Genomic DNA, 56,389 nt, shown 5'->3' on the forward strand with positions numbered 1-56,389 from the left:
AGGTAGGCGGTGGGAATGCCGGCGGCGCCGATGATGCCGGCCAGACGCCAGTTCACGCCGGTGCGCAGCCGCGGAAGCACGGCGACCGCCGACGCCGCTCCCACGACGATCAGCGAGGTTGGTATCGCCTCCTCGAGGGGTAACCCGACACCGTAGACCAAGGCCGGAACGGCCAGGATTGACCCGCCCCCGCCGACCAGGCCGAGCAGCGCACCCACGATCACTCCCAGAAGCAGCGCGGCCAGGATCATGCGTGCGGCGCCAGCTGAGCGAGGACGTCACTCTTCGTGGGTTCGGAAACCGGGCGGTTCCAGGGCATCCAGGACAGGATTCGCCCCAGCGTGCAACTGTTGGTGGCGGCCGATACCGTGAGGCCGGCACCGATGACGCCGGCGAGAAGACGGAACTGCGGATGGATGAACCTTCCCGCCAGCACGCTCGCCAACACCAGGGATCCGGCCGTCATACGTACCTGTCGATCCATGGCCCACGTGGAGCGACCGCTGGTGATATCGCCGCCGGCGGCGGCATAGCCCGCCACACCACCGGTTAATACACGAGCACCGCTCAGGCCACCTGCGTCAAGATTCTTTCGCGCTTCTTCCGCGCGTCGACCCGACTGGCAGACCAGCACAACCCGGGGGGCCAGCTGCGCCGCAATCTCTTCAGTGTGTTCTTTGAGCAGGTGGAGCGGCACGTGATACGAACCCCGGATATGCCGGGTTTCAAACTCCGAGCCGTCCCTCACATCGATGATCATCAGGTCGCCATGATGGAGAACCCACTGATGGAATTCGTCTGCCCCAATTGGTGACGGGGAGGGGTTGACGGTGTGCGTGGTGTGAGAGATAGTAAATCCGTTTCAGTTTGGTGCGGGAGCGGAACAATGCCGGCAGCCCTGAGGCCTGCCGCTGAGGCAGGCCGCTGGCGATCGTGTCTGCCGTGAAGCCAACGTTGGTTAGGTGTTCAGCCGTGGGTCATCGCCATCAGGCTTTCACTGAATATTGGGCAGCCCATGCGGTATAGCCGCCGATGAGGTCGGTGACGTCCGAATGGCCAAGGCCCCGCAGCGCACTCGCGGCGACGCTCGAACGCCAGCCGCTGGCACAGTGGATGATTACGGGTCCGGCGTGCACTTCGGCGTGGCGCTGGCTCAGCTCGGCCAGGGGAATGCGCAGGGAGCCCGGGATCGCGCCCTGCTCGACCTCGCCGGGATTGCGTACGTCGAGGATCGTTGCGGCGGTGTCCCGGCGAAGAGCCTCGAAGTCGTCAAGCTCGACCCGCGCACCGACCTGCACCAGCGGGCCGAGGTCGGTGAACGCCTGCGCCGGGTTTGTCAGATATCCGGCGACCCGGTCGAAGCCGATGCGGGCCAGCCGCATTCCGGCCTCGGCTTCGCGGCCGGAGTCGGCGATGATCACGATGCTGTCGTCGTGCGCGATGACCATTCCGGCCGTCTCGGAGAAGCGTCCGTCCAGTCCCACGTTAATGGACCCGGCCAAGTGCCCGAGGGCGAAGTCTTCGGGGCTGCGGGTGTCAAGAACACGGGCCCCGCGCTCAACGGATGCGCGAACATCCGTCAGATTCAGCGGTGCCAGTTCGCGGGTGGAACCTATGACTTCGTGCGCGCTACGGTTGATCATCGCGTCGACGGCGAAATAGCCGGGGATTGCGGGCTGACCGCTGCGGATCATCGTCACGAAGTCGTCTTCACTCATCGGCTGCACAGACGCGTTCGTCAGGCGCTGGTTGCCGATGGTGGATTCAAGCTCGTCGGAGAGGTTCTTGCCACAGGCGGAACCAGCGCCGTGGGCGGGGAGAACACGCACCGCATCGGGCAAGGCGAGAAGCGTCGTGTGGATCGACGCGTATAGGGCGCGGGCCAGTTGGTCGGGATCTGCGCCGACGGATGCGGCCAGGTCGGGACGGCCCACGTCACCGATGAAGAGGGTATCGCCGGTGAGGACGGCATGGGCCACGGCATCGCTGGCGTGTTCACGAACGACGATGCTGATGGACTCCCAAGTGTGCCCGGGGGTGTCGAGAATTTCTAGTTCCACCTCTCCGAGCGAGATCTTCTCGCCATTGGCGAGGTGACGGATCTCATACTCGGTCTCGGCGCGGGCACCGTAGCCGATCCAGGCGCCAGTGGCTGCGGCCAGCTCGAGGTGACCGGCGACGAAGTCAGCGTGGAAATGCGTGTTGATCACGCCGATAATGGTCAGGTTGTTCGCCTGCGCGTCGGCGAGGTATTCGTCGATGTCGCGGCGGGGGTCCACGACGACGGCTTGACCGCTCGTCGGATCACCGACGAGGTACGAGCCATGGGACAGGCAGTTGAGGTAGTACTGGGTCAAAATCATCGTGGCCTCCAAAGGTCGGGGCCCACCACGCCGACACGAATTGGGGCGTGTAGTGGGTATGCGCCCCAGTCTCACACATACCCCGCACGGTATGCAAGATACCCCTAAGGGTATAGTCTGCGTGTATGGCTATTACCGATCTCACCGAGACCACCTTTGACGCGACCATTGCCCAGAGTCCCATCGTGTTGGTTGATTTCTGGGCCGCATGGTGCGGCCCTTGTCGCAGTTTCGCCCCGACATTCCGCGCGGCGTCTGAAAAACACCCCGCAATCACCTTTGGAAAAGTCGACACCGAAGCCGAACAGGGACTGGCCGCAGCCGCGGGCATCCGCTCCATCCCCACGCTGATGGCATTTCGGGACTCCGTACTCGTCTTTTCCCAGCCAGGCGCCCTCAACGCAGCCAGCCTGGAAGAGCTCATTGCCGGCGTCGAGAACCTCAATATGGACGACGTGCGCGCCAGCATCGCCGCCCGCTAAACCTCGCGCCCTGTGAGAAACCGCATGACCGCTTCACGGCAGGGTCACATGAGCACGTCCCTGCCCCCCAGTAAATAAAATACTCCCAGGGGTATAATTCTTTTCGCAGCTCACCTTATTGAATGGAGATCTATTATGTGTCGTTCCGTCACCTGCAAAGTGTGTCAAAAAACAACGTGGGCGGGCTGTGGTCAGCACGTTGATCAGGTAATGCGCGGCGTGCCTCGCAATCAGCAATGCGCCGGGCACGTGAAAGAAAAATCGACCGGATCATTCTGGTCCCGGCTGCTCGGACGCTAACGGCGGTACCCACTCCTGCTCTCGACGCTCGACAGCGCTGGCCAGACCGCCAACCGGACCACCGGCGCGGCTCCGGCTGACGCGGCCGGGGGCGAGGACGTCCTCGTTCCGCGGTCGGGTATGTGCGCAGCCCTCATGTCAGAAAGAGCGCCGCCGCGCGCTGCTTTACACAGCATCAGCGACACCGCCCCCGCAGGGGCGCGCCTCATCTTTTTCGCTGGCGCCTGCCCGTTAGACCTCGACGGCAGCACCGTTGGCGTCGGAGACTATGCAGCCCAGGCCGGCAAGGCGATGGAGAACCTCGCGTTAGCTCTGAAGGCGGCGGGAGTCCAACTCGAGAACGTATTGAGCACACGGGTTCTCGTCGCGTCTTCCACTCAGAGTGACCTGGTCGAGGCGTGGACGGTCATTCGTGAGGCTTTCGGGGAGCATGACGTGCCGAGCACACTCCTTGGCGTCACCGTTCTGGGCTACACGGATCAACTGGTCGAGATCGAAGCTGTCGCGGCGGTAATCGACTGACAGAACCAGCGCGGACAGCGTCCGGGGTCTGATCCTTGCCTCAGATCGTCCGCTCCCACACCGTTGTCTCCGTGGGGCCTCCTTGATGATTCGCTGTCGCCCGTCGCTGAAAGGAGTACCCGGTGCGCAAAGCGACCGCCTCACTCGCGGTATTCCCTTCAAAGATCACCAAGGTCACCACTCGGCTCCCGTTGTCGAGCAGCCAGTCGGTGAGGGCCCGGGTTGCGAGTGAGGCTGCACCGCGACCGCGACCGCGACCTGTTCGGAGGAGCGCATAGTAGATCTCCGGAACCTCGCCGGGATCCGCGAACACACCGGCGACACCCAAGTTGGTCTGGCCGTCTGTAATCAAGTAACGATAGGTGTCAGCGGAGGCGCACTCCGAATGGGTCGGGCGCAATCGCGCTCTCGCTGTCTCCTCGGTCATTTGAGGGCGATAGTGAGTCCACCGGAGCACGTCAGGATCCATTGAGAGGGCCACTTCGAGGGCCCAGTCCGCTTCCACCATCACTCGCAAATCGAACGGGCCGGCCGCTAAGCGATCCGGTGGAGCAACTGGCAACGGCATGCGCCCTATTCTGGCCTGCTTCTGCAGAAATACCCGAGCGGGCTCGGTTCCACTTGTGGGCACAGGCTGCGTTGGGAGTCGCCGCACGGTGTCGTTCCGCGCCGGTCACCTCGGTTGACATCTTCCGGCCACAGGTTCGGCGACTCCACGACGCCATCCAGGGACATGAACAAGCCGGCGGTCAGTTTTCGTATGCGAATCGCTCCAGGGGTCGGTGAGCGAAAATGCTACCTCAGTCGGTCGAGATAGCGCAGGATGACACCCTCGCGCAGCGCCCACGGTGACACTTCAAGTTCCGCCGCCCCGAACGCGGCCATTGCCGCACCGAGCACGATGCCGCCGGCCACGATCTGAAAGGTGCGGTCGGCGGTGATACCGGGCAGCGCCGGGCGGGCTTCGGCAGGAATACGCGCGAGACGCGGCACCCAGTCATCGAGCTCCGCGCGACCCAACCGCAAGCGATCGGCGGCGCCGACGCCGTCCGAGGTGGTTCCGGCCAGTCGGGCCAGTGATCGAATCGCCTTCGACGACCCGACGATGTGGTGCGGTGCCGGCAGCTGCGCAAAGGCACCAACCGCATCGCGCAAAACGGATGCCGCATGCCTGCGCAGCGCAGACACCTCCTCCGGCAGGGGAGGATCGTGGTGCAGAAAACCGATCGTGCTGCGCCCGGCGCCGAGCGGCAGCGACAGCGCTACCTCGGGAAACTCAGCCCCGCCGGCCGCGATCTCGAGCGATCCACCGCCAATGTCGAACAGCAGAATGTTGCCGGCCGACCAGCCATACCAGCGCCGCACGGCAAGGAAGGTCAGCCGGGCTTCGTCCTCGCCCGACAGCACCTGCAGGGCGACACCGGTTTCCCGTTCGACCCGGTCGAGCAGTTCCGGACCGTTGGTCGCGTCGCGCAGGGCCGAGGTGGCGAACGGCAACAACTCGTCGATATTGTGCTGCTGGGCAACATCCGCTGCATGCTGCACCGCAGAGAGCACCGCCGCGACACCCTCGTCGTTGATGGCACCCTCTGGCGTGATGTACCGCATGAGGCGCAGAACGCTCTTGTCGGAGGCCATCGGCACCGGCGGGGCGCCTTCGTGCGCGTCGACAACTAACAGGTGGACGGTATTCGAACCGACATCGAGGACTCCAAGGCGCACATTTGTACGATACTGCCTCCGCCGGGTCAACGTTGCGCGGGAGCGACGAAGCGCTGCCAGACCCAGCCGCTCGCGCACAGGGCCGCGAAGCTCGCGGCGACGATCCACAACACCGTGCCAGAGCCGCTGCTCTGCAGCTGATCGATCGCCGGGGCCAGCGCGGCGAACAAAATTCCATAGGCGACCACGGTCAGGCCGGTCCAGATCGGCGGTGACCAGGCGAGAATGCTGCGCCCACTGGTGTGACCGATCGGCACCAGGATGAGCACGGCCGAGCCGACTGAAGCGAGCACGATCGTGTTGACCGTCTCCGCCACGAGCGAGGTCGTGAAATCACTGGCGGCGGGCAGAAGTGCTCCGAGTGACCAGGCGAGCACGGCAAACAGGGAGAGGGCGCCGACCCGCACTGCCGCAAGCTGGCCGCGCTGCGCCGGCGTCGGCTGCGCGCTGCCAGCATCCGGTTTGGCTAACAGGCTCACGCTGCCGAGCAGGCCGAACAGCAGGGCCGGGTGCACGTCGAAGACGCGCGAGGCGGTCGCCGCGGCCGCGACCAGCAACAGGTAGCGCGGCAGAAATCTGACCGCCCCGCGCAGCTCCAGCACGCGGGAACTCCACCACAGCGGCACCAGAATGGCGACCCCGTTGACCAAGACCAGCCCGATAGTCACCGCGACCAGCAGACGCAGGTAGGCCGGCTGATCCACCACCGGTCCGGACAGCATGACGAAGGTTGCGGCGGCGACGAGCGCGGCGCCACCGCGCAGCCACCGATTGAGTCGCACGGTCGGTGCCACCTCGTACTCTTCGCGCACCCGATTGCGACCCGCCAGGGTGGGCCGTGACCAGAGCGGACGGCCGCCGCGCGTACGCGAGATGGTGCCCGCGAGCATCCGCAGCGGCAGAGCGATCAGCACCAGGGCGCCCAGGGCGAGCAGCCCGGCCTGCAACCAGGGGAATGGCGAACTGGTGCCGCTTGGCCCGATCGGCAGTGCGAAGCGGGTCGGGTCATCCCACCGGCCGGTGAAAGTGGATGCCCCCGCCGAGTCGTCCGCCGACTCCTCCTCAGCGGCTTCCGGCGCTGGTTCCTGCGTTTGGGGCGCCGCGGAAGGCGTCGGCTCCGCTGTGTCACCCGGTATGCCAACCGCACCGTCAGGCGACGGCGAAGCCGATGCGCTCGGAGCCGGCGTGACCGCTGGCGTCTCCGAGGCGGACTGGGTCGGTGTGGCGGTGTTCGGGGCGGCATAGCGGACCGTCACGGGGGTGCTGCCCGGTCCGACATTGCCGGCGGAATCCTGCTGCACGGCGATGACGGAGTACGAACCCGCAGCCACGCCCCCGGCGAAGCAGGTCCAGGCCCCGTCGGTCACCTCGGCGGTGCAGACCGAGTAGGCGCCGGCGAACACGGTGACCGTTGCGCCGGTCTCGCCGGTGCCGGTGTATTCCGTTCCCGCGACGGGCACCTGGGCGCCCTCGCGAGGAGTCGTCACGACCGGAGCCGCTGGGCCCTGAAGGTCAAAGACAATCGTGACCGGCTCGCTCGAATTCGACGACGACGGGCTGCTGAAGGTCGAACGCTGGCTCGCTGTCACCTCCCGGCTTCCGCTCTTGAGCGTGCCCTCGAACAGGCACGCCCAAGCACCCGAGTTGTCGACGTCACTTGAGCAGGAGTCTTCGGTCCCCAGGGACGCCGTCACAGTGGCCTGGGGATGCCCGGTTCCGCGAACCCAGCCGTCGGACTCGGAGCCGCTGCGGCCGCCCTGCACGGTCGGTGCACCCAGAACGGCAACCGTGATCTCGTCGCTCAGGGTGGAATCGCCGGTTACAACGACGCGCAGTTTGATCGTCGGACCGTTCTGCAGGTAGAGGTTGCTGCAGCTCCAGGAGGTTGATTTGTCATCGACGATGCACAGCGGGTCCCCGCCGCGCGGCGACAACAACTGAATCTCCTGATCGAGCGCTTTCGACCCAGACACAGTTGTACGGTTACTGCCGATGAACTGCCCGTTGCCGGGACTCTCGATCAGCGGCCTCGTCGTAGCTGGATCGGTCGTGGTGTTTGGGATGGGTTCTTCGGTGGCCGGAGCGGTCGATTCCGGTGTCGATTCCGGCGTCGCCTGCGCCGTCGCCAGCACGGGCCCGGCGAGGACGATCGCACACCCGAGTAGAAGGGCGGCGACGGCCGCTAAACTGCGGGAGCGTCGCGGACGCGCCGTTGCGCCCGATGCTTCGACCCGAGTCGATTCGGACATGACTCACCCCCTGCCCCAATTTGAGGGGCAGAGGGCGGTAAAGTCAACCTCCCGCGCCCGCAGAATGTAACAAACCGAGGGAATTCTTCGCGCTGCCGCCGCCCGCCGGTAAACATGACACCCTTTATACGAAGCGGATGCCCAGCATGAGACCGCCGAAGAGAGCCGCACCCTGATGAATCCCACGCCCCGCACCCCCGCCTCCACACGCGCCGTCGCCGCCCGGGACTGGGAACACCGCGCCGGCGAGCTCGGCGATGGCCTGCCGACCGGGTTCGAGGTGGCCGTCGCCACGTCCGCCTTTCAGATCGAGGGAGCCGCTCGCGACGGCGGCCGTGGCGACAGCGTCTGGGATTCCTTCAGTCAAAGATCCGGACGCATCCGCGATGGCTCGAACGCCTCCGTTTCGGCTGACCACATCAAGAATTACGAAGCGGATGCCGCCATTCTGCGCGACCTCGGCGTCGACGCCTACCGCTTCTCGCTGGGCTGGACCAGATTGCAGCCCGAGGGCCGCGGCCCCCTCAACCGCAACGGACTCGCGTTCTACGATCGGTTGCTGGACGCGTTGCTGGCCGACGGCATCCGTTCTACCGCCACTCTCTCGCACTGGGATCTGCCGGCTGCCCTGCGGGGCGGCTGGCTGAACCGCGACACCGCCGGCCGTTTCGCCGACTACGCCCATGCTGTGGGGGAGGCGTTCGGCGACCGCGTCGACGCCTGGGTCACCCTCAATGAGCCAGCCACGGTCACCACCAGGGGCTACGCGCTCGGCACCCACGCACCCGGTCGCACCCTGCTGTTCGACGCGCTTCCCAGTGCGCACCATCAGCTGCTCGCGCACGGTCTTGCCGTGCAGGGCCTGCGCGCCGCCGACGTGCGCGGACGCATCGGTCTGGTCAACTCCCACACCCCGGTGCAATCAGCGACCGACCGCGACCAGGACCGCTCCTATGCGGCCCTCTACGACCTGCTGCAGAACCGCTTGTTCGCCGACCCGGTGCTGCTTGGCCACTATCCAGACCCGCTCGAACCGTTCGCGGTCGAACTACGCACCCTGCTCGAAGCCGACCCCGCAGACCTGCGCACGATCCAGCAGCCGCTCGACTTCTACGGGCTGAGCTACACGGGGCCGGCCCGAATCGCCGCCGGTGCGACGGTGCTGAAGGCCCCCGATGGCCAGCCGATCCCCGTCACCTCATGGCCGTTCCACCTCGAGCCGTTCCGCGAACACCCCACGACCTCCACCGGCAACGTCAACGCTCCCGAGTACGTCGCGGTGGCGCTCGCCGAACTGGCCGAACGCTACCCCGACCTGCCGCCCGTCTACCTCTCACTGACCGGCGGCGCCTTCTGGGACCAGGCGGATGCCCGCCACCAGGTGCACGATCCCGCCCGCATCGACTACCTGGCCGAACACCTCGTGGCCGCCCTCGACGCCACCGCGGTCGGAGCCCCGGCCGCTGCCGTCGACCTCGCCGGTGTGGCGTTCTGGTCGCTGCTCGACGGGTTCGAGTGGGATGACGGCTACACCCAGCCGACCGGTCTGGTACACGTCGACTTCGCCGACGACCGCCGCACGCGCACGCCCAAGTCGAGCTACCGCTGGCTGCAACACGCGCTGACCAATCGCTGAGGCGGCCAACTACGGCGTGCGCCGCCGCAGCGTCACCGACCCGAGCACGACGGCGCCCACAACCCACGCTCCGATGATGAGCAGTTCCCCGCCGACATAGGCGGCGTCCTGCGAATCGGCCGCGACCGCCTGCAGCGCATCGATCGCGTGCGACAGCGGCAACCAATCGCTGATCATTCGCAGCACATCGGGCAGCTGCTCGCGCGGCAGAAAAATGCCGCCGAGCAGAATCTGCGGAAACACCAGCGCCGGCATGAACTGCACGACCTGAAACTCCGTTCGGGCGAACGCGCTCGCCAGCAGGCCGAGCGACGTGCCGAGCACCGCATCGGCCACCGCGACGGCGAGCAGCAGCCAGATCGATCCGCTGATCTCGAGCCCGCACACCCAGACCGCGAATCCGACCGCGACGGCCGATTGGGCCACGGCGAGCAGGCCGAACGCGAGCGTGTAGCCGAGAATCAGGTCGCCCTTCCCGAGCGGCATCGACAGCAGGCGCTCGAGCGTGCCGGTGCGGCGTTCGCGCAGGGTTGTGATGCTGGTCACGAGAAACATCACGATGAACGGAAACAGGGCGATCATGCCCGGTCCGATCGTGGCGAACACGGGAGTGTCCGAGAAGATCCAGGCCAGCAGCCCGATCAGCAGGCTCGGCACCACGAGTAGCAGCACGATCGTGCGCGGGTCATGTCGCACCTGGCTGAGCACGCGGCCGGCCGTCGCGAGGGTGCGTTGCGGCGTCATGAGACGCTCCCAGTGGCTTCGCCGAGCGGATGCTGCGCGATCAGCGCCAGAAACGCCCCCTCGGTATCGCTGGTTCCGGTCGCGGCGAGCAGCCCCGCCGGGGTGTCATCGGCCAGAATCTCGCCGTCTCGCATGAGCAGCAGCCGGTCGCACCGGCTGGCCTCGTCCATCACGTGGCTGGAGACCAGCAGACTCGTTCCGACGGCGGCGAGTTGATGGAACAGGGTCCACAGCTCGACCCGCAGCACGGGGTCGAGTCCGACGGTCGGTTCGTCGAGCACGAGCAGATCGGGGGAGCCGAGCAGCGCTCCGGCCAGCGAGACCCGGCTGCGCTGTCCGCCGGAGAGCGATCCGACGAGCTGGCCGGCCTGTGCCGTGAGATCGGTCAGGGCCAACACTCGGTCGACGTCCCGGCGCGGGGCACCGAGCACGGCGCGAAAATAGTGCAGATTCTGCCGCACGGTGAGGTCGTCGTAGACGCTCGCATCCTGTGTCACATAGCCCACGCGGTGCCGAAGCTGGGCGGCGCCAGCTGGCAGGCCGAGCACCGTGACTGTGCCGGACTGCACCACCTGCACGCCGACGATCGCTCTCAGGAGCGTGGTTTTGCCGCATCCGCTCGGGCCGAGCAGCCCCACCACGACTCCGCGGGGAACAGTGACGGTAAGCCCACGCAGCACCGGATGCTTTCCCCGTCGCACGTGTAAATCGGTCACGTCGACCGCGGGGGCGGATGTGTTCACCATGTCCGAACTCTCCGCCGCTGCACACTCCCTGTCAAGCCCACAATGGGCGATTCCGCGGTGCTTCACGTTGAAAGCGGGTACCCAGCTACCTGCAGTAATTTCGGGGCGTGAGCAAGCAGCAGCCCTACCGCGTCCTGCACTCCTACGACGATTTCGAACTTCGCCGATACCCAGCACATCTCTTGGCCGAAGTCACCACGGATGGCCCTTTCGAAGACGCCGGCAACCGTGCTTTCCGATACCTGTTTGCCTACATCAGCGGGGCAAACCAGTCCCGCCGGAAGGTGGCCATGACCGCGCCAGTGGTGCAGACCGGTGCGGCAGAAAAGATCGCGATGACCGCGCCCGTGCTGCAACAGCCTGTGACGCACCCGTCAAATCGAGTGGGCAGTGCGCAGTTCCAGGTTGCCTTCGTGCTGCCCGAGGAGCTGACGGCGCAAACGGCGCCGCAACCCACCGACCCCAACGTGCAACTGAGAACGGTACCGTCCGCACTGGTCGCTGCACTGCGGTTCGGTGGACGCTGGCGTGAGACTCGTTACGAACAGCATGTCGAGGAGTTGCGCGCGGCGCTTGCCGCCGCCGGGCTCACCGCCCTGGGGTCACCGAGATTCGCCCGATTCGACCCGCCGTTCAAACCGTGGTTTCTGCGTCGCAACGAGGTGTTGGTCGACGTCGAAGAGCCCGGCTGACCGCGCTCTCCCTGCCGCCTTGGGAAATCCCCGCACGCCTTGAGGTTGCTTGGAGTGTGATGGGAAGCGGGTGGGAGCCTCCGGGGTCGCGGTTAGTATTGGCAGGTACGCACGGGGGTCGTTGTCGCTAGTTCATGTCTCCGTGCCACCCTAGAAAGCCAATTTGCAAGGAGACGCTGCCATGGAATGGCTCATCCCGGTTCTGATCGTTGTCGCACTCGTCGCCATCGCTGGTATCTACCTGTGGTCGACGTACAACTCGCTCGTGACGCTCAATGTGCGCGTCGACGAAGCGTGGAGCGACATCACGGTGATGCTCAAGCGTCGTGCTGACCTGCTGCCCAACCTGATCGAAACGGTCAAGGGCTACGCAGCACACGAGAAGAGCGTGTTTGAAAACGTGACCAAGGCTCGGGCCGAGACGCTGTCTGCCCAAGGCCCGGCCGACGCATCCGCTGCTGAGAATCACATGCAGACCGCGCTGAAGAGCATCTTCGCCGTCGCCGAGGCGTACCCGCAGCTGCAGGCCAGCCAGAACTACCTGCAGTTGCAGGGCGAACTCGTCGACACCGAAGACAAGATCCAGGCCGCGCGTCGTTTCTACAACGGTGGCGTGCGTGAAATGAACACCAAGATCAAGGTGTTCCCGAACCACTTGTTCGCCGTTAACCTCGGATTCACCGAGCGCGAGTTCTTTGAGGTGGCCGATTCCGCAGCGATTGCGGAGCCGCCCCGCGTGCAGTTCTAACGGGACTTAGCCGATGTACAGCGCGATAGCTAAGAACAAACGCAACACCGTTTTCATTATGATCCTGTTTTTCGTGATCATTGCGGGGCTCGGCTGGCTGGCCAACGCCGTCTATGGTGCCGGCGGCTACGGCATCCTCATCGCCACCGTCGTCATCACGGCGCTCTACGTGATCATTCAGTACTACGCCGCCGGTCGCCAGGCCATCTCGATGAGCGGCGGCATCAGGGTCAACAGCAAGGCCGACCACCCGCGCCTCTGGCGCATCGTGGAGAACCTGTCGATTACGACCGGCACACCGATGCCCGAGGTCTACATCATCAATGATCCGGCGCCGAACGCTTTCGCCACCGGTCGCGACCCCCAGCACGCGATCGTCGCCGCCACCACCGGCCTGCTCGACATCATGGACGACTCCGAACTTGAAGGCGTCATGGCCCACGAGATCGGCCACGTGCGCAATTACGACATTCGCGTGTCGATGGTCGTGTTCGGCCTCGTTGTCGCGATCGGCTTCATTTCGGACATGTTCCTGCGCATGGCGTTCTTCGGCCGCAGCAACAACAGCAACGGCAACCCCGTCGTCATGGTCTTCGGGCTCGTGGCCATGATCGTGGCCCCGCTCATCGCGACCGTCGTGCAGCTCGCCATCTCTCGCCAGCGCGAATATTTAGCGGATGCCACCAGCGCGTTGACGACGCGCCACCCGGATGCGCTCGCCTCTGCCCTGGCCAAACTGGGCGAATACGGTCGCCCCATGCAGAAGCAGAACAGCTCGATGGCTCACCTCTGGATCTCGGACCCGCTGAAGAAGGGCGCCATGGGCAAGCTGTTCGCGACGCACCCGCCGATCGCCGACCGCATAGAGCGCCTGACCGCCATGGGCCGTAAGTTCTAAATTAGTTTTCCCGCACATCGGCGGCGTAACCCGGCGGCGAGATCTACCGCAGTTCGGTGGCCAGACCCCCAGCCAGGTTTCCCCGCGGCGCGACGACGATCTCCTCAAGTCCCTGCCAGAGTGCGGCTTCCCGCAGCACCTGCGCGAGCCGACCCGCGGCATCCGTCGGCGCCGCCGGCTCAGCCCAGGCCGACTGCACCCGGAGCACGCCGGCCTGCCGGTCGTTCTTCAGATCGACCCGGCCGACGATCATGTCGCCCAGCAGAATCGGCAGTGAGTAGTAGCCGAACACGCGCTTTGGTTGCGGCGTGTAGATCTCGATGCGGTAATGAAAATTGAACAGCCGCAGGGCGCGGGCACGCTCCCAGACCACCGGGTCGAACGGCGACAAGACCGCCTGCGCGTCCATGGCCCGCGGCAGCCGGGCGTCGCGGTGCAGCCACGCGCGCGCGCCCCAGCCCGCAAGCTCCACCGGGAGCAACTCGCCGGCCTCCTCCAACTCAAGGATGGCTGAGAGTGCCGGCGCCGACTTCAGCCGAAAGTAGTCGGCGAAGTCCTTGACGGTGCCGATCCCGTGTGCGCGCGCCGAGCGGCGCACCAACTCGCGGTGGGCATCCGCTTCAGAAATTTCGGTGCCGAGCAGCTCGGGGGAGAAGACCTGCTCTGGCAGGGCATAGACCCGCTCAAAACGGATGCGCCCGGCACTGACCACATCACCCCAGCGGAACAGAATTTCCAGTCCGGTCTTCACCTCGGACCAGCCCCACCAGGGCCCGCTGCGCTTGTTGGCGTCGTGTTCGATTGCGCTGGCCCGCATCGGGCCGTTGGCGGCGAGCTCGGCCAGGAGCCAATCGAGCATCGGCCGGTTGGCGTTCGACCAATCGTCGGGCGTGCGCGCTGAACGGTCGCGATAGTTCTGCATGCGCCAGTGGAATAGCGGCCAGACCTCGACCGGTAGAAAGGAGGCCTCGTGTGCCCAATACTCGGTGAAGCGGGCCTCGCGACCCGTGGTCAACCGATCAAGCTGGGCCTTGTCATAGGCGCCGAGTCGGCTGAAGGCCGGCAGGTAGTGGCTGCGCTCGAACACGTTGACCGAGTCGATCTGCAGCAGCTCGAGTCGATTCACTAGGGCCGTGAGCTGACGGATGCCGACGGCCGCTCCAGGTCGCGCGCCGAAGCCCTGCGCGGCGAGCGCAATCCGCCGCGCCAGTGCGGGGGAAACTGTCGTGACCATTCGTCTCACTCTAGCTGCACCCCCGTTCACCTGGTGTTTACCCGGAAAACATGTGGCAGCCATGTAGCCTTCGTATTGTCGGGCGACCGGCACACCCTGCCCCATATCCTGTTCACCCGTAGCGTTTGCACAGTAATCCAACGCTCCGGACCCGGTCACAATGGAGGAAAATTGTCACTCAAACGCACTCTGATGGTGTCCCTGGCCGCCGCAGCGGCCCTCACCCTCACGCTCAGCGGCTGTTCACCGGCCGCCGAGGCTCCGGCCTCGGGCGTCGACGCAGCGACCGCCACCAGCTTGAGCGCCTTCGGCGACCTGGCCGGCCTCGAAGAAGCCGCCATCGCGGAAGGTCAGCTGAACGTCATCGCGCTGCCGCGTGACTGGGCGAACTACGGCGCCGTTCTCGACCTGTTCGCCGAGAAATACCCGGACATCACGATCAACGAAGCGTCCCCAGACGGGTCCAGCGCCGAGGAGATCCAGGCCGCCGACAACCTCAAGGGCCAGGACACGGCACCGGATGTCTTCGACCTCGGCCTGGCAGTCGCCCTGTCCAGTACCGACCGCTTTGCGCCGTACCAGGTTGCCAACTGGGCCGACATTCCCGACGCGCTCAAGGAAGCCTCCGGCCTCTACGTCGGCGACTACGGCGGATACCTGTCGGTGGGCTACGACCCCGACGCTGTTCCGGAGCCCAAGGAGTTGACCGACCTGCTCGGCGCCGACTACAAGGGAAAGGTGGCCATCAATGGTGACCCGACCCAGGCCGGTGCAGCGTTTGCCGCTGTCGGCCTCGCCACCGTGCAGAGCGGCGGAACGGTCGCTGACTTTCAGCCCGGCATTGACTTTTTCTCCGATCTCAATGCGGCCGGTAACTTTCTGAAGGTCAACCCGACGACGGCGACCGTCGCCTCCGGTGAGACCCCGGTGGTCTTCGACTGGGACTACCTCAACGTTGGCTACGGCGCCCAGCTGGAGGGCCAGCGCAACTGGAAGGTCGTCGTCTTCGACGGCACCGGTTACGCCGGCTACTACAACCAGGCGATCAACAAGGATGCTCCCAACCCCGCCGCAGCGCGGCTCTGGCAGGAATTCCTGTACAGCGATGAAGCACAGAACCTGTGGCTTGCGGGCGGCGCCCGCCCGGCGCGCGCCGAGGCCATGGCCGAGGCCGGCACCATCGACAGCGAGCTGTTCGATGCGCTGCCGAAGGCGCCGAGCGACACCGTCGTTCCGACCGAAGACCAGAGCACCGCAGCGGCAACGCTGCTCGGCGAGAAGTGGGCTGCCGCTGTCCAGTAACATCCGTGGTCGGGCAGCAGCCTTCGGGCTGCTGCCCTTCGCGGTGTATGTGTTGTTGTTCCTGGCTGTGCCGACCCTGATTGCCATCGGCACGGGCTTTTTCGACAATACCGGCGCCTTCACCCTGGCCACGGTCGCGGCCCTCGGCGACCCCGTCGTGCTCACCACCTTCTTCAACTCCTTCTGGCTGTCGGCGCTGACCGCCGTTGTCGGTGCCGTTGTCGGTGCTGTGGTCTGCTACGCCCTGCTCGGCGCGCGCCCCGACGGCCCGCTGCGCACCACCATCGACTCGCTCAGCGGTGTGCTGGCCCAGTTCGGTGGCGTCATGCTCGCCTTCGCCTTCGTCGCGACCATTGGCATTCAGGGCATGGTCACCCTGTATCTGCGCGACACCTTCGGCCTGGATATTTTTGAGAACGGCGTCTGGCTGTATTCGACGACCGGCCTTATCCTGCCCTACATCTACTTTCAGGTTCCGCTTATGATCATCACCTTTATGCCCGCCCTGCAAGCCTTGAAACCGCAGTGGGCCGAGGCGAACGCCACTCTCGGCGGAAGCACAGCCAGCTACTGGTTCCGTATCGCCTTTCCGGTGCTCGCGCCGTCCTTCATCGGCAGCCTGCTGCTGCTGTTCGCCAACGCGTTCTCCTCTTACGCCACCGCGGCGGCGCTGGTGAGTCAGGGCTCGCAGATTGTGCCCCTGCAAATTCGCGCCGCACTCACCAGCGAGACGCTGCTCGGTCGGGAAAACCTGGCCGGCGCGCTGGCCCTCGGCATGATCGTGGTGATGGCCGTCGTCATGGTCGGCTATTCAGCGCTGCAGTCACGGGCCGCGCGGTGGCAGCAATGACCGGACTGACCACCAACGGTGTGGCTCACGCGCCCTCCCGCACGGTTCGCACCATCATTCTCGGCGTGGTCGGGGTCATCTTCGCCGTGCCGATCGTGGCCATGATCGAATTCACCCTGCGTGCCGGGCTGGTCGGCGGCTACAACGTCGACCGCTGGGTCGCCCTGTTTCAGAGCGGATTCACCGGGGTGTACCGACCGGTGCTGGTAGCGCTCGGCAACTCGGTGGCTTTGGCCATTGGCACCGTCCTGATCGTGCTGCTGCTGCTCGTACCCACCATGCTGCTCGTGCACATCCGTTTTCCCCGGCTGCGCCGAGTATTGGAATTCATCTGTATTCTGCCCATCACCATTCCGGCCATTGTGCTTGTGGTCGGGCTCGCGCCGGTCTACGCCATTGTGGCTCGAATGCTGGGCAGCGGCGTGTGGACCCTGGCCTTCGCCTACGGCATTACGGTGTTGCCCTTCGCCTATCGGGCCATTCAATCCAACCTCGACGGCGTCGACGTGAAAACGCTCACCGAAGCTGCGCGCACTCTCGGGGCCGGCTGGGGCAGTGTGCTCCTGCGGGTGCTCGTACCCAACCTGCGCCGGGGCATCCTGGCCGGTGCCTTCATCGCCGTGGCCGTCGTGCTCGGCGAATTCACCATCGCGTCCTTGCTGAACCGGGTCAACCTGCAAACCGCTCTCGTCGTCGTGAGCAAGGTCGACCCGTACACGGCCGTGATCCTCTCGCTGCTGGCCCTCGCCTTCGCTTTCCTGCTGCTCCTCGTTATCGGACGACTCGGTGCCCCGCGCACCCGAACATCGCGCCGCCGTACCACCGTGAAAGGTCCAGCATGAATTCACAGCAGCTGACAGCCCAGCAGCCAACCGCACCGACCCGACCGGGAACCGTCGTCGAATTCACCGGCGTCGTCAAAGAATTCTCCGGAATGCGCGCCCTGGACGGCTTCAACCTCACCCTGCACGCGGGCGAATGTGTCGCGTTGCTCGGCCCGAGTGGCAGCGGCAAGACCACGGCGTTGCGCGTGCTGGCAGGGCTGGAATCCACCGATGCCGGCAGTATCACCATTGACGGCATCGACGTATCAGCACTCTCCACCAGCAAACGCGACATGGGTATGGTGTTTCAGTCGTACTCGCTGTTTCCGCACCTCAGTGCCGGCGAAAACGTCGAATTCGGGCTGCGGATGCGAAAGATCAAGCCGGCCGAGCGGCGCCGCAGGGCGGCAGCGTCCCTGGCCATGGTCGGCCTCGACGACCACTTCGATCGCTTTGCACACCAGCTCTCCGGCGGCCAGCAGCAGCGGGTCGCACTCGCGCGCGCACTCGTGACCGAACCGCGTGTGCTGCTGCTCGACGAACCGCTCTCGGCGCTCGACGCCAAGGTGCGCGTGCAGCTGCGCGACGAGATTCGACGCATTCAAACCGAACTCGGCATCACGACCCTGTTCGTCACCCACGATCAGGACGAGGCCCTCGCGGTCGCCGACCGCGTCGCCGTGATGCGCGCCGGCAATATCGAGCAGGTCGGCACGCCCGAAGAACTCTATTCCCGTCCGGCCACCCCGTTCATCGCCGACTTCGTCGGACTCAGCAACCGCATCGACGGTCTCGTACGCTCGGCTCGAGCCGAGGTCTATGGAACGAGCCTGCCCCTGATCGACCCGGCGACGCCCGACGGACCCGTGACGGTCTCGATCCGCCCGGAAGACATCGAGTTCGCAGCCGAGGGCCTCGCGGCGACCGTGGTCACCTCCAGCTTTCTTGGGTCGCTCCGCCGCACGACCCTGCGCCTGGCCGACGGCACCATTCTGTTTCTTCAGCACGGCGTGCGCGTGCACCCGAAAGCGGGCGAGAACGTGTTTGTCAACTTCACCGGGGCACCGGTCTCGACCGAGCGGGTGGAGACCGCCAGTGTGGCGCAGCAACAGCCCTGACGGCAGTCCTAGACTGTTTGAGTGAGCGAATCCACGGGCAATCCAGGTGCACGCGCGCTGCTACGGCTGCGTCGCAGGCGTTCGGCCGAGCGCGCGCGGGAGCGCGTGCGGGAGAGCGCTGATCTCGCCGGATCCGAGCTCGTTGTCACGCCGATCGAGGTTGTGACCGGGGCCCCCGCCGCCAACGGCGTCGACGAGAACCTGCCGGCCGGCATCCGTTTGGCTGGGGCCTGGTCCTGGCGTCTGATTGTGATCGCCGCCGCTATCGCCATTCTGGTCTTCCTGGTTATTCAGTTGCGGTTGATTGTCATTCCGCTGCTCGTGGCCGTGCTGGTTTCCGCGCTCCTGGTTCCGTTTGTGGCATTCCTGGTGCGGCATCACTGGCCTAAGGGCGTCGCTGTGGCGCTGGCGATGGTGGGCACGCTGGTGCTCGTTGCCGGTCTGGTCACCCTCGCCTCGACGCAGATCGCCGAGGGCACCGTTGGGCTGAGCGAACGGCTCACCCGATCACTCGACTCGTTCAAGGCGTTCCTGGCCGGCTCACCGCTGCAGGTTTCCGAGACTGATATCAACACGTACGTGCAGCAGGCCTGGGAAGCGATCCAGAATGATAGTGCCGTCTTCATCAGCGGCGCCCTGTCGGTGGGAACCACGCTCGGTCACTTGTTGACCGGGCTTCTGCTGGCACTGTTCAGCCTGCTCTTTATCCTCATCGACGGTAAAGCCATCTGGAGCTGGATCGTACGGTTCTTCCCGCTGCGGGCCCAGGCCGCTGTGGACGGTGCGGGAATCGCAGGCTGGACCACCCTGGGCAACTTCGCCAAGGTGCAAATTCTGGTCGCTTCGATCGACGCGGTCGGCATTGGAGTGGGCGCGGCCCTGCTCGGGGTGCCGATGGCCATCCCGATTGGAATTCTGGTCTTTCTCGGCTCATTCATCCCCATCGTCGGCGCGGTCGCGACCGGATCGGTGGCGATTGTGATCGCGCTCATCTTCAACAACTGGGCCATCGCCCTGGCCATGCTCGGCGTCGTCCTGCTCGTGCAGCAGGTCGAAGGCCACGTACTGCAGCCGCTCATTATGGGAACCGCGGTGAAGGTGCATCCGCTTGCCGTGGTGCTCGTGGTGGCAGCCGGCGCCTTACTCGCCGGAATTCCGGGGGCACTGTTCGCCGTTCCGGTGGCCGCGGTTTTGAACGCGATGATCAGTTACATTGCCGGGGGCACGTGGCGGTCGAGCCCGCCGACGGTGCCGACGACCGGATCGGTGCTCTGGCAGACCGTGCCGCAAAGCCGACCGGGATATCGCACGTCCGGCGCACCGGCGCGCACAGCACGGCTGCGCCCGCGGACTCTCCTCACGTCGCGTGGGGCATCCGCGCGCGTCACCCCTACAGATTCGAGCGCACCCGGCGCCCCGCACGATAGTTCGGAGAACTAGAACATGCCAGAGACCACCCTCGTCGGACCGACCCTCGCCGAATTCGAGGCCGCTCGCGCGGTCGTCGCCCGGGTTGCGGATGTGACCCCGATGGAGAGCTCGCGCTACCTTGCCGATGTGTTGGGCGCGCCGGTCTACCTCAAGTGTGAAAATCTGCAGCGCACCGGCTCCTACAAGATTCGCGGTGCCTACAACCGACTGTCGAAACTGACCGAGGCGGAGAAAGCCCGTGGCGTCGTGGCGGCCTCGGCCGGAAACCACGCCCAGGGCGTGGCCTTCGCCGCGCGCGAGCTCGGCATCAAAGCGACCATCTTCATGCCCGTCGGAGTCGCGCTGCCGAAGCTGTCAGCGACGCGGGACTACGGAGCAGAGGTCATTCTGCGCGGAACGACCGTGAGCGAACCGCTGCTCGCCGCAGCCGAATACGCCCGGGAGACCGGCGCGATCCTGATCCCGCCGTTCGACCATGCCGATGTGGTCACCGGGCAGGGCACGCTCGGACTCGAAATTCTCGATCAGGTTCCCGACCTGGAGACAGTCATTGTTCCCATCGGCGGTGGTGGACTCATCTCCGGAGTTGCCAGCGCGCTCAAGCAGCGTTCCGCCCGGGAGGGGCGACACATCCGGGTGATTGGGGTGCAGGCCGAGAACGCGGCCGCTTATCCGCCCTCACTCGCCGCCGGCGAAGCAGTGACGATCAACATGCTCCCAACCATCGCCGATGGCATCGCGGTGGCCAGGCCCGGGTTGCTTAATCTCGAGATCGTTCGGGACGCCGTCGACGAGATCGTCACCGTCACCGAAGACGACACCGCCCGCGCGCTCCTGGTGCTGCTGGAACGCGCCAAGCTCGTGGTTGAACCGGCCGGGGCAGTGGCGGTCGCCGCCATCCTGGCCGGCAAGATCACCCCTACCGGGCCGACCGTCGCCATCCTCTCGGGCGGAAACATCGACCCGCTGCTGATGCAACGCGTGATCAGCCACGGCCTCGCCGCGTCGGGACGGTACCTGACGCTGCGCATCATGCTGCCGGACCGTCCGGGTCAGCTGGCTCGAATCTCCGAGCTGCTCGCGGAGGCGACGGCCAACGTGATCGAGGTGCTGCACACCCGGCACGGCGTCGGCCTGCGGATCAGCGAAGTCGAACTCGACGTCAGCGTTGAAACTCGCGGGCCAGAGCACCGCCAGCACGTCGTGGACACGTTGCGCGCCGCCGGCTACGACCCCCAGATCGACTAGCCCGGTCGACTAGGCAGACAGGCCGCGCGCCAGCTGCCGCCGGCGCTGTCGGCCGTTGGCTGCTAGTTGATTGCTGCTGGCTGTGCAGCATTGTAAGCGGGGCAGCCTCATCCGTTGTGCATTGCGCGCGAGGTGCCACTTCTGGCCCCTTGGCGAGCTCTCAAGGGACTAAAGATGGCACCTCGCGTGCAGTGGAAGGCCACGAGCAGCGAGTGGACAACCTGAGCCCCAATATCGGCGCGAATCGGCAGCCGAGCCTCGGCGGGGGGAGTCAGGCGCCGGTGAACGTCTCCACGTTCGAGATCTGCACGGTGATCTCCTTGCCGGTGGGCGTGGTGTAGCTGGTCTTGGCGCCGACCTTGAGGCCGATGATCGCCGCGCCGAGCGGACTCTGCTCGCTGTACACGTCCAGGTCGCTGTTGGCGGCGATCTCGCGGCTGCCGATCAGAAAGCGGCTCTCGTCGCCGGCGATGGTGGCGGTGATGACGGTGCCCGGCATGACGGTGCCGTTGCTCTCTGGGGCGTGGCCGACCTCGGCGGTGCGCAGCAACAGGGTGAGCGTGCGAATGCGCGCCTCCATCTTGCCCTGCTCTTCTTTCGCCGCGTGGTAGCCCGAGTTCTCCTTGAGGTCACCCTCTTCTCGCGCGGACTCGATCTTCTTCGCGATGTCGCCCCGGCCAAAGTTGCTCAGTGTCGCCAGTTCCGCGGCGAGGCGGTCGTGGGCCTCCTGAGTTAGCCAGGTGACCGTTGTGTCGGTAATCACGAGTGATCTCCTTCAATACGCTCAAGCGCAGAAAGGCCGGTTGAGGGCCGCGCAGATATAGTCGTCGCCCGGGCGATTGCCGAGGCGAATACGTCAGTTTAGGTCAGCCAGCACTGGTAAATCAAACCCGTGTTGCTCAGATCGGTGGTGCGCAGAACCTCGGTGAACGACCGGTTGTACAGGCTGGAGGGCGGTAGATCGATGATCTTCCAGCCGACGACCGAATAGCTCTCGTTGAGAGCCTGAACCGCGCAACTCGCCGTTCGGTTCACCGGCAGCGCTACCTCGAAGGTGACGCTCACGCTGTGCTCATCGATGATGGTGTGCCCGATATCGCGCGCTTCTATCTGAGTGGATGCCCCGTCCAGGCCGGTCCACAGAACCCACGCTCCCAGCACCAACACGAAAACGCCACCGAGCCCCCACAGGATGCGGCGGTCGCGAACCCGGCGGGCCGGGGTGCGCCCGTAGCGCGATTGGATCGCGGCGCTCTCGGGTGCCGGTGCCGCGGCGACGTCAGATTCGTCGAGGCGCTCGGGCTGGCGGCTCGACTGAACTCCGCTGGGCGTGCTGTTGAGGGGCACTGGCGATTTCACACTTCCGATGGAGCGATTAGGCTGGTATCTAGGTTATCTGGCCTAAGGTTATCTGGCATTCCTGAGGAGTATGGTGACGCTGCGATTGATGGCTGTGCACGCCCATCCCGACGACGAATCGAGCAAGGGCGCGGCAACGTATGCCTACTACCGCAGCCTCGGCGTTGAGGTGATGATCGTGAGCTGCACCGGCGGCGAACGCGGCAGCATCCTGAACCCGTCCCTGACCGGCCATGCCATGGCCGAGCGTGACCTGCCCGGGCTGCGCCGCCTGGAGATGCAGGGTGCCCAGGAGGCGCTGAACGTGCAGCATCGCTGGCTCGGCTACGAGGATTCCGGGATGGACGAGGGCCAGGAGGCGCCACCGAACAGCTTCGCGGCCATTCCGCTCGACTACTCGGCTGAGCCGCTGGTAAATTTGATTCGGGAGTTCCGTCCGCAGGTGCTGATCACCTACGACGAAAACGGCGGCTACCCGCACCCGGATCATATCCGCTGCCACGAGGTCTCGATGGAGGCCTATCGTGCCGCCGCCGACCCGAGTCGCTACCCGCACACCGGGCAGCCGTGGCAGATCGACAAGGTGTACTACGACCGCATCTTCAACCTTGAACGTATCGATGCCATGTACCTCGCGCTGAGCGTGACTGAGCCGGACTCTCCGCTGCTGGAGCCGCTCGGCGCGGCCCGCGAGCGCATGGAGAATTACCCCAAGCTGGCCACCACGCACGTTCCTGCCGGTGATTTTCTTGAAGCTCGAGATGCCGCCCTGCGCTCGCACGCGAGCCAGGTCACACCCGACAGCAGCTTCTTCTTCTGGCCCAACGATCTTGTCCGCGAGGCCTGGCCCTACGAAGACTTCCAACTCGTCGAATCGAAAGTAGACACCGCAATGCCCGAATCCGATCTGTTCGCCGGAATCCAGGACGCCGCATGACCTCGCTGCTGACCGTCGTGCTCGCCGCAACTCCCGACCCCGACTTCGACCCCAACACCGTCACCCCGGGCGTTGTCGGTTTTCTGGTCTTCTTCTTGATCGCGTCGGCAACCCTGCTGCTCTGCCTGGATGTGGTGCGTCGCATCCGTCGTACGACCTATCGCGCCGAGATCAAGGCACGCCTCGATGCCGAGGTCGCCGCCCGCGATGCCGACCCAAGCGCACCGCCGACGCCGAGCGACAAGCCCGAATAAGCCGTTACGGGTAGAGCGGATGCGTGGCGATCAGCAATATCGCCGCGAAATGACATAGAAACGCCACGACCGTCAAGGTGTGGAAGATCTCGTGAAAGCCGAACACACCGGGAACCGGGTTGGGCTTCTTCAGCCCGTAGACGACCGCGCCGACCGTGTAGCAGAGCCCACCGACGAGGATGAGCGTCATCATGGCCGCGTTGGCCTGGAAGAAATCCACGATGAACAGCAGCGCGCCATAGCCGAGCACCAGGTAGAGCGGCACGTACAGCCAGCGCGGGGCGTGAATCCAAAACACTCGAAAGAGGATGCCCAGCCCGGCTCCGCCCCAAACCAGCCAGAGCAGCAGAGTCGCTTTTTCCGGCGGCAGCGCGAGCACCGTGATGGGCGTGTACGACCCGGCGATGAGCAGAAAAATATTCGCGTGGTCGATGCGCTTGAGAATGATGCGGGTGCGCGGCTGCCAGTTGAAGCGGTGGTACAGCGCTGAATTGCCAAACAGCAGCATCGAACTGAGCACGAACACGGCCGAGCTGATCTTCGCCGCCGCGCCCTCAGCGAGCACGAGCAGCACGATGCCGGCAGCGATCGTCACCGGAAATGTGCCAGCGTGAATCCAGCCGCGCCAGGTCGGTTTGACGTCTTCAGGGTGGGCGTCAGCCGCCTCGATCAGTGGCAGATTAGGGATATCGTGCTCGGTGGCCATGCTGCAAGGATACGACAGCGCCTGGCCGGGTGCCGCGAACGCCAGGGGAGTGGACTAGCGTAACTGTGTGCAGAAACCCCAGGTACCCTCGCCGCGTGGCATCCTCTATGGGCTGTATCAGCGCCGGCTGAGGCGTGGGCTCACTCCGGCACATATGCCTCACCACGTTGCCATGATCATCGACGGCAACCGGCGTTGGGCCCGGCAATTGGGGTTTCAAACCGCCGCGCACGGTCATCGAGCTGGCGCCGCCAAAATGCGCGAGTTTCTGGAATGGTGCGACGACCTCGGCATTTCGGTCGTTACCCTGTACCTGCTCTCCTCCGACAACCTCACCCAGCGCCCGAGCGATGAACTCGCCGATCTGATCGAAATCATCGCCGATCTCGCTGAGGAGCTCTCGCACTACCGCAACTGGCGGGTGCAGCAGGTGGGGTCCAAGGCCGGCCTGCCCGAGCCGTTGGTCGCGGCTCTCGATGCAGCGGATGCCCGCACCAGCGGCCATAAGGGACTGCACGTCAACCTCGCGGTCGGCTACGGCGGCCGCACCGAGATCACCGACGCCATGCGGAGCATCGTCGCCACCCACCACGCGCACGGCGGCACCCTGGAAGACCTCGTAGAGACCCTCACGCCCGAACTCATCGGTCAGCACCTGTACACCGGCGGTCAGCCCGACCCCGACCTCGTCATCCGTACCTCGGGCGAGCAGCGGCTGAGCGACTTCATGCTCTGGCAGAGCGCGCACAGCGAGTTCTACTTCGTTGAAGCGCTGGGGCCGGACCTGCGGCAGATCGACTTTCTGCGGGCTCTGCGCGACTTTTCCCGCCGGCAGCGGCGCTTCGGGGGGTAGCCACCCTGTGTTTGACAACCGATTGGAATTGCGCGCATGAATTCACTGCTCAGCTTCACCGACGGTTTTCGTGAGGAACCCGGCTACCTCGACTTCGGTCGGGTCGGCCCGCTCTCCGAGGCCGTGGTGGCTGAGACCCTCGGCCAGACCGAGGTATTGTCCCGCGCCCGCCACGGCAGCCTCGACCATCTGGTCGACCAGGATCTGCGTGCTCGCACCGCCGTGTCAGAGCTCACCGGCTTTGCCGCCGATCAGATCGTGCTGCAGCCCAACACGAGCTCCGGACTCATGCAGGCCATGTTTGGTCTCACCGGATCCGTGCTGCTCTCGGCCGGTGACTTTCCGAGCGTTCCGTTCGCCGCAGTGCGCGCCGCCGAAGCCCTGCACGTGGTGACTCCGCTCTGGTTGGAGACGGATCACGGCCGCGTCACCCCCGGACAGATTCGCGACCAGCTGACCCCGGCCGTCGCTGCCGTCGCCGTCTGCCTGGTCGATTCGCGCACCGGGTATCGCACCGACCTCGAGGGCATCCGCCAGGTCATCGGCGATCGCCTGCTCATCGTCGACGCGATTCAGGGCTTCGGCGTCGTCGATGCCGCCTATGAGGCAGCGGATGTCGTCGCTTCCGGTGGTCAGAAATGGACGCGGGCCGGCTGGGGCACCGGGTTTCTCGCCCTCAGCGAACGGGCACTCGAGCGCCTGGTGCCCGTGATTTCCGGTTACGTCGGTACCGACACGGACGATCCCTGGGACGAGGTCACCCCGCCCAGTCACGCTGCCCGAGCCTTTCGGGTGACCAACGGGGACGCCATCGCGCAGGCGCGGTTCGCTGCTGCGCTCGAGCAGAGTTTCGACGTCGGTGTCGACGTGATCCAGAAGGCTATGAACGAGAATGTGTCGGAGATCATCGAGCTGGTCGATGAGTTCGTCGTCGATATCGTGTCGCCGCGGGATGTCGTCTCACGGGCCGGCATCGTGGTCCTGGAGCCGCCAGCCGAACTCCTGACCACCCTGGTAGCCAACCTGCACAACCACGGAATCACCGCAACCACCCGCGGCCGGACCGTGCGACTGTGTGTGCACGCGGCCCTCGACCCCGACACGGTAACCATGCTGAGGGGTGCGCTCACGGCGTACGCACTCTCAGCAACCTACTAGGAGTCGGCGCCGGCGTACCCGTCGTCTGCCTCAACGTCAGGTGAACGACAAATTTCGGTGGGCGTGTCGGGTTTCTTTTTTCTCCCGTAGGTCGTAGCGTCGCTTTCATCAGGTACGGCACCTGATCGAGACGGCCATATAAGTACGGCTCGAGAATTGCTTGATGGCCAGCTCGCCAAAGTGATCCGCGTCCTCGTGACGCAGGGTGGGAGTGGCCATGACCGCTAATCGAACCGATCGCAAGGCGACTGACCGGGTGGAGACATCCGCTTCGCAAACCGAGCGCACCTACGTGCTGGACACCTCGGTGCTTCTGTCCGATCCGAAGGCGATTTTCCGGTTTGCCGAGCACGCCGTGGTGTTGCCCGTGGTGGTGATCAGCGAACTGGAGTCCAAGCGAAACGACCCGGAGATCGGCTATTTCGCCCGGCAGGCGCTGCGCAACCTTGACGAGTTGCGGCTCAAGCATGAGCGCCTGGACTTTCCAATTCCGGTCGGCGAGGGCGGCAGCCTGCGGGTGGAGTTGAACCATTCCAACATGTCGGTGCTGCCGTCTGGCCTGCAGCTGGGTGACAACGACTCGCGCATTCTGGCTGTGGCGCTCAACCTCGCCAATGAAGGAATGGCCGTGACGGTCGTCTCCAAAGACCTGCCGCTGCGCGTGAAGGCCGCGTCGCTCGGCCTCGCCGCTGACGAGTACCGGCACGAACTCGCCGTTGATTCCGGATGGACCGGCATGGACGAGATCACCCTCAGCGCCGAGCAGATGAGCGTGCTCTACGACAAGGAAACGCTCGATTCGCGCACGGTGCAGGACATGCCGATCAACACCGGGCTGGTCATACACTCCGATCGGGGCTCTGCTCTCGGCCGGGTGACCAGCCGAGGCACGCTCAAGCTGGTGCGCGGCGACCGGGACGTCTTTGGGCTGCACGGACGGTCGGCGGAGCAGCGACTCGCCATTGACCTGCTGCTCGACCCGGAGATCGGCATTCTGTCGCTGGGAGGTCGAGCCGGAACGGGGAAGTCGGCGCTCGCCCTGTGCGCCGGTCTGGAAGCGGTACTGGAGCGTCAGCAGTACCGCAAGATCATGGTCTTCCGGCCGTTGTATGCGGTCGGCGGCCAGGACCTCGGCTTTCTGCCGGGGGACCAGGGCGAGAAAATGGGGCCCTGGGCGCAAGCGGTATTCGACACCCTCGGCGCGATCGTGTCGGAGAACGTGGTCGAGGAGGTGATCGAGCGCGGCATCCTCGAGGTACTCCCGCTCACTCACATTCGCGGCCGGTCCCTGCACGACGCCTTCGTGATCGTCGACGAAGCGCAGTCCCTCGAACGCAACGTGCTGCTGACCGTGCTGAGCCGCATCGGTCAGAACTCGCGCGTTGTACTCACCCACGACGTCGCCCAGCGCGACAATTTGCGGGTCGGCCGCTTCGACGGCGTGGCCAGCGTGATTGAAACGCTGAAGGGGCATCCGCTGTTCGCGCACATGACCCTGACCCGGTCGGAGCGCAGCGCGATCGCGGCGCTCGTGACCGAGATGCTGGAGGGCAACGAGGTCATGTAGTTTCGGCGGGGGAGTGGATGTCTGTGGTCGCTGGTCGCCGTTGGCGGCAGCCCACGCGGCAGGTCGTTTGATTTGCGGCTCATGTGGGAGCATTCTGTGATGCCTGCTACTACTCGACTCATTTCCGCCGATGATGCGGAGCGCCTTGCCGTCCTCCAGCGAACTGGTCGGATCTTCTTCGCTCCGTGGGAACCAGTGCGCCAGGATCCCTACTTCACGGTCGCAGGTCAGCAGGCAGAGGTCGAAAATGTTCTCGCTCGGCACAGCCGAGGCGAGGCTCTGCCACACGTGATTCTCGACGAGGACGCCCAGGTCGTGGGTCGGATCACGTTCAGCGGGATCACCTATGGGGCATTTCAGGCGTGCAACATGGGTTACTGGGTCGCTGAAGAGAACAACGGACGCGGCTACGCCACTGACGCAGTTCGAGCAATGACCACGCGGGCATTCGAAGAGTTGGGGCTGCACAGGGTGCAAGCCGAGACGCTGATTCCGAACGTGCGCTCCCAACGGGTGCTTCAACGTGTGGGCTTCGTGCGTTATGGATTGGCGCCCGCATACCTCAAAATAGCGGGCCGGTGGCAAGACCATCTCATGTATCAGCTGTTGGCCGATCCCCGCTGAACGTGAACTCCGCCCTGATCCCGATGCGTCCCGCAGGGGATTCCCGTATCGGGACGACAGCGACGATCGTTCTATTGGTGGCGGTGAAGAAAGTGAGTCGCGATGCCCGCGGCGTGAGCGGTTAAGGACAGCGAGTGTTGCCGATAACGCCTGAGGCGCATCGGCAACACTCGCTGTCGGTCGTGCGGTTACTTCTTTTGCGGGGGGCGCGTCATGCTCAGCACGTCGAGCGCGGTGTCGAGCTCGGCGAGCGTGAGGTCGCCGCGTTCGACGTGGCCGAGCGCGATGACAGACTCACGCACGGTGAGGCCCTCGGCGACAGCCTTCTTGGCCACCTTGGCTGCGGCTTCGTAGCCGATGACGCGGTTGAGCGGCGTTACGATCGACGGCGACTTCTCGGCCAGGGCGCGGGCGTGCTCAAGGTTGGCTTCGAGGCCGTCGACGGTCTTGTCGGCGAGTACCCGGGTGGCGTTGGTGAGCAGGCGGATCGACTCCAGCAGGGCGGTTCCCATCACCGGGATTCCGACGTTGAGCTCGAACGAGCCCGACGCACCGGACCAGGCGATCGTGGCATCGTTGCCGATGACGCGTGAGCAGACCATGAGCACGGCCTCGGGGATAACCGGGTTGACCTTGCCGGGCATGATCGACGAGCCGGGCTGCAGATCGGGGATATTGATCTCGCCGAAACCCGTGTTTGGGCCGGAGCCCATCCAGCGCAGGTCGTTGCAGATCTTGGTAAGCGAAACGGCGATGGTGCGCAATGCCCCGGATGCGTCGACGAGGCCGTCGCGGTTGGCCTGGGCTTCGAAGTGGTCGCGTGCCTCGGTGATCGGCAGTTCGGTTTCCTGCACCAGCAACTCGATGACCAGCTGCGGAAAGCCATAGGGCGTGTTGATGCCGGTGCCGACCGCGGTGCCGCCGAGCGGAACCTCGGCGATGCGGGGCAGGGCGGTGCGGATGCGCTCGATGCCGAGGCGCATCTGGCGGGCGTAGCCGCCGAATTCCTGGCCGAGGGTGACCGGCGTGGCATCCATCAGGTGGGTGCGGCCGGCCTTGACGGCCTCTTTCCACAGTTCGGCCTTGGCCTCGAAGGAGACGGCGAGGTGGTCGAGCGAGGGGATGAGCTCGTCGATCAGGGCGCTCGTGACGGCGATGTGCACCGAGGTCGGAAACACGTCGTTGGAGGACTGGCTCGCGTTGACGTGGTCATTCGGGTGCACCGAACGGCCGAGCGCGCGGGTCGCCAAGGTCGCGATGACCTCGTTCATGTTCATATTCGAGGAGGTGCCGCTGCCGGTCTGATATACATCGATCGGAAACTCGGAGTCGAACTGCCCGGTGATGACCTCGTCAGCGGCCGAGGCGATCGCGTCGGCGATGTCCGCATCGAGCACGCCGAGCTGAGCGTTGGCGAGAGCCGCCGACTTCTTAATGCGGGCGAGAGCCGCGATCTGCGCGGACTCAAGTGTGGAGCCGGAGATCGGAAAATTCTCGACCGCGCGCTGGGTTTGGGCACCGTAGAGAGCGTCCGTCGGAACGCGGACCTCACCCATCGTGTCGTGTTCGATCCGGTAGCCGGTTTGTGCGGAGGTGTCCACCACTGTGTGCGTTCCCTTTCGGTGCTGTATGAGAGTCGTGCTGTGCGCAACGGGTGCGCCGGTGAGCTAAATATCGCCCACCACGATGTTGGGGTCGGCGTGCCCTTCGAAAAGAACGTAGTTCGCACCGACGATAGCCAATGTACCGGCTGCGATGGCCGCGCTGATCACCTCGGACTGTTCGAGCAGTTCGGTGACCGTGTCCTTGAGGTGTTCCCGGCCGACCTGGCCGGCGTCGACCCGGGCCGGGTCCAGCTGAGTGGATGCCGCCTGCCCGCTGACCCGACGCACGGCCGGCACGATCTTCTCGATAATGCTCGCGATATGCACGGGCAAAGCCGGGGCATCCGCTGTCTGAGAATCGATCGCAGCACGTACCGCTCCGCACTCGTCGTGGCCGAGCACGAGAATGAGCGGAACGCGCAGCACGGCGACCGCGTATTCCAGCGAACCGAGCACGGACGACGAGATGACCTGGCCGGCGTTGCGCACGACGAAGAGGTCGCCGAGCCCCTGGTCGAAGATGATCTCGGCGGCGAGCCGGGAGTCGCTGCAGCCAAACAGTGCAGCGTGCGGTGTCTGCGCTCCGACGAGTTCGGCCCGCCGGTCAACGTCCTCGCGGTGCCGGGGGGTGCCGGCGACAAAGCGCGCATTGCCCTCGCATAGTTCGTTCCAGGCCTGCGCCGGAGAAGGGACGGCCGTCGATGACCGGTTCATTCTGCTCCATTTTGTGCGATGTTGGCGACCAGCGCGGTGGCGAGGGTCTCGAAGTCGTCGGTGGGCGCCGTTCCGATCAGCAGATAGGTGCTCGGGCCGGCTGTTGTCACGAGCGCGTAGTCGAAATTTCCCCGGTCAGCGGCCGGCGCGCTGTTGCGATAGACGTCCCAGGTGACGCCAGAGATACTGACCGTGTCGACGACGGGGGAGCCGGGCAGCTTTTGGGCCAGCCAGGTGGGGTTGGCGTCGAAGGCCTGGTTGAAGCCGATGAACTGGTTTTCGGGCGTGATCAGGCCGATGTACCAGGACGGAACCTGGTCGTTCGCTCCGGCCCGCCACTCGGCGTCGTTGGCGCTCCAGCCGTCTGGCAGCTCCGGGCTGGCCAGGGTGTGGTCGACGACCGGAGCCAGCTGGGCGGCGATGCTGGGATAGTCGGCGTCGCGGGTGATCGGATTATCGTTGCGCGGCACCAGCAACACGAGCACGAGCACGGCTCCCACCGTCACCAGCAGCGACAGCACGAGGTTGTTCACGGTCTTGTGCGACCGGTACTTGCGCGAATTCTCGGCGAGGCGATCGGCGGTCTCCTGCGGAGTCTCCGGTCGGCCGAGTTCGGCGACGACGCGCGGCGGCTTGGGGGCGCGGCTCATCTGGTGGGTGTGGCGTCTTCGGAAGGTGTGGTGGCGGCCAGGCGGGCCGCGTCGAGGCGGGCCGCGTCGAGGCGGGCCTTGGCACCGATCAGCCATTCCTCGCAGCGACGGGCCAGAGCTTCGCCGCGTTCCCACAGCGCGAGCGACTGCTCCAGGGTGCTCGACCCCTGTTCGAGTTCGTTGACGACGCGAATGAGCTCGTCGCGGGCCTGTTCGTAGCTGAGTTCACTGATGGTGGGGGCAGGCGAGGTCATGGCATCCATTCTAATTATTTCGGCGCGGCGGCGTTTGTGGTGACGGGCACGGTGCCATTAGCCAGGGTGAGCAGCAGCTCGGTGCCCTCGGGGGCATCCTCGGCTCGGCGCAGCACGTGGCCGCCCGGCAGCTGGGCGATCGCATAGCCGCGATCCAGGGTGCCCTGCGGCGAGAGCGCGCGCAGCCGTGAGCGCAGGTCGACGACGACGCTGCCGGCGCGCTCCAGAACGCGCCCCGTCAACTCAGCGCCGCGGGCGACGTAGCGGGTGAGGTCTTCGCTGCGGGAATCGATGATCCAGCGCGGGTCGACGAGCGCCGGGCGGCTGCGCAGCTGAGAGATTCGGTCGATCTCCGACGAGAGGATGCCGGTGAGCCGGCTGCTGAGGCGTGCCCGGGCCTGCTGCACCCGGTTCAGTTCGTCGCTGACGTCGGGAACGACGCGCTTGGCGGCATCCGTTGGTGTGGACGCTCGCAGGTCGGCCACCTCGTCGAGCAGCGGCCGGTCGGCCTCATGCCCGATCGCGCTGACCAGCGGCGTCACGCAGGCTGCCGCGGCGCGCACGAGACTCTCGTCGCTGAAGGTGAGCAGGTTTTGAAAGTCACCGCCGCCGCGGGCGACGATGATGACATCGACCTCCGGGTCGGCGTCGAGGCGTTGGATGGCGCTCGTGACCTCGCCGACGGCACGGTCTCCCTGCACGGCGGCGTGCGCAACCCGAAAGTTCACGGCCGGCCAGCGCAATTGCGCGTTGCGAATGACGTCCTTCTCGGCGTCGGAGTCCTTGCCGGTCACGAGGCCGATGCAGTGCGGCAGAAACGGCAGACGCTTCTTGTGGGAGGCATCGAACAGCCCCTCGCTCGCGAGCTGCTTGCGCAGCCGTTCGAGCCGTTCCAGCAGGTCGCCGAGCCCGACGTGACGCATTTCAAAGGCCTGCATGGTGAGCGTGCCGCCCTTGACCCAGAAGTTGGGTTTGACCAGTGCGACGACGCGGTCGCCGGCCTTGAAATCAGCGGTCAGTTTGGCCCGCACCGAGGACCAGATTGTGAAACTCACGGTGGCGTCTTCGGTGAGGTCTTTGAGCTTGCCGTAGACGTTGCCGCCGCTGGCACCCCACTGGGTGATTTCCCCCTCGACCCAGACCATGCCGAGGCGCTCGATGTAGCCGCGAATCTTGCCCGAGAGCAGGGCGACCGGCCACGGCGTTTCGACTGTGGCGGGGGCATCCGTCATGCGGCTGTCCTTGGCGTTGCGCTGGCGTGGGGCACAGGCTGGTCCTCCCAGAGTTCTTCGGTCGTGCGTGCGTAGACTGAGGCGGTGAATACAGCGCAAACGAAGAGCACTCCGCCCGTTATCGGCTTGGGCATGCCACGCATTCCAAGCGCCCGCAACAGGCTCAAGGATACCCCGGTGGTCGGACACAAGCGGGTGCTGCTCGCCGCCCCCCGCGGCTACTGCGCCGGAGTCGACCGTGCGGTCATCGCCGTCGAGAAGGCGCTTACGCACTACGGCGCGCCGGTGTACGTGCGCAAGCAGATCGTGCACAACATTCACGTGGTCTCCGAACTCGAAAATCTCGGTGCCATCTTTGTGGACGAGGTCGACGAGGTTCCACGCGGCGCGCACATCGTGTTCAGCGCGCACGGCGTCTCTCCGGCCGTCGTCAACGCCGCCGCCGAGCGCGGCCTGCAGGCCATCGACGCCACCTGCCCGCTCGTGACCAAGGTGCACCGCGAAGCTGTGCGCTTCGCCCGTGACGACTTTCAGATTCTGCTGATCGGCCACGAAGGCCATGAAGAGGTCGAGGGCACCGCCGGTGAGGCGCCGGAGCACACAACGCTCGTCGGCAGCCCGGATGCCGCCGACACGGTCGTCGTGCGCGATCCCGACAAGGTGGTCTGGCTGTCGCAGACCACGCTGAGCGTCGACGAGACCATGGAAACTGTGCGCCGGCTGCGGGCACGGTTTCCGAACCTGCAGGATCCGCCGAGCGACGACATTTGCTACGCCACTCAGAACCGTCAGGTCGCCATTAAGAAGGTCGCCCGCGACTCCGACCTGGTGATTGTGGTCGGCTCAGCCAATTCGTCCAACTCCGTGCGCCTCGTCGAGGTGGCGCTGGAATACGGCGCGAAGGCCGCCTACCGCGTGGACTTCGCGAGCGAGGTCAAACAGGAGTGGCTCGACAACGCGACGACCGTGGGGGTGACGAGCGGGGCATCCGTTCCCGAAGAACTGGTCGAAGAGCTGCTCGAGGCCCTCGCTGATGCCGGCTATGCCGACGTTCAGCAGGTCAAGACCGCCGAAGAAGACCTGGTCTTCTCGCTTCCCAAGGAGCTGCGCACCAACGTCTCCGGCGAAACGGATGCCCGTGCCTTCGGCGGTCGCTCCGCCCCCGCCGAGTAGACGGCCGGGGCGGTTCAGCCGCTGAAAGCTACTGGCGGCTGAGGAACTCGATCAGGGTCGGGTCATTCAGCATGGCGGCGAGCATGAAGGCGAACATCGTCACGGTCGACACTGCGCCGGCGATCAGCGACACGTAGAACGCACGGCGGCGCCGCAGCAGCAGACGCACCGACACCGCGGCAGCGGCGAGCCAGATAAACACCACCGCAATGGCTCCGACCGAGGTCAACGGGCCAATGCTGGCACCCGAAGTGTAGGTGCCCAGGCCCTGCTGCGTGTAGATGAGCTGCATGGCATCGGGGAGTGCGCCGAGCGAAAACGCGCCATACAGGGTGGCCAAAAGACCGACGGTCAGTAGCCCGATAGTCAGCGGCCGGTCCCAGCGGGGTACGGTGCGCGAGGAGGGCTGGTGCGGCTGCCCCGTCGGGAACGGCTGACCCGTCTGCAACGGGGGTGCCGGCACGGCGGGCGGCTGCGCGGTCGGGTGCACGGCTGCTCCCGCCCCAACGGTGGGGGCGGGAGCGTCAACCCGGTCCTGGTCCTGCGGAGGTTGCCAGGTCCAGCCCTCAGGGGCGAGTTCGCCGAACTGGGGGCGGGGACGAGGGTCCTTCGCGGGGGGAATGGAGTCCGGATTCTCTGTCATGGTTTAACCGCTGTCATGGTCTAACTGCTGTCAGTGCTCTAACTGTTTGAGTGCCCGGCGGAGCCGAGCTGGCGGGTGGCATCGACGACGCGAGCGGCCATGGCCGACTCGGCCACCTTGCCCCACGCGCGCGGGTCGTAAACCTTCTTGTTGCCGACCTCGCCGTCGACCTTGATCACGCTGTCGTAGTTCTTGAGCATGTAGTCGGCGATCGAGCGGGTGAAGGCGTACTGCGTGTCGGTGTCGATGTTCATCTTCACGACGCCGTTGGCGACGGCTTCGGCGATTTCGGCATCCGTTGAGCCCGAGCCGCCGTGAAAGACGAGGTCCAGCGGAAGGGCAGCGAGGCCGAACTTGGCCGAGAGGCCGGACTGGATCTCCTGGAGCAGTTCCGGACGCAGCTTGACGTTGCCGGGCTTGTAGACGCCGTGCACGTTGCCGAAGGTCAGCGCGGCCATATAGCGGCCCTGCTCGCCCAGGCCGAGAGCCTCGACCATTTTGATCGCGTCGTCGAGCGTCGTGTACAGGTTCTCGTTGACGTCGGCCTGAACGCCGTCTTCTTCGCCGCCGACGGCGCCGATCTCAACCTCGAGAATGGCGTTGATGGCGCGGGTGCGCTTGAGAATGTCGGTGGCGATCTCAAGGTTCGCGTCGAGGGCAATGGCCGAACCATCCCACATGTGCGACTGGAAGATGGGGTGGCCACCGTCGGCCACCGCCGACTCCGAGGCTTGGATCAGCGGAATGACGAAGTCGTCGAGTGCACCCTTGGGGCAATGGTCAGTGTGCAGCGCCACCGTGATGGGGTAGTTGTCGGCGACCGCGTGCGCGAAACGTGCGAAGGCGAGAGCGCCGGAGGCCCGGTTCTTCACGGTGTGGCCGGCAAAGTAGTCGGCGCCTCCCGTGGTGACCTGGATGATGCCGTCAGATCCGGCCTCGGTGAGGCCCTGAAGTACGGCGTTGATGCTCTGCGACGAAGACACGTTGAATGCCGGGTAAGCGAACCCGCCCGTCTTCGCTTTGTCGAGCATTTCGGCGTACTGGTCCGGGGTTGCGATGGGCATTGCGTCTCCTCGAAAGTGTGCGGGGGTGTGAACCGAGTCTAGCCACGCCCGACCCCGGTGTTCGGTCGCGATAAGGTGACTCGGGCGGACACTCCGCGCGACCCGCCGCGCATCCGTCGTAATCGAAGTCGAACTTACGTCCGGGAGGACCTTTTGAACAGCACTGAGACCGCCACCCTGTTTCAACACCCCGACCGTAACCTCGCCATGGAGCTCGTGCGCGCCACCGAGGCCGCCGCCATCCGCGCCGTGCCGTTCATCGGCCGCGGCGACAAGAACGCCGCCGACAAGGCCGCCGTCGACGCCATGCGCGCCTTCCTTGGCACCGTCAATTTCGATGGCCTCATTGTCATCGGCGAGGGCGAAAAAGACGAAGCCCCCATGCTCTTCAACGGTGAGCACGTCGGCAACGGCCGTGGCCCCGCCTGCGACATCGCCGTGGACCCGATCGACGGAACCAGCCTCACCGCCGCCGGCCGTCAGAACGCCGTCTCCGTCATCGCCGTGTCTGACCGCGGCACCATGCTCGACGCCTCGTCGATTTTCTACATGGACAAAATCGTTACCGGTGGCGCCGGACGTGGCGTAGTCAGCCTCGACCAGTCCATCGGCGACAACCTTCGCGACCTTGCCCAAGCACTGAAGAAGCCGGTCGGTGAACTGACGGTGGCCGTGCTCGACCGTCCGCGCCATGCTGGCCTGATCGACGCCATCCGCACTGCCGGTGCCGGCACGCGCCTCATGCTCGACGGCGATGTGGCCGGCGGCATCAATGCTGCTCGCTACGAGACTCGCATCGATATGTGCGTCGGCATCGGCGGTAGCCCGGAGGGCATCACGACGGCGTGCGCGCTCAAGGCCCTCGACGGCTACATGCAGGGGCGCCTCGCCCCGAAGGACGACGCCGAACGTGCCCGTGGCGTCGCGGCCGGGCTCGACATCGACAAGCTGCTTGAGATCGACGACATGGTCAGCGGCGACAACACGTTCTTCGTGGCGACCGGCGTCACCGATGGCGGACTCGTCGACGGCGTGCGTCGCAAGGGCCCGATGATCCGCACCGAGAGCATCGTGCTGCGCTCCCGTTCGGGCACGGCCCGTCGCGTCATCGCGGAGCACCTCGCGGCGAAATGGCTGTAGTCGCCTCGCACTAGGTCTTCACACAATTGCACGTCTCGGGTCTGTCCATTCAGGCTCGGGGCGTGCTTCTTGTTGTGCCGCCTGCGGTTATTTACCCGCGCAGGTCGGATTCGCGAAGCGTCTCATGCTGGATCGTCTAATCCGTACAGGCGAACTTTGATGGCGCTGTGCTGAGCCTCGTTCAATTCGGCACCGTCCAGGTCAACGGGAAGATCCAGCGTGTCGAGTTCTTCGGCCGGCGTCTCCAACTCGGGCGCGGTTAGTTTGCGCGGTGAATCATGAATGATGGCTGGTTCGGTGAGCAGCCCGATCTTGGTCTGGTCGATTCCCGGAAACTGCCGCGCGGTCACGAGCACGCGGGATTCGAGCGAGTTGGCGAACTTGTTGTAGCTGTCCACCGTGCGTTCGAGCGCCTTGCGCAGTGACTCCGCGTGGCCGGACAGCGCACCGAGCCGCTGATAGAGGGCGTTGCCGAGGTCGAACAGTTTCTGGGCCTCGTCGGTGACCGCTTGCTGCTGCCAGGTGAACGCCACGGTCTTGAGCACGGCCCACAGGTTCACCGGTGACGCCAGGGCGACTCGTTTACTGAACGAGTAGTCGAGGATCGACGGATCGGCTTCGAGTGCTGCCGACAGCAGGGATTCGCTCGGGATGAAGGCAATCACGAACTCCGGACTGGCATCGAAACCTTCCCAGTAGGTCTTCTTGGCCAGAGCGTCGATGTGGGCCCGTACGGCCTTTACGTGCTTGTCGATCAGCAGCTTACGGCGGGCGCCCTCCTCACCGGTGGCCGTGAACGGAATGGTGCTCGCCTCGATGTAGTGCTCAAGCGGAACCTTGGCATCGATGGCGATCGACTTGTTCCCGGGCAGGCGAACGACCATGTCCGGTCGGCCGAGCCCGGCATCCGTCGTGATATTGGTCTGCGTGTTGAAATCGACATACTGGGCTAGTCCGGCCGCTTCGACCACGCGTCGCAGCTGCGTCTCGCCCCAGACACCGCGGGTGCTGTTGGAGCGCAGGGCACTCGCGAGCGATTCGGTGGTCACCCGCAGCTGCTGGTCGGAGATCTGCGCCTGCTTGAGCTGCTCCGACAGCGATCCATATTGTTCGCTGCGTTGCGTTTCGAGCTCGGTGACCTTCTCCTGCATAGTGCGCAGGGTCTCGCGCACCGGGCTGAGGGCTTCGAGCACGAGGTGCTCGCGTTTTTCCCGCTCGGACTGCAACTGCTGGTCAGACCGTGCCCGTTCCGCAGCCTCACGCGTCGACGCCCGGTCGTGATCGATCTGCGAACTGAGCCCGTCAACGGTCGCGAGGGCGGCAGACAGCTCGCTCTGCAGCGCCGCGCGCACGGTCGCCTCGCTGGCTCGCGCCTCGGCGAGGGCGACCTGGTGGCGGGCCTGGAGAACGTCGGGGTCGATCGAGCCTTCAGTCTCGCTGTTGCTGCGGCGACGTTGCACCAACACCAGGGTCAGCAGGGCGCCCAACGCGGCGCCGATGACGAGACCGACGATCAAACTCAGCAGTGGTTCCATGCTTGAAGTTTGCCAGCGACCACCGACATTGCCGGAATGACACTCGGATCAGGCTAAATGCACGCTAGTTGAGCGCCATTGGCCCGTGCATCGACGCGTGTTCCTGGGTAGCCACCGGCCCGATCACGCCGACCTTGACCCGGGTGATATGGGCAAGCTGCTCGAGCGTATCGACCTCGTGACGCTTTGCGGCGTGGATCATGATGGCAGCGCAGGCTTCAGCGTCTGCGAGCGCATTGTGGTGCGAGAAGTCTTCGAAGCCAGCCGCCATGGCCGCGACCGGCAGCCGATAGGACTCGAGATGGTAGGTGCGCCGGGCTACCTGCAGGCTGCAGACGTAGCGAAAGTCCGGCACCGGCTGGCCGGTCACGATCGACGCCGTCTTGATCACTCCGAGGTCGAAACCGGCGTTGTGGGCAACGAGATAGTCGTCACCGACGAAGGTGACCAGCTGCGGAAGCTGCTCGGCCCAGGTAGCCGCGCCCACGACATCCGCTGCAACAATGCCGTGAATGCGGGTGTTCCACTCGGAGAAAGCGTCGTGGTCGGGCGGCGGTTGGATGAGCCAGTAGGCCGAATCGACGACCAGGCCGTCACGCACTTTCACCATGCCCACCGAGCACGCCGAGGCGCCCGAGGAGTTGGCGGTTTCGAAATCGATCGCGGTGAAATTCAGCACGCCTTATGGTCTCACTGGCCACCGACATGAGCCTCCGACAAGGGCCGCGGTGACCTGGCCGGTAGAATGGTCTCTCGTGGCTCTTACTATTGCAATCGTCGGACTCCCCAATGTGGGCAAGTCAACCCTGTTCAACGCCCTGACCAAGAACAACGTGCTCGCCGCGAACTACCCGTTCGCCACGATCGAGCCCAACGTTGGAATCGTGAACCTTCCCGATTCGCGCCTGGCCGACCTGGCAACCATCTACGGCAGCAAGGCCCTGCTTCCGGCGCCCGTGTCCTTCGTCGACATCGCCGGCATTGTGCGTGGTGCGAGCGAGGGAGAGGGGCTCGGCAACAAGTTCCTCGCCAACATTCGCGAAGCGGATGCCATCGCTCAGGTTATTCGCGGATTCTCCGACCCCGACGTCGTGCACGTCGACGGGAAGGTCAACCCGGCCGGTGACATGGAAACGATCAATACCGAGCTGATCCTCGCCGACCTGCAGACCCTCGAGAAGGCCGTGCTGCGCTTCGAGAAAGAGGTCAAGGGCCGCAAGATGGCGCCGCTCGTTTTGGAGACCGCGCTCAAGGCGCAGGCCATCCTCGACGGTGGCCAGCCGCTGTCCTCTGCCACGCTCGACATCGAGCCGATCCGTGAACTCGGCCTGCTCACCGCGAAGCCGTTCATCTATGTCTTCAACGTCGACGAGGCCGTGCTGCAGGACCAGTCCAAGCTCGACACCCTCGCCGCCCTCGTCGCACCGGCGAACGCCGTGTTCCTTGATGCCAAGCTCGAGAGCGAACTGAGCGAGCTCGACGCCGAAGACGCTGCCGAGATGCTCGCATCGACCGGTCAGGCCGAGAGCGGTCTCGACCAGCTTGCCCGCATCGGTTTCGACACCCTCGGCCTGCAGACCTACCTCACGGCCGGTCCGAAGGAGTGCCGCGCCTGGACCATTCACAAGGGCTGGACCGCACCGCAGGCCGCCGGAGTCATCCACACGGACTTCCAGAAGGGCTTCATCAAGGCGGAGATCTTCTCCTTCGAAGACCTCATGGCCGCCGGCTCGATCGCCGAGGCCCGCTCGAAGGGCAAGGCGCGGATCGAGGGCAAGGAATACGTCATGCAAGACGGCGACGTGGTGGAGTTCCGCTTTAACGTCTAGCCTGCACCCGAGCCGTAGCGGTGGCCGACAGCGGGGATATAGTGGCACGCTTTACCGACGGGTCCGTTGGGTCGATCTGCAGACGGTGAGCGAACCCGGCCGGGTGGCGCCGGCCGTCGCTAAGGCCGTGGGCGTTCGCTCCGGCTCGCTGGTTGCTTCAGCGGCGGCGGTGCGGCTGGTCGAGGTGCGAGCCAGGCTCGTGGACTCGGAGTTTCGAATCGATGATGGCAATGTTCGTGCCGTGGACGAGACCTGGCGGCGGCGCGTGTGCGGGTGCTCACGCCGAGACAGATCGCGGCGGGGTTGTCTGATCGGTTCGGACTGCTGATCGGAGCGTTGCGAGGAGCCGCGCACCGGGACAGCCAACAGCACCGTGCTGGATCTGGTCACGGGTCTGGTTCAGCAATCACTCTTGCAGGTAGTCGAGCGTCAGGGAAGAGCGGGCTATCGGCTGCTGGAGACGATATGCCACATGGTTCTCTGGCGCCACCTCTGGGTTCGTGACCTGAACGCTGGGGATGTGCGTCTGCAGGCGGTGGTCACCGATCGATGCGCACCACCGAGTAGGGAGTGTCGGGCGCCGGGGGAGTGCCGAAGCGGGCGTTCGGGAGGTAGAGCCCGTTGCCAAACCTCGCGATCGTCGTGGGCACCTGGAAGTCGGGGTCCGTGTACCGGTCGATGAGTTCGCCGCTGCTCCCGGCTGCATTGAGGCGGATAACGGCGACGGTGTTCAACTGATTCTGCACGACGTACAGGGTGCGCCCGGCGACGAGCAGCCCGTCACCGTTGGGGAGCAGGACCCCACCCAGATCAACGACCGCGGCGACGCCGGTCTCGGGGTCGACGCGGAACAGAATGCCCGTGGACGACTGGATGACCAGGAGCGCTTGATGGTTGGGGGTCTCCGCGATGCCGTTCGCGTTGAAGCCCGGCTGCTGCATCCAGCTGCCCGAGAGGGGGACGACTTCGATCGCATCCGCCCCAGGGAGCGCGCCGCCCGGCCCGAGGGAGAGCTTGTAGAGCTGCGCCTGCTGGCTGTCGGTGAACCATGCGGCGTCGCGAGTCAGAACGACGTCGTTCACGAACGTTGGCGCATCGGTGAGCGCGTAGCTCTGCAGGAGGTCGCCCGTGGCGGCATCCACGACCCGCGCCTCGCCGGTGGGCCCGCCCGCGATGAAAAGCCGACCGCGGTTGTCGATCTTCAGGCCGACCGACGGAGTGCCCGGGCCCTCGAGGGTCGTGATCTCCTCGCCGGTGCGCACGTCGAAGACGTAGACGTCGCCGTCGGCGAGTGAGCCGACGTAGGCAATGCCGCGTGGGCCGATCGCGATTCCCTCGGGCTGGAATCCGTCGGGAAGCGCGATAACATCCGCGAAATGACCGGGCCGTGGCTGCGGTGCGGCGTGGACTGCGGGTATCCCTGAAACAAGGAAGAGAGCACCCAATGCGGCGGCGGACAGTGTGCGTGCGACGATGCGACTGATCATGGCGATAACAGTAGTCCGGCTCGGGCGCTGTCAATAGGCCTGATCGGCCTCGGGCGAAAATCACCGGGCCGGTCGTTGCGCCTCCTCTCTTCCTCTCTCTCTGTCTCTCTCTCTCTCTCTCTCTCTCTCTCTCTCTCTCTCTCTCTCTCTCTCTCTCTCTCTCTCTCTCTCTCTCTCTCTCTCTCTCTCTCTCTCTCTCTCTCTCTCTCTCTCTCTCTCTCTCTCTCTCTCTCTCTCTCTCTCTCTCTCTCTCTCTCTCTCTCTCTCTCTCTCTCTCTCTCTCTCTCTCTCTCTCTCTCTCTCTCTCTCTCTCTCTCTCTCTCTCTCTCTCTCTCTCTCTCTCTCTCTCTCTCTCTCTCTCTCTCTCTCTCTCTCTCTCTCTCTCTCTCTCTCTCTCTCTCTCTCTCTCTCTCTCTCTCTCTCTCTCTCTCTCTCTCTCTCTCTCTCTCTCTCTCTCTCTCTCTCTCTCTCTCTCTCTCTCTCTCTCTCTCTCTCTCTCTCTCTCTCTCTCTCTCTCTCTCTCTCTCTCTCTCTCTCTCTCTCTCTCTCTCTCTCTCTCTCTCTCTCTCTCTCTCTCTCTCTCTCTCTCTCTCTCTCTCTCTCTCTCTCTCTCTCTCTCTCTCTCTCTCTCTCTCTCTCTCTCTCTCTCTCTCTCTCTCTCTCTCTCTCTCTCTCTCTCTCTCTCTCTCTCTCTCTCTCTCTCTCTCTCTCTCTCTCTCTCTCTCTCTCTCTCTCTCTCTCTCTCTCTCTCTCTCTCTCTCTCTCTCTCTCTCTCTCTCTCTCTCTCTCTCTCTCTCTCTCTCTCGTCAATTGTCGAATCGTGAGGTCACAGGAGACCACCGACGCGCCTGATCGTTCGTATCGATGAGCGGGAGGAACAATCGCAGCATAGGGAGAGTGGTATATCGATCCGGAACCAGATCGCGTGCCAGAGTGATGTCGCTCATTCTCGTTCCGCCTCCCGGTTGGGACCAATAATCGACGTAATTTCACCGGCTGCGGCTAGAGGCTTGCCGTGCCGCTGAGGCCATGGCTGTGCCTTGGCCAGCGATTTCTGTCGTCACGTTGCCTGGTGACGCAATCCGGTGGAGTTCCGCTTCAACGTTTGAGCTCGTACTGGGCCGGCGTATACAATTTGACTCCCTGCGAGGAGTGACAGGCGCAGATAGCTGATCGTCGTCCCGTGCCTGCGTGACCGCGACGCGAACGCCGGTCGCGAGAGGAGAACAAGGCCATGGTTTCTGGATTGGGACAGTCCATCTCGCGTGATGCGCAGAGGGAATGGATGCAGTCGCTGCGAGCCAGAATTGCCCATATCGAACTGGTCTTTAACAACGGTGACGACGGTCACCCGCTGGTCGCGCAACTGGCGCACCTGGAGTCGACGAGAACTGTCGGTGTTAAGCCTGGGAACGGCTACGCGCGACAGCGCCTCACCGCGGTGAAGCGTAGGTTCGCCTACGACCGCGAAATCATTCAGGCGCTCGACGGTCTGGGAGGCTTCTTCCCTGATGTTGCGAGCACGGAGCCCTGGACCGAGCTGGGTGATGTTGATGTGGTGTTCCTCGACAAGCACGGCGAGGTGCTCGGAGCGACAGTGACGCATGAAGGAATGGTCATCACACCGGACGATGACGAGCGCCTCGATCGCCAGGCGTGAGGTTGCTTTGTCATGGAATCCGGTGGAGTTCAGGTTTAACGTATAGCGTTATTGACGCGATGCGTTATAGACTGATCGTGTGATCAGGTCGTTCGGTAGCAAGGACACTGGAAAGATCTGGCATGAGCAGTACGTCAAGGGTGTCGACCGCGCGGTGCAGCGAGCGACCCTGCGGAAACTCGAGTTGGTCAATGCGGCCAAGGATCTTGAGGACCTTCGGATCCCTCCGGGCAATCGTTTGGAACAGCTGGTCGGGGACCGTCGAGGTCAGTACAGCATCCGGGTGAACGTCCAGTGGCGCATCTGCTTCGTCTGGAGAGAAGGAGGAGCAGACCATGTCGAACTCGTCGACTACCACTGAGAACGACTCGATCGAGCCGATCCATCCGGGAGAGATCCTGATGGAGGACTTCATCGATGGATTCGGGATCACGCAGAACAAGCTCGCGGTCAGCATTGGGGTGCCGCCGCGCCGGATCAATGAGATCGTGCACGGCAAGCGGGGCATCACGGCCGACACGGCGATCCGCCTGGCGCGGTACTTCGGAACATCGGAAGAGTTCTGGATGAACCTGCAGTCCAACTATGAGCTGCGTCGCGAGCGCCGGGCGCTGCGGGACAAGGTTGCATCGATCACACCGCTGAAGGTCGCGTGACAGATTCTTCGATCAAGGTAGTTGCGCACAATGCGTTGAGGGCGCGAGACTTCGCCCAACTGGGGCGGCTGTTCGAAAGACGGGCCCCGTACCAGTGCGACGTCGGACTAGTCATCGCGTCAATGCACCCCTGAATGCGCGTGCCGCAGTCTCCGGACTTCATGCAGGCAGCCGTTGGAACGTGGTCGAGTTCAGGTTCAACGCTTAGGCTCAAGTTTCTTGCGATATTCGTCACGAGAGCATCAATCGAAGGAGACCATCGTGCCTGTCATCGCCATCATCGGAGCCGGACCGGGACTCGGCGCAGCGGTTGCGCGCCGGTTCGGGCGCGAGGGCTTCTCGCTTGCCCTGATATCCAGGAACCAGTCGAAGCTGGACGCTATGGCAGCCGAGCTGACCGATGCCGGCTTCACCGCGAGTGGTTACGCTGCGGATGTCCGCACGCCCGCGTCGCTCGAAGCTGCCCTTGCACGTGCCGCGGCAGAGCTCGGGCCCATTACTGCGCTGCAGTACAGTCCGCTCCCGTCGCGCGACTACCTGAAGCCGGTGCTGGAGATGACTCCTGAGTTGGCGCTGGAGGCATTGCAGTTCTCGGCCCTCGGGCTCATCCACGCCGTGCGCACGGTGCTGCCGGGAATGCGTCTGGCAGGAAGCGGCAGCATCATCCTGATCAACGGCGGGACCTCGGTGCAGGCGCGCGCCGGCTTCGCCGGCACGTCGATCGCCTTCCCGGCCGAGAGCGCCTACGGCGAGATGCTGCACGATGCCCTTGAGGGTGACGGTATCCGGGTTAACCAACTGGTGATCCCCGGCGGCATCCCCCAGCTTCAGCTTGCCAACGGCATCGATGGCGTCGCTGATCGTATCTGGGACCTCCACGCCGTTGCCGGTCCGTTCCGCACCATGCTCATCCCGCTCGAGGACGGCCGGGAGTAGCGAACTCGTTGCCCCGTCGCACGATGGTCAGCCCGACTGCACGCCGAAGTGAGGCTCGGCGCGGTCTGCGCGTGGACGAAGCGCCCCCAAAAGAAGTCCACCGCCACCCGAGCGACCGCTCGTCCGATGGAATTGCGTCGGTTGACTGCGTCGAGTGTTAGCGTTCTGGCATGACTGAGACGGCCAAGCAGAGATCCCGTACCTCCCGCACCGGGTCGATCCCACAAACGGCGGCACGGATCGCGCTCGGGCTGGTCCTGGCCGGTGCCGGTACCACCCACCTCACGGTCGCGCGTGACGATTTCCAGGCACAGGTGCCGGAGTGGGTACCGCTGAACGACGACCTCGTCGTGCTCGGCTCCGGGGTGGTGGAGATCACCCTCGGCGTGGCCCTCCTCGTCGCCGCGAAGCAGCGTGTGCTGGTCGGATTCGTGGTAGCGGCCTTCTTCATCGCCATCTTCCCCGGAAACATCTCGCAGTACCTGACGAAGACCGACGCGTTCGGCCTCGACACCGACCAAAGCCGCTTCATCCGACTGTTGTTCCAGCCGCTTCTCGTGCTGTGGGCACTGTGGGCGACCGGGGCGAGCACAGTACTCCGTCGGGCGCTGCGTGGGCGCCGATAGCCCCGTCCGCCGTGAGCCGGCCCGTGCCGGGTCGGCTGCACAGGGTGGCGGTGGCAGACTGATTCCCATGACGACGCTGCACATCACCGGTGATGACACCTCCGACGCCCTCCTCAGCGAGAATCCGTTCGCGCTGCTCATCGGAATGCTGCTCGACCAGCAGGTTGCGATGGAAACGGCTTTTGCCGGTCCGGCCAAGATTCGCGAACGGATCGGCACCCTCGATCCGAAAGTGATCGCCGACTTCGACACGGAGGCCTTCGCCGAGATGTTCCGCGCGTCACCGGCCGTGCACCGCTACCCGGGTTCGATGGCGGCGCGTACCCAATCGGTGGCCGGGGCCATCATGAGCAACTGGAGCGGCTGCACCGCCTCGATCTGGACGGAGGGCGATCCCGACGGCAAGGAAATCTTCCGTCGGCTGAAGTCACTGCCCGGGTTTGGCGAGCAGAAAGCGAGGATTTTTCTCGCACTCCTCGGTAAGCGACTCGGAGTCGACGCGGCCGGCTGGCGCGAAGCATCCGCTCCCTATGGGGAGGAAGGGTCATACCGATCGGTGGCTGACATTGTCGACCCCGAATCGCTCACTCGCGTGCGCGAGACCAAGCGCGCCGCTAAGGCAGCCGCGAAGGCGTAGTCTCGCGTGGTGGGCCCTCACTTCAACGAACAGACATTCGACTTTCTCGACGAACTGGAGCATCGCAACGAACGCGACTGGTTCCAGGAGCACAAAGCGATTTACGAGCACGAGTTGAAAGAACGGATGCTTGCGGTCATCGAGCGAATCAACCTCGCGTTGGGCGACTTCGCGGCCGAGTGCGTGCGCCCGCCGAACAAGGCCATGATGCGCATCTATCGTGACGTTCGATTCTCGAACGACAAGTCGCCGTATAAGACTCATCTCGCTGCCCACTGGCCACCCCGTGGACTGGAGAAGGCCGGGGGAGCGGGATACTTTCTGCAGGTGGGTGTGCGCAGCGTCATGGTGGCCGGCGGCGCCTACAGCCCGCCGCCGCCGCAGCTACGGGCCATCCGCGACTACGTGCTCGACCACCACGGAGAGCTGCGCTCTCTGCTCGCCACGCCCGCGCTCACACAACTGGCGCAACCGTTCGGCGGCAACAAGCTCATCCGCCCGCCGCGCGGCTTCCCGGTCGACCATTCGGCGGCTGACCTATTGCTCAATCGCAGCTGGGCGCTGGTCGGCCACCTGCCCGGCGACGTCGCGCTCGACGAGAATTTCACCGACCTGGTCATTGAACGGTTTCGGGCGTTTCAACCGGTAGTCGACTTTCTCAACGTTCCACTGGCCGCGGCCACCCCGCTCGAGCAGGAAGCAGCCGTAGGCCGCCGTCGCTCTGCCTGACCACAGCCAGCCTGGACCCGCGCCGTATCAGGCCAGGGCCCCGGTAAGTGCCGGTCACACTTTGTCCCTGTGGTGGTGCACAATCTGGGCGCCGTTTCTCACAGCAAAATTCTGACCTGGGGTGTCTATCCGATCGCGTACCTGCTTCCGGCCACCGGTGTGAGCGGTGGAGACGCCTGGGTCGGCAAGCAACTCGGATACTTGATAGCCGACATTCTGGCGAAGACGGTCGTTGGGCGCATTATCTTCCAGATTGCGTGGATGAATTCCTCTGCCGACGACCCGGAATTGGCGCTGGAGGAACTGTCCGTCGAGGACGCCGGGGAATTGTCTCGGTCGATCAAGCCCGCTGACGTCGTGAAATAGGGCGAACGTCATCGCGGCCCAGCCGAGCGAACGTCTGCTCGGCCGGGCCCCCATTGCACACTGGGCCTATGACATCGAGGTGACAACGGATGTCTGATGCCTCACCCGATAAAGGCGCCGCCTAGTCCAGCGCCGTAATACGGCTCAGCACCTGCTCGGGAACCGCCTGGCGCGGCACCTCGCCCACCAGAAAATCGCCGTCGGGCAGCAGTGTGCCGGAGTCGGACGACCAGAACTCCGCGCCGATCACCGCTCCGCTCAGCTGGCTGCCGTGCAGCTCGACGTGGTCCTCGTGTCGCTGGCCGAGCGCCCACCGGTAGTGGTCGGTCACGTTGGCGACTGGAGAATAGGTCGACAAAGGTACCCCGCCGACAGCCGGGCCGCGGTCGTCGAGCAGCACGGCGATCAGCGGCAGCGCGGCGAACCCGCGCAGCCAGTCGGCAACATACATTGAAGCGTTTTCGGCGTTGTCGGCGTCGAGCCCGGACACATCGTTCGACCCCGAAAACGGATGCGTGAGCGCCAGCCACTGCATCGGCGACGGAATCTGCAGCACGACCGGTACCCGCTGGGTCTGGCTGAAGAGGGTGGCCAGTTCAATTACGTACGCCGTCGTCTCGGCGTCACCGAGCAGGGTACGCAGGGCATAGCCGGTGCGGGTTTTGGCGCCCATCGCTGCCTGAAGCGCAGGGTCGGCGGCGACCCGCTGGGCGTAGAACCGGTCGAGGCTGAGCAGGGCCAAGTCGGACTTCAGCACGCCCTGCACTTGGCCGAAGAAGTTCGCGAAGGCCATCGGCTCCTGCCACGGTACCGGCTTGCCCTGCAGAAAAACGGATTGGGCATAGTCGTGGCTGTCCAGCACGACCGCGCGACGGCGGCCCGACGTTGGCTCGGCCAGCAGGTCATTCAATGAAACGGTCACGGTGTCTCCCATCGATCAATCAAGAAAATCGACCCGGGCTGCGGGACCGTAAGGAGACGGTCCCGCAGCCCGGGTCAGCTGGTGAAAATTAGGACTTGTGCAGGGCCACTTCGCCGTACTTCTGCTCGAGTTCGCGCACGCGCGCCTCGAGCTTGCTGATTTTCAGAACTCGGCGGTCGGGCACCATGATGAGGGGTAAATCTCCGATCTTGCCCTTGACCCGTTCGGGCTCAATTTTGCCCCAGTGCGTCGCCAGCAATTCCTCGTTGTTGTCCTGGCCCCACGAGCCGTAGTAAAGCAGGTCCTTGGGCGGCTCTTCTTGAACGAACTCCGCAACAAACTCCTTGTACGGCTTGCCGCGACTGATGCGATCCTGGCGCATCTGGGCCCGCAGTTCGATCGTTGCCTGCTCGTGCACCACGAAAGTGTCAGCTTCCCAGACGACGCCGTAAACGTTCGTGGCGACCTGGGCCGAGATTCTGTCCAGCTCAAGGTCGGTCACGACGAGTTCGGGGTCGCGCTCTAGTACGTCGCCGTAGCCACCGCCGGCGCCCTGGGCGATCATGTAGAGTTCGCCCTCCTTGGCCACGTCGAACTGCAGCCCCATGTGTCCGGTCTGGTAATCGCCGCCCTCGAAGGGCTGCTCGTTCATGACACGTTCCATCGAAAGGTTGAACTGCGACGGGTCCTTCTTGATGATGTCGTAGATGTTGATGTCCTTGACCATGGCCAGGGGATAGACCGGGCAGCCGTACCCTCCGAACATTCCGGGAACCGAGGAGAACTTCGATCCGGAGGTGACGGTCATGAAACCCCAGCTGGGTGTACCGCGAGAGGCCACCATCATCTCGTAACCCATACCGCCGCGATACTTGCCGAAGCCCTGATTGTCGCGCACCAGCCGCTTGCTGACCAGTTGCAAGAACGGTACCTCTTCTTCCATGACTTCCTGCTCGCCGAGGTCGGCCATGGCGCAGAACAACGGCGCCACGGCGTCTTCACCGTCGCGGAACGCCTTCGCCCCGCCGCCCATGCCGTTGAGGTCGGCACACAGATTACCGACCTGCTCACCGTTCTGTGTGGTGCCGCCCCAGAGAAAATCGTTGATCTGGTTGAACCAGGGCGCCACGACGTTCGAGTATTTCTGTGGCGATGAGAACTGCATCTTGGCGAAGGCCGACTGTAGGGCGGAGAAGCCGCGGAAGGATGCCTGCAGCGACTGGCCGACGGGCGCGTCGTAGCCGGCATCCGCCCAGGTATGTTCCTCCGTGATAATTTCGATGGGCGACAACGCTCCGGTGCTGCGAGGCAGGTCAGGCCACCAGTACGAGAGAACTGCCTGGGACATGAAAGATTTCGTTGACGCGAGCGGCGAGTTGAGGGCCCGATTGAGAATCTCGGGGCCGGTACCGGTGAGGTCGATAATCATTCGTTCGCCCTTGACAGTGATCTTGCAGGCGAACTTGATCAGAATGTTCTCCTTAAGCGTGGAGTCCACGAACTGATTGAAGGTGACGGTGCCGTCTGGCAGCTCGCCAATACGGCGGCGTACCTCAGTCTCGACGTCCTCGACGGTGACGCGAAGTGACGCGACGAAGGTCTCCTGCCCAACCTCGTCGATGAGCCGGTCGACGGTGTCCATGATGCGCCGGGTGGCGCCCATCTTCACCTTGATGTCGGCGAGCATGAGCTTCGGGTCGCGCGTGGAGTGTTGCAAGAACGTCAGCAGGTCGCGCCGCAGGTGCCCCTTCTCCACAATCTTGATCGGCGAGGCACGCAGACCGTCATCGAATGGTGACTCCGAACCCGACGGCATACCACCTGGTTCGCACGCTCCGTTCTCGCCTTCGTGGATGGTCGCACCCACCCAGGCGATGATGATTCCGTCGCGCATGACCGGTACGAGCATCGACTGGTCGGTGTTGTGCACCATGCCGAAGCGGGAGTCGTTGTGGAAGAAGCCGTCACCCGGGTTGATGCCGACGGTGGGCTCATCCTTCCAGTTCTTCATGATGTAGCGGATGGGATGGTGCAGCACCGCGGAGAAGGCGATCACGCCGCGGTTGGAGAGATACGTGACATCGCCCTCGGCGGTGTAGACCGCGCAGGAGAGGTCGGCCCACTTCGCTCCGGGCGCCGCGCCCATGCTCTCGCACATCTCGAAGGCCTCGTCAAGTGCACCGGCCAGGCGTTTGCGAATCCGGTCGACCTCGAGCGGGTCAATGCCCTTCGCGATGCACTCCTCCTCATAGGCGGTGCGCGGCATGATCTCGTGAGTACGCATGATGGCCGGGTCTGGCCCGAGGAAGAGGGTAGTCTCGTCCATGAATTTGTCGACCCACTGCTGTTCTTGGTCGGTCAGTAGCTGGGATGCGTCGTCGTCTCCGCTGGTGGGCACGAACTGGTCAGTTGTCAGTGTCATGGTGTTCAAGCTCCTTTGCTTGCGTTCGCTGAAGAAAAAGTGGGAAGGTCGGTCAGTCGCTCAGTAGCCATACCGCCCCCTGCACTGTCGGTTCCAGGCGCCAGCCTGGTTCCACCAGATAGGTGGTGTTTTCGGTCGTGACGATCGCCGGTCCGTGGATCACGTATTCGTGTTTGAGCGCGTCGGCGTCGTAGACAGGGGTGTCGACTGCGCCGGCGATGCTCGTGAAGTGCACCGAACGCCGCGAGACCGGTGCCGGCTTAATCTTCTCGCCGCCGGTTTTGATCGACTCGAATTGAATGACTTCGCCCTCGATATAGGACGCTACGCGAATGGTCTGCGCCCGGACGCCCGCCTCTGGCGCCTGGGTTCCCTCGCCGTATCGTTCGCCAAAGATCTCGGAGAACGTCTTGATCAGGTGCAGCACGTCGGCGACCCCGTTGACCCGGTTGATGTTGAAGGCGACGGCAGTGGTGACGAGCTGGTTGCCGTAGCGCATGTCCATTTCGAGGCGGTAGCGCACGTCGGCGCGGTCGTAGCCCTGGCGCACGAGGTCTTCGGCGCCCTTCGCTTCCAGCTCCTCGATGTACCCGTTGAGCGCTTCGTACTGAGCGTAGAGGCTGCGCTTGATCGGTTCGTAGAGCACGACGTAGGCGCTGCGTTCGTGAATGTGCAGCGGTCGCATATTGCCGGCGCCGAGCGCCGAGAACACCGACGCGAAGGGTGGAAACAGGATGCGGCTGATGCCGGCGCTCGCCGCGATGCCACAGGCGTGCAGGGGGCCGTTGCCACCGTAGGCGAGCATCGTGTAGTCCTCGATCAGGCCGCCGCGCGAGCGCAGCTCCTTCTCGATGCCAATCGCCATCTGTTCGTCGACAGTCTTCTTGATGACCTTGGCAACCTCGACCGCGTCGAGGTCGAGTTCATCGCTGAGCGTCTCATCGATGACATAGATCGAACGCTTCTTGTTGAGATTGATGTGCCCGTTGGCGTAATTGTCCGGGTCGAGGTAGCCGAGTACCAGGTCGGCGTCGGTGACCGTGGGGCGCAGTCCGCCACGGTCATAGCAGGCCGGACCCGGGTCGCTTCCGGCCGATTCCGGTCCGATCTGGATGGCGTGGTGAATGCGGTTGTAGGCGGCGATAGATCCGCCGCCGGCACCGAGCGTGTTGAGGTGGATCATCGGCGCGGAGACCATCCAACGACCAATGGTGGGCTGGAAATCGTAGTGCCGCACTCCGCCCTCCGGAACCAGTCCGATATCGAACGAGGTGCCACCCATGTCCATTGACACGACGTCGCCGAGCCCGGTCGACTCCGACAGGTGCTGGGCCGCGCCGACGCCGGCGATCGGTCCGGAGTGAATCGTTTGTAAGGCATCCGTTGAATTGGGCTGCGCCATGCCGCCCGAATTGTGAATGACGAGCATCGGCTTCTCATAACCGGAGTCACGCAGGTTGTTGGAGAGCTGATTGAGCGCGTGAAACATGGTCTGGTGCAGAAAAGCATCGACGACGGTGGCCATTGCCCGCACATATTCGCCCTTGCGGCCAGAGACCTGGCTGCTCAGCAGCACCGGAATCGACCCGAGCTCGTGCGTGGGGTACTCGTCGAGAATGATCTCCAGAATGCGATCCTCGTGCACCGAGTTCTCGGTCGCATTGGTCAGCGCGATAACGATGGCCTCTGCACCGTTGTCGACGAGTTCGCGCACCTGGGTGCGCACGTCGTCGTACATCAGGGGCACCAGCACCTCGCCGACCGAGTCGATGCGTTCTTTAACCGAGCGGATGAGGCGGCGCGGCACGAGCGGGTCTGGTCGCTGGGCATCGGGCATATCGCCCTGCTTGACCCCGTCGAGTCCTTCGCCGTAGCCGCGGCCACGGGAGAGCGGGATGGTGTCCTCGAAGCCGTGGGTGACGATCGCCGCGACCCGCGGCCCCTTACCTTCGATCAGGGCGTTGGTGCCGAGGGTGGTGGCGTAGCGCACCGAGTCGACCTCCTTGAGCGCGGTTTCGCGGCTGATGCCGGCGCGCTCGCAGGCCCGGTCGAGGGCCTCGTTGAAACCAAGGGCGAGGTTGTGGTGGGTGGTGAGCGCCTTGGATTCGATGTACACGTCGTCCCAGACGAAGAAGCAGTCGCTGAATGTGCCGCCGATGTCTACGGATATGCGTTTCACGGTCAGTGCCCTTCGGAGTTGTCGGCGTGCGAGTGGGAGTGGGAATGTGCGGACACGGAATCAAACCGGGCGCTGAGGTCGGTCTCGGCGTTCTCGCCGGGGCCGTAGTTGACGACCTCCTCGGGGTTGCCGCCGTGGGCTTCCCACTTTTCGCGCAGGGAATCGATGTCCCAGAGCATGTCGACGGTCGGCGGATGCCCCGGCGGCAGGTATTCGGCCTCGATCTGGGTGCCGCAGGTGGGGCAGTAAAACTCCAGGATGCGGCAAAAGGTCGGGTCGGGGGAGAACGTGAACTCGTACTTTTCCGGGTCGATCACCGGGGGGTGAATCTCCTGCGGGTCCCGGTCGTAGACCAGAGTTCCTTCCTTGTAGTTGCCGCGGGCGTCGCCGAAGTCATGGGCGCAGACGCGGCAGATCCACCGCTCCGTATCGAGGTCGATGAGCAGGTATTCGGTCATGGGAACGCGCATTGTGTTTGTACCTTCCTGGGGAAACAAAAAAGTGGGCTAAAGCGTGTCGGCGAGCTGTAGATCGCCGGCCGTGGAGACCGTCAGGGTCCAGCCGAGCGGCACGCGCGCGGTGAAGAACGGTCCCTCGACGATGGCCGGTCCGGCCGCCGTGGCGCCGGGCTTCTGGTCGTCGAGTTGATAGACCGAGACGCTGTCGATCTGGGTGGGAGTGGAGCGCACCTGCCGGGTTCCGGCGGCCACGGCGGCGCTCGCCGCAGCGGGTACCCCGCTGGCGATGGTCGGATGCGGCAGCCGGAAGGTGGCCTTGAGCGAGAGAATCTCTTCGCCGTCTTCGACAATGGTCGACCAGTCGAGTTCGCACTCGCTCAGGTCGTGCCCTTCCTGGAACATATCCTTGCCGGCATCCGCTTGCATCGACGTGCGCACCGCGGTGATCTCGGCGTCCGAGAACCCGGTGACACTCGTTTCGTAGGACTGGGCGATGTCGGAGAAGCTGATTCCGTAGGCCGAGAACACCGCGGCGAGCCGCGGCACGAGCACGTTGTGCACGCCGGCAATGCGTGCGGCGGCGCAGGCGTTCATCGGTCCGCCGCCACCGAACGCGGCGACCGTCGTGTCGCCCGTCGCGCTCACGAGGTCGGCGAAGGCCCGCGCCAGGTGGCTGGAATAGCTGGCTTCCATGCGAATCAGGGCCTCGTCGAGGCTGATTCCGAGCGGGTCGGCGACGGTCTTGGTGATGACAGCGCGCGACCGTTCGGCGTCGAGGGCCATCTCGCCGTTCAGATAGGTGGCGGGGTCGAGCACGCCGAGCAGCAGGTTGACGTCGGTGATCGTGGCCTGCGTGCCACCGAAACCGAAGCAGGCCGGTCCGGGGGCTGCCCCGACGCTTTCCGGCCCGACGGTGATCTCGCCGTCGTGCACGGCAATGATCGAGCTGCCGCCGACTCCGGTCGAGCGCACATCGCTCATCTCGTAGGAGATGTCGACGCCCTGGATCGATCCGCGCCGGTCGACGGCGATCGTGGAATTGGCGACGGCGCCGACATCCGTTGTGGTGCCGCCGACATCGATCATGAGCACGTTGTCGAGCCCGTACGCCTCGGCCAGGGCACGGGTGCCCTCGAGGCCGCCGCGCGGTCCGGAGGAGTAGGTCTTGAGCGCGACCGACTTGGCCACGCGGGAGGAAGCGCCGTCGTTGCGGTAGATCAGCAGCGGGTTCTTCACCTTGTAGGCGCGCAGCCGGTGTTCGGCGCTGTACAGAAAACGCTCGACCGTGGGGTGCAGAAAGGAGTTGAGGATGCCGGACCAAACCTGACGCTGGCGGGAAGTATCAGAGGCGAACTCGCGGGAGAACAGAATCGGCACCGAACCAAGCAGGTGTCGGGGAAAGTTCTTGAGCATGGTGCGCTTGAACAGGTGTTCGCGTTCGGCGCTCAGGCTGGCGACGACGAGACGCTCCGCTCCGGCGGTGGTCAGTCGGTTGATCTCGGCGACGAGCTGGCGGGAGAGTTCCTCGGGACTGCCGTCGGCCGTGATGATGCCGATCCGGGCACCGATCAGGTCGGTGAACAACGCGGCGGTGTCGTCCGAGTGGCCGAGCGAGTCCGGCAGGGTGGGATCGTCGGTGATGAGCCCGATCTTGGGCCCCTTGCGCTGCACCAGCGCGTTGGTGCCCTGGGTCGATGAATAGCGGATGTGCTGGGTTGAATGCAGCAGGTCGGCTAGATTCGCTTCGCCGAACAGTAGAGCGGATGCCTTTGTCATCGCGTCGAAGAGACACTGGGACAGGTCGACCGGAGTGGTGAGGGTCTTGGTAAACGTGAAATCCGTGCCACTGGCGACAACAATGTCGGTGAGGGTTCCACCATTGTCGATGTTGATCAATCGTTCCATGAGCGCTCCTTTGCGGTTTGTGGTGAGTGATCGAGGCTCTCGGGGAGCCACGTCACCAAGAATGACCCCGCGTCCGAGGTGCAGCGTGTCCCAGATTGGGACACCGCACGACTAGCGCTCGCGGGGTCGCAGCGGGCATGCTTGCAGAGTCCACAAGGGAGTCGATATGCACAGAGTCGCCGATCGGCGAATCAAAATAGCGGCTGCGCGCGCCGATTTTCTGCGATTCGGACACGCGGAAACCCAATCGGTTCCTGGCGTGGTGGCCGCCTCCTGGCAGCGTTCCTTCTCAGCGGGAGTGGATGCATCCACTTCTCAGGCAGTGTTTCACAACGACCTCGATCTGACCGGCCGTCTGATGCGCTGCTCGGAACCGGTCATCGCCCGGCTGAGCGATGAGATGGCCGAAATGCCGCTGTCGATCGTACTCACCGACTACAAGGCACGAATTCTGAGTCGTTCCGAAACCGACAAGACCATCGGAACCCTGCTCGATGACGTGTCGCTGGCGCCCGGCTTCAACTACGCCGAGGCGAGCGTCGGAACCAACGGAATCGGCACCGTGCTCGAGTCGGGTCAGCCGTTGTACATCGTGGGGCCCGAGCATTTTCTCGAGCACCTGCAGCCATTCGCCTGCGCCGGGAGTCCCATTCGGGACCCGATCACCGGGCGGGTGGAGGGGGTGCTGGATATCAGCTGCCTCATCGAAGATGCCAGCCCGCTCATGCATTCCCTGGTGCGGTCGGCCGCCCATGAGATTGAGCGCAACCTGCTCGTCGATCGCAGTCAGCGACAGCAGGCACTGTTTGAGGAGTATGTGCGGGTGGATTCCCGCAACCGGGGCGCCGTCATGGCCATCGGCGGCACCGTGGTGATGGGCAACGCGGTCGCGCAAAGTTCGTTTTCTCCCGATGAACAGTGGACCATTCAAGAGCACGCTCGCTATCTGATGATTTCTCCTGGTCAGCCGGTCGACCAGATCGAGCTGTCCTCGGGCAAGG

The 56,389-nt window shown here is 64.6% G+C and carries 58 protein-coding genes (1 of these 58 cut by a window edge); 30 read left to right on the plus strand and 28 right to left on the minus strand.

Annotated features, from left to right (window positions below):
* The 3 genes from E3T46_RS03660 to E3T46_RS03670 all read right to left on the minus strand — a co-directional run.
* Nucleotides 1-251 (minus strand): TSUP family transporter (locus tag E3T46_RS03660; protein WP_166790164.1); only part of this gene is annotated, 251 nt, incomplete at its 3' end.
* A complete protein-coding gene (locus E3T46_RS03665) occupies nt 248-850 on the minus strand; it encodes a rhodanese-like domain-containing protein (protein WP_347232604.1) in 603 nt (200 codons plus the stop codon). The genes E3T46_RS03665 and E3T46_RS03660, both read right to left, overlap by 4 nt.
* 136 nt (nt 851-986) lie before the next feature.
* Entirely contained in the window at nt 987-2,363 is a 1,377-nt protein-coding gene (locus E3T46_RS03670) for an MBL fold metallo-hydrolase (protein ID WP_134577514.1), read from the minus strand.
* A gap of 125 nt (nt 2,364-2,488) precedes the next feature.
* On the opposite strand from E3T46_RS03670, the gene E3T46_RS03675 reads away from it, so the two are divergent.
* Both E3T46_RS03675 and E3T46_RS03680 read left to right on the plus strand, forming a co-directional pair.
* A complete protein-coding gene (locus tag E3T46_RS03675; RefSeq protein WP_134577515.1) occupies nt 2,489-2,845 on the plus strand; it encodes a thioredoxin domain-containing protein in 357 nt (118 codons plus the stop codon).
* Between the two features lie 435 nt (nt 2,846-3,280).
* Nucleotides 3,281-3,667 carry a RidA family protein gene (locus E3T46_RS03680; RefSeq protein WP_241980440.1) on the plus strand — a complete coding sequence of 129 codons (387 nt, stop codon included), beginning with the start codon at nt 3,281-3,283 and terminating at the stop codon, nt 3,665-3,667.
* Nucleotides 3,668-3,707: 40 nt separating this feature from the next.
* Here the strand turns inward: E3T46_RS03680 and E3T46_RS03685 are convergent, their stop codons facing one another.
* The 3 genes from E3T46_RS03685 to E3T46_RS03700 form a co-directional block, all read right to left on the minus strand.
* Nucleotides 3,708-4,235, minus strand: a complete 528-nt coding sequence (locus tag E3T46_RS03685; RefSeq protein WP_134577517.1) for a GNAT family N-acetyltransferase — start codon at nt 4,233-4,235, stop codon at nt 3,708-3,710.
* A gap of 227 nt (nt 4,236-4,462) precedes the next feature.
* Nucleotides 4,463-5,389 (minus strand): Ppx/GppA phosphatase family protein, encoded by a 927-nt coding sequence (locus E3T46_RS03695; RefSeq protein ID WP_134441577.1) that lies wholly within the window; start codon nt 5,387-5,389, stop codon nt 4,463-4,465.
* A gap of 26 nt (nt 5,390-5,415) precedes the next feature.
* On the minus strand, nt 5,416-7,638 hold the full coding sequence (locus tag E3T46_RS03700) for a hypothetical protein (protein ID WP_134577518.1): 2,223 nt from the start codon (nt 7,636-7,638) through the stop codon (nt 5,416-5,418).
* Between the two features lie 175 nt (nt 7,639-7,813).
* On the opposite strand from E3T46_RS03700, the gene E3T46_RS03705 reads away from it, so the two are divergent.
* Entirely contained in the window at nt 7,814-9,274 is a 1,461-nt protein-coding gene (locus tag E3T46_RS03705; RefSeq protein ID WP_134577519.1) for a family 1 glycosylhydrolase, read from the plus strand.
* A gap of 9 nt (nt 9,275-9,283) precedes the next feature.
* On the opposite strand, the gene E3T46_RS03710 is transcribed toward E3T46_RS03705, so the two are convergent.
* The gene (locus tag E3T46_RS03710; protein ID WP_134577520.1) at nt 9,284-10,018 is read right to left on the minus strand and encodes an ABC transporter permease; all 735 of its coding nucleotides are present in this window, start codon (nt 10,016-10,018) and stop codon (nt 9,284-9,286) included.
* Nucleotides 10,015-10,764 (minus strand): ABC transporter ATP-binding protein, encoded by a 750-nt coding sequence (locus E3T46_RS03715; protein WP_134577521.1) that lies wholly within the window; start codon nt 10,762-10,764, stop codon nt 10,015-10,017. Before E3T46_RS03715 ends, E3T46_RS03710 begins: the two co-directional genes overlap by 4 nt.
* A gap of 107 nt (nt 10,765-10,871) precedes the next feature.
* Here E3T46_RS03715 and E3T46_RS03720 point away from each other — a divergent pair, with 107 nt between their 5' ends.
* From E3T46_RS03720 to E3T46_RS03730, 3 genes are all read left to right on the plus strand, one after another.
* On the plus strand, nt 10,872-11,456 hold the full coding sequence (locus E3T46_RS03720) for a heme-binding protein (protein ID WP_134577522.1): 585 nt from the start codon (nt 10,872-10,874) through the stop codon (nt 11,454-11,456).
* Between the two features lie 181 nt (nt 11,457-11,637).
* Complete coding sequence (locus E3T46_RS03725; RefSeq protein WP_134577523.1) at nt 11,638-12,204, plus strand: LemA family protein; 567 nt, start codon at nt 11,638-11,640, stop codon at nt 12,202-12,204.
* Between the two features lie 13 nt (nt 12,205-12,217).
* The gene (locus E3T46_RS03730; protein WP_134467377.1) at nt 12,218-13,102 is read left to right on the plus strand and encodes a M48 family metalloprotease; all 885 of its coding nucleotides are present in this window, start codon (nt 12,218-12,220) and stop codon (nt 13,100-13,102) included.
* Between the two features lie 43 nt (nt 13,103-13,145).
* On the opposite strand, the gene E3T46_RS03735 is transcribed toward E3T46_RS03730, so the two are convergent.
* Entirely contained in the window at nt 13,146-14,336 is a 1,191-nt protein-coding gene (locus tag E3T46_RS03735) for a crosslink repair DNA glycosylase YcaQ family protein (protein ID WP_134577524.1), read from the minus strand.
* A gap of 192 nt (nt 14,337-14,528) precedes the next feature.
* Here E3T46_RS03735 and E3T46_RS03740 point away from each other — a divergent pair, with 192 nt between their 5' ends.
* The 6 genes from E3T46_RS03740 to ilvA are packed head-to-tail and all read left to right on the plus strand — an operon-like array spanning nt 14,529 to nt 21,109.
* Entirely contained in the window at nt 14,529-15,638 is a 1,110-nt protein-coding gene (locus tag E3T46_RS03740) for an extracellular solute-binding protein (RefSeq protein WP_134441811.1), read from the plus strand.
* Nucleotides 15,622-16,488, plus strand: a complete 867-nt coding sequence (locus E3T46_RS03745) for an ABC transporter permease subunit (protein WP_241985205.1) — start codon at nt 15,622-15,624, stop codon at nt 16,486-16,488. The genes E3T46_RS03740 and E3T46_RS03745 overlap by 17 nt, the downstream gene beginning before the upstream one ends.
* The gene (locus tag E3T46_RS03750; RefSeq protein ID WP_134441567.1) at nt 16,485-17,330 is read left to right on the plus strand and encodes an ABC transporter permease subunit; all 846 of its coding nucleotides are present in this window, start codon (nt 16,485-16,487) and stop codon (nt 17,328-17,330) included. Before E3T46_RS03745 ends, E3T46_RS03750 begins: the two co-directional genes overlap by 4 nt.
* Nucleotides 17,327-18,430 carry an ABC transporter ATP-binding protein gene (locus E3T46_RS03755; RefSeq protein WP_166790165.1) on the plus strand — a complete coding sequence of 368 codons (1,104 nt, stop codon included), beginning with the start codon at nt 17,327-17,329 and terminating at the stop codon, nt 18,428-18,430. The genes E3T46_RS03750 and E3T46_RS03755 overlap by 4 nt, the downstream gene beginning before the upstream one ends.
* 21 nt (nt 18,431-18,451) lie before the next feature.
* Entirely contained in the window at nt 18,452-19,870 is a 1,419-nt protein-coding gene (locus E3T46_RS03760; RefSeq protein WP_241980441.1) for an AI-2E family transporter, read from the plus strand.
* Between the two features lie 3 nt (nt 19,871-19,873).
* Nucleotides 19,874-21,109 carry a threonine ammonia-lyase gene (gene ilvA, locus E3T46_RS03765; RefSeq protein WP_134577525.1) on the plus strand — a complete coding sequence of 412 codons (1,236 nt, stop codon included), beginning with the start codon at nt 19,874-19,876 and terminating at the stop codon, nt 21,107-21,109.
* Nucleotides 21,110-21,380: 271 nt separating this feature from the next.
* Here the strand turns inward: ilvA and greA are convergent, their stop codons facing one another.
* Together greA and E3T46_RS03775 are read right to left on the minus strand one after the other, a co-directional pair.
* The gene (gene greA, locus E3T46_RS03770; RefSeq protein WP_092450387.1) at nt 21,381-21,872 is read right to left on the minus strand and encodes a transcription elongation factor GreA; all 492 of its coding nucleotides are present in this window, start codon (nt 21,870-21,872) and stop codon (nt 21,381-21,383) included.
* A gap of 98 nt (nt 21,873-21,970) precedes the next feature.
* The gene (locus E3T46_RS03775) at nt 21,971-22,456 is read right to left on the minus strand and encodes a DUF4307 domain-containing protein (RefSeq protein WP_166790166.1); all 486 of its coding nucleotides are present in this window, start codon (nt 22,454-22,456) and stop codon (nt 21,971-21,973) included.
* Between the two features lie 82 nt (nt 22,457-22,538).
* Between E3T46_RS03775 and mca the strand changes: the two genes are divergently transcribed.
* Both mca and E3T46_RS03785 read left to right on the plus strand, forming a co-directional pair.
* Entirely contained in the window at nt 22,539-23,405 is an 867-nt protein-coding gene (gene mca, locus E3T46_RS03780; protein WP_241980442.1) for a mycothiol conjugate amidase Mca, read from the plus strand.
* Nucleotides 23,402-23,659 (plus strand): hypothetical protein, encoded by a 258-nt coding sequence (locus E3T46_RS03785; RefSeq protein WP_134577527.1) that lies wholly within the window; start codon nt 23,402-23,404, stop codon nt 23,657-23,659. The genes mca and E3T46_RS03785 overlap by 4 nt, the downstream gene beginning before the upstream one ends.
* A 4-nt stretch (nt 23,660-23,663) precedes the next feature.
* Here the strand turns inward: E3T46_RS03785 and E3T46_RS03790 are convergent, their stop codons facing one another.
* The gene (locus E3T46_RS03790; protein ID WP_134577528.1) at nt 23,664-24,365 is read right to left on the minus strand and encodes a hemolysin III family protein; all 702 of its coding nucleotides are present in this window, start codon (nt 24,363-24,365) and stop codon (nt 23,664-23,666) included.
* 67 nt (nt 24,366-24,432) lie between these two features.
* Between E3T46_RS03790 and E3T46_RS03795 the strand changes: the two genes are divergently transcribed.
* The 4 genes from E3T46_RS03795 (at nt 24,433) to E3T46_RS03810 (ending at nt 28,567) form a co-directional block, all read left to right on the plus strand.
* A complete protein-coding gene (locus E3T46_RS03795; RefSeq protein WP_134441558.1) occupies nt 24,433-25,218 on the plus strand; it encodes an isoprenyl transferase in 786 nt (261 codons plus the stop codon).
* Nucleotides 25,219-25,254: 36 nt separating this feature from the next.
* Nucleotides 25,255-26,376, plus strand: a complete 1,122-nt coding sequence (locus tag E3T46_RS03800) for an aminotransferase class V-fold PLP-dependent enzyme (protein WP_134577529.1) — start codon at nt 25,255-25,257, stop codon at nt 26,374-26,376.
* Nucleotides 26,377-26,593: 217 nt separating this feature from the next.
* On the plus strand, nt 26,594-27,943 hold the full coding sequence (locus E3T46_RS03805; RefSeq protein WP_134577530.1) for a PhoH family protein: 1,350 nt from the start codon (nt 26,594-26,596) through the stop codon (nt 27,941-27,943).
* Nucleotides 27,944-28,042: 99 nt separating this feature from the next.
* The gene (locus E3T46_RS03810; protein WP_134577531.1) at nt 28,043-28,567 is read left to right on the plus strand and encodes a GNAT family protein; all 525 of its coding nucleotides are present in this window, start codon (nt 28,043-28,045) and stop codon (nt 28,565-28,567) included.
* A gap of 188 nt (nt 28,568-28,755) precedes the next feature.
* Here E3T46_RS03810 and E3T46_RS03815 read toward each other — a convergent pair whose 3' ends face one another.
* The 5 genes from E3T46_RS03815 to xseA form a co-directional block, all read right to left on the minus strand.
* A complete protein-coding gene (locus E3T46_RS03815; RefSeq protein ID WP_134441552.1) occupies nt 28,756-30,171 on the minus strand; it encodes a class II fumarate hydratase in 1,416 nt (471 codons plus the stop codon).
* A gap of 63 nt (nt 30,172-30,234) precedes the next feature.
* Nucleotides 30,235-30,885, minus strand: a complete 651-nt coding sequence (locus E3T46_RS03820; RefSeq protein ID WP_134441550.1) for a carbonic anhydrase — start codon at nt 30,883-30,885, stop codon at nt 30,235-30,237.
* On the minus strand, nt 30,882-31,535 hold the full coding sequence (locus E3T46_RS03825; RefSeq protein WP_166790167.1) for a DUF4245 domain-containing protein: 654 nt from the start codon (nt 31,533-31,535) through the stop codon (nt 30,882-30,884). Before E3T46_RS03825 ends, E3T46_RS03820 begins: the two co-directional genes overlap by 4 nt.
* The gene (locus E3T46_RS03830; protein ID WP_134577533.1) at nt 31,532-31,798 is read right to left on the minus strand and encodes an exodeoxyribonuclease VII small subunit; all 267 of its coding nucleotides are present in this window, start codon (nt 31,796-31,798) and stop codon (nt 31,532-31,534) included. Before E3T46_RS03830 ends, E3T46_RS03825 begins: the two co-directional genes overlap by 4 nt.
* A gap of 5 nt (nt 31,799-31,803) precedes the next feature.
* Entirely contained in the window at nt 31,804-33,021 is a 1,218-nt protein-coding gene (gene xseA / locus E3T46_RS03835) for an exodeoxyribonuclease VII large subunit (RefSeq protein WP_134577534.1), read from the minus strand.
* A gap of 132 nt (nt 33,022-33,153) precedes the next feature.
* Here xseA and E3T46_RS03840 point away from each other — a divergent pair, with 132 nt between their 5' ends.
* Nucleotides 33,154-34,194, plus strand: a complete 1,041-nt coding sequence (locus tag E3T46_RS03840; protein WP_134577681.1) for a 4-hydroxy-3-methylbut-2-enyl diphosphate reductase — start codon at nt 33,154-33,156, stop codon at nt 34,192-34,194.
* Nucleotides 34,195-34,222: 28 nt separating this feature from the next.
* Here the strand turns inward: E3T46_RS03840 and E3T46_RS03845 are convergent, their stop codons facing one another.
* Both E3T46_RS03845 and fbaA read right to left on the minus strand, forming a co-directional pair.
* The gene (locus tag E3T46_RS03845) at nt 34,223-34,837 is read right to left on the minus strand and encodes a DUF6264 family protein (RefSeq protein WP_134577535.1); all 615 of its coding nucleotides are present in this window, start codon (nt 34,835-34,837) and stop codon (nt 34,223-34,225) included.
* A 38-nt stretch (nt 34,838-34,875) separates the two neighbouring features.
* Nucleotides 34,876-35,901: a class II fructose-bisphosphate aldolase gene (gene fbaA, locus E3T46_RS03850; protein ID WP_134577536.1), complete on the minus strand. Its 1,026-nt coding sequence runs from the start codon at nt 35,899-35,901 to the stop codon at nt 34,876-34,878.
* 207 nt (nt 35,902-36,108) lie between these two features.
* Here fbaA and glpX point away from each other — a divergent pair, with 207 nt between their 5' ends.
* Nucleotides 36,109-37,041 carry a class II fructose-bisphosphatase gene (gene glpX / locus E3T46_RS03855; protein ID WP_092450458.1) on the plus strand — a complete coding sequence of 311 codons (933 nt, stop codon included), beginning with the start codon at nt 36,109-36,111 and terminating at the stop codon, nt 37,039-37,041.
* A 122-nt stretch (nt 37,042-37,163) separates the two neighbouring features.
* On the opposite strand, the gene rmuC is transcribed toward glpX, so the two are convergent.
* Nucleotides 37,164-38,576, minus strand: a complete 1,413-nt coding sequence (rmuC, locus tag E3T46_RS03860; protein WP_134577537.1) for a DNA recombination protein RmuC — start codon at nt 38,574-38,576, stop codon at nt 37,164-37,166.
* Nucleotides 38,577-38,640: 64 nt separating this feature from the next.
* A complete protein-coding gene (locus E3T46_RS03865; RefSeq protein ID WP_134441535.1) occupies nt 38,641-39,255 on the minus strand; it encodes an exonuclease domain-containing protein in 615 nt (204 codons plus the stop codon).
* A gap of 76 nt (nt 39,256-39,331) precedes the next feature.
* Between E3T46_RS03865 and ychF the strand changes: the two genes are divergently transcribed.
* Nucleotides 39,332-40,405 carry a redox-regulated ATPase YchF gene (gene ychF, locus E3T46_RS03870; RefSeq protein ID WP_134577538.1) on the plus strand — a complete coding sequence of 358 codons (1,074 nt, stop codon included), beginning with the start codon at nt 39,332-39,334 and terminating at the stop codon, nt 40,403-40,405.
* A gap of 539 nt (nt 40,406-40,944) precedes the next feature.
* Here ychF and E3T46_RS03875 read toward each other — a convergent pair.
* Entirely contained in the window at nt 40,945-41,892 is a 948-nt protein-coding gene (locus E3T46_RS03875; RefSeq protein ID WP_134577539.1) for a superoxide dismutase, read from the minus strand.
* Between the two features lie 60 nt (nt 41,893-41,952).
* Nucleotides 41,953-42,732, minus strand: coding sequence for a hypothetical protein (locus E3T46_RS03880; protein WP_134577540.1), 780 nt, complete (start codon nt 42,730-42,732; stop codon nt 41,953-41,955).
* 406 nt (nt 42,733-43,138) lie between these two features.
* Between E3T46_RS03880 and E3T46_RS03885 the strand changes: the two genes are divergently transcribed.
* From E3T46_RS03885 to E3T46_RS03920, 8 genes are all read left to right on the plus strand, one after another.
* The gene (locus tag E3T46_RS03885) at nt 43,139-43,552 is read left to right on the plus strand and encodes a hypothetical protein (RefSeq protein ID WP_134577541.1); all 414 of its coding nucleotides are present in this window, start codon (nt 43,139-43,141) and stop codon (nt 43,550-43,552) included.
* A 79-nt stretch (nt 43,553-43,631) separates the two neighbouring features.
* Complete coding sequence (locus E3T46_RS03890) at nt 43,632-43,913, plus strand: type II toxin-antitoxin system RelE/ParE family toxin (protein ID WP_134577542.1); 282 nt, start codon at nt 43,632-43,634, stop codon at nt 43,911-43,913.
* Nucleotides 43,888-44,208, plus strand: coding sequence for a HigA family addiction module antitoxin (locus E3T46_RS03895; RefSeq protein WP_092450339.1), 321 nt, complete (start codon nt 43,888-43,890; stop codon nt 44,206-44,208). The genes E3T46_RS03890 and E3T46_RS03895 overlap by 26 nt, the downstream gene beginning before the upstream one ends.
* A 261-nt stretch (nt 44,209-44,469) precedes the next feature.
* Entirely contained in the window at nt 44,470-45,144 is a 675-nt protein-coding gene (locus E3T46_RS03900) for an SDR family NAD(P)-dependent oxidoreductase (protein WP_104132099.1), read from the plus strand.
* Nucleotides 45,145-45,314: 170 nt separating this feature from the next.
* Nucleotides 45,315-45,770, plus strand: a complete 456-nt coding sequence (locus E3T46_RS03905; protein ID WP_134577543.1) for a hypothetical protein — start codon at nt 45,315-45,317, stop codon at nt 45,768-45,770.
* A 67-nt stretch (nt 45,771-45,837) separates the two neighbouring features.
* Nucleotides 45,838-46,407, plus strand: coding sequence for an HhH-GPD-type base excision DNA repair protein (locus tag E3T46_RS03910; protein ID WP_134577544.1), 570 nt, complete (start codon nt 45,838-45,840; stop codon nt 46,405-46,407).
* A gap of 6 nt (nt 46,408-46,413) precedes the next feature.
* A complete protein-coding gene (locus E3T46_RS03915; RefSeq protein WP_134577545.1) occupies nt 46,414-47,136 on the plus strand; it encodes a DUF2461 domain-containing protein in 723 nt (240 codons plus the stop codon).
* 69 nt (nt 47,137-47,205) lie between these two features.
* Complete coding sequence (locus E3T46_RS03920) at nt 47,206-47,502, plus strand: bacteriorhodopsin (RefSeq protein ID WP_134577546.1); 297 nt, start codon at nt 47,206-47,208, stop codon at nt 47,500-47,502.
* A 121-nt stretch (nt 47,503-47,623) separates the two neighbouring features.
* Here the strand turns inward: E3T46_RS03920 and E3T46_RS03925 are convergent, their stop codons facing one another.
* The 5 genes from E3T46_RS03925 to E3T46_RS03945 form a co-directional block, all read right to left on the minus strand.
* Entirely contained in the window at nt 47,624-48,424 is an 801-nt protein-coding gene (locus E3T46_RS03925) for a hypothetical protein (RefSeq protein WP_134577547.1), read from the minus strand.
* 88 nt (nt 48,425-48,512) lie between these two features.
* On the minus strand, nt 48,513-50,846 hold the full coding sequence (locus E3T46_RS03930; protein ID WP_134577548.1) for a hydantoinase B/oxoprolinase family protein: 2,334 nt from the start codon (nt 50,844-50,846) through the stop codon (nt 48,513-48,515).
* A 52-nt stretch (nt 50,847-50,898) separates the two neighbouring features.
* Entirely contained in the window at nt 50,899-53,025 is a 2,127-nt protein-coding gene (locus E3T46_RS03935) for a hydantoinase/oxoprolinase family protein (protein WP_092450324.1), read from the minus strand.
* A gap of 2 nt (nt 53,026-53,027) precedes the next feature.
* Nucleotides 53,028-53,483 (minus strand): acetone carboxylase subunit gamma, encoded by a 456-nt coding sequence (locus E3T46_RS03940; RefSeq protein ID WP_233195111.1) that lies wholly within the window; start codon nt 53,481-53,483, stop codon nt 53,028-53,030.
* 48 nt (nt 53,484-53,531) lie between these two features.
* On the minus strand, nt 53,532-55,388 hold the full coding sequence (locus tag E3T46_RS03945; RefSeq protein ID WP_134577549.1) for a hydantoinase/oxoprolinase family protein: 1,857 nt from the start codon (nt 55,386-55,388) through the stop codon (nt 53,532-53,534).
* Between the two features lie 322 nt (nt 55,389-55,710).
* On the opposite strand from E3T46_RS03945, the gene E3T46_RS03950 reads away from it, so the two are divergent.
* Nucleotides 55,711-56,389, plus strand: the start of a protein-coding gene (locus E3T46_RS03950; RefSeq protein WP_206751474.1) for a helix-turn-helix domain-containing protein. The gene runs 1,013 nt beyond the window's last position; only the first 679 of its 1,692 coding nucleotides appear in the window; the start codon lies at nt 55,711-55,713; the stop codon falls past the right edge of the window.

The sequence above is a fragment of the Cryobacterium sp. Hh11 genome, from assembly GCF_004404045.1.
GTDB classification, from domain to species: Bacteria; Actinomycetota; Actinomycetes; order Actinomycetales; family Microbacteriaceae; genus Cryobacterium; species Cryobacterium levicorallinum.

Excerpts from the sequence above, each read along its gene's own strand:
- E3T46_RS03755 (WP_166790165.1), top strand. The coding sequence starts at position 17,327 with ATGAATTCACAGCAGCTGACAGCCCAGCAGCCAACCGCACCGACCCGA.
- E3T46_RS03905 (WP_134577543.1), top strand. The coding sequence starts at position 45,315 with ATGACTGAGACGGCCAAGCAGAGATCCCGTACCTCCCGCACCGGGTCG.
- E3T46_RS03750 (WP_134441567.1), top strand. The coding sequence starts at position 16,485 with ATGACCGGACTGACCACCAACGGTGTGGCTCACGCGCCCTCCCGCACG.
- fbaA (WP_134577536.1), bottom strand. The coding sequence starts at position 35,901 with ATGCCCATCGCAACCCCGGACCAGTACGCCGAAATGCTCGACAAAGCG.
- E3T46_RS03800 (WP_134577529.1), top strand. The coding sequence starts at position 25,255 with ATGAATTCACTGCTCAGCTTCACCGACGGTTTTCGTGAGGAACCCGGC.
- E3T46_RS03820 (WP_134441550.1), bottom strand. The coding sequence starts at position 30,885 with ATGAACCGGTCATCGACGGCCGTCCCTTCTCCGGCGCAGGCCTGGAAC.
- ilvA (WP_134577525.1), top strand. The coding sequence starts at position 19,874 with ATGCCAGAGACCACCCTCGTCGGACCGACCCTCGCCGAATTCGAGGCC.
- E3T46_RS03830 (WP_134577533.1), bottom strand. The coding sequence starts at position 31,798 with ATGGATGCCATGACCTCGCCTGCCCCCACCATCAGTGAACTCAGCTAC.
- E3T46_RS03790 (WP_134577528.1), bottom strand. The coding sequence starts at position 24,365 with ATGGCCACCGAGCACGATATCCCTAATCTGCCACTGATCGAGGCGGCT.
- E3T46_RS03710 (WP_134577520.1), bottom strand. The coding sequence starts at position 10,018 with ATGACGCCGCAACGCACCCTCGCGACGGCCGGCCGCGTGCTCAGCCAG.
- E3T46_RS03675 (WP_134577515.1), top strand. The coding sequence starts at position 2,489 with ATGGCTATTACCGATCTCACCGAGACCACCTTTGACGCGACCATTGCC.
- xseA (WP_134577534.1), bottom strand. The coding sequence starts at position 33,021 with ATGACGGATGCCCCCGCCACAGTCGAAACGCCGTGGCCGGTCGCCCTG.
- E3T46_RS03845 (WP_134577535.1), bottom strand. The coding sequence starts at position 34,837 with ATGACAGAGAATCCGGACTCCATTCCCCCCGCGAAGGACCCTCGTCCC.
- E3T46_RS03730 (WP_134467377.1), top strand. The coding sequence starts at position 12,218 with ATGTACAGCGCGATAGCTAAGAACAAACGCAACACCGTTTTCATTATG.
- E3T46_RS03930 (WP_134577548.1), bottom strand. The coding sequence starts at position 50,846 with ATGACACTGACAACTGACCAGTTCGTGCCCACCAGCGGAGACGACGAC.
- E3T46_RS03725 (WP_134577523.1), top strand. The coding sequence starts at position 11,638 with ATGGAATGGCTCATCCCGGTTCTGATCGTTGTCGCACTCGTCGCCATC.
- E3T46_RS03945 (WP_134577549.1), bottom strand. The coding sequence starts at position 55,388 with ATGGAACGATTGATCAACATCGACAATGGTGGAACCCTCACCGACATT.
- E3T46_RS03705 (WP_134577519.1), top strand. The coding sequence starts at position 7,814 with ATGAATCCCACGCCCCGCACCCCCGCCTCCACACGCGCCGTCGCCGCC.
- mca (WP_241980442.1), top strand. The coding sequence starts at position 22,539 with ATGGTGACGCTGCGATTGATGGCTGTGCACGCCCATCCCGACGACGAA.
- E3T46_RS03895 (WP_092450339.1), top strand. The coding sequence starts at position 43,888 with ATGTCGAACTCGTCGACTACCACTGAGAACGACTCGATCGAGCCGATC.
- E3T46_RS03735 (WP_134577524.1), bottom strand. The coding sequence starts at position 14,336 with ATGGTCACGACAGTTTCCCCCGCACTGGCGCGGCGGATTGCGCTCGCC.
- E3T46_RS03940 (WP_233195111.1), bottom strand. The coding sequence starts at position 53,483 with ATGACCGAATACCTGCTCATCGACCTCGATACGGAGCGGTGGATCTGC.
- E3T46_RS03785 (WP_134577527.1), top strand. The coding sequence starts at position 23,402 with ATGACCTCGCTGCTGACCGTCGTGCTCGCCGCAACTCCCGACCCCGAC.
- E3T46_RS03910 (WP_134577544.1), top strand. The coding sequence starts at position 45,838 with ATGACGACGCTGCACATCACCGGTGATGACACCTCCGACGCCCTCCTC.
- E3T46_RS03840 (WP_134577681.1), top strand. The coding sequence starts at position 33,154 with ATGCCACGCATTCCAAGCGCCCGCAACAGGCTCAAGGATACCCCGGTG.
- E3T46_RS03670 (WP_134577514.1), bottom strand. The coding sequence starts at position 2,363 with ATGATTTTGACCCAGTACTACCTCAACTGCCTGTCCCATGGCTCGTAC.
- E3T46_RS03875 (WP_134577539.1), bottom strand. The coding sequence starts at position 41,892 with ATGATCAGTCGCATCGTCGCACGCACACTGTCCGCCGCCGCATTGGGT.
- E3T46_RS03685 (WP_134577517.1), bottom strand. The coding sequence starts at position 4,235 with ATGCCGTTGCCAGTTGCTCCACCGGATCGCTTAGCGGCCGGCCCGTTC.
- E3T46_RS03700 (WP_134577518.1), bottom strand. The coding sequence starts at position 7,638 with ATGTCCGAATCGACTCGGGTCGAAGCATCGGGCGCAACGGCGCGTCCG.
- E3T46_RS03715 (WP_134577521.1), bottom strand. The coding sequence starts at position 10,764 with ATGGTGAACACATCCGCCCCCGCGGTCGACGTGACCGATTTACACGTG.
- rmuC (WP_134577537.1), bottom strand. The coding sequence starts at position 38,576 with ATGGAACCACTGCTGAGTTTGATCGTCGGTCTCGTCATCGGCGCCGCG.
- E3T46_RS03740 (WP_134441811.1), top strand. The coding sequence starts at position 14,529 with ATGGTGTCCCTGGCCGCCGCAGCGGCCCTCACCCTCACGCTCAGCGGC.
- E3T46_RS03810 (WP_134577531.1), top strand. The coding sequence starts at position 28,043 with ATGCCTGCTACTACTCGACTCATTTCCGCCGATGATGCGGAGCGCCTT.
- glpX (WP_092450458.1), top strand. The coding sequence starts at position 36,109 with ATGGAGCTCGTGCGCGCCACCGAGGCCGCCGCCATCCGCGCCGTGCCG.
- E3T46_RS03825 (WP_166790167.1), bottom strand. The coding sequence starts at position 31,535 with ATGAGCCGCGCCCCCAAGCCGCCGCGCGTCGTCGCCGAACTCGGCCGA.
- E3T46_RS03680 (WP_241980440.1), top strand. The coding sequence starts at position 3,281 with ATGTCAGAAAGAGCGCCGCCGCGCGCTGCTTTACACAGCATCAGCGAC.
- E3T46_RS03805 (WP_134577530.1), top strand. The coding sequence starts at position 26,594 with ATGACCGCTAATCGAACCGATCGCAAGGCGACTGACCGGGTGGAGACA.